The sequence below is a fragment of the Mesorhizobium sp. CCNWLY176 genome (assembly GCF_037153935.1).
GTDB classification, from domain to species: domain Bacteria; phylum Pseudomonadota; class Alphaproteobacteria; order Rhizobiales; family Rhizobiaceae; genus Mesorhizobium_M; species Mesorhizobium_M zhangyense.
Map to the genome: position 1 here is coordinate 450,110 of NZ_JBBBDZ010000002.1, position 55,957 is coordinate 506,066.

Here is a 55,957-nt window from a genome sequence, read left to right on the forward strand (position 1 = left end):
GCACGATCGCCGCGTCACCATGCTGGACCCCAACATCCGCCCCGGCTTCATTCCCGACAAGGAAAAGCATCTCGACCGCATCCGCCGCATGATGGCCATGGCCGACATCGTGAAACTGTCCGACGAAGATCTTTCCTGGTTCGGCCATGAAGGACCGCAGGAAGACCTGATCCACGACTGGCTGCAAAGCGGCCCGAAGCTGATCGTGGTGACGCGCGGGGCCGAAGGCGCGACCGGCTACACCAAGCGTCACACGGTTTCCGTGAAGCCGAACCGCGTCGCTGTGGTCGATACGGTCGGCGCAGGCGACACTTTCAATGCCGGTCTCCTTGCCTCGCTCCACGATCAGGGCGTTTTGACCAAGGACGGGCTGGAAGAGCTTTCGGACACGGCAATTCACGAGGCGTTGACGCTCGGCTCCAAGGCTGCGGCGATCACCGTTTCCCGCGCCGGAGCAAACCCGCCCTGGCGGCACGAGATCGAATAGGCCTGCAGGTCCGATCACATTATATTTCGCCGCTGCGTAAAAGAGCCCGGCCCACGCCTGCCGAACGGCAATTGCTGCCTCATTTCCGGGCGCTTTGTCGGCAAAGTTCGTTCCCGCTGGTAACGAGCTTGTACCGTCCGCCGGGCAGCCATGCGCGAGCCAATCTTTCTCGCCCGGTTCAACTCTGCTATCAGCCGCCCTATATCCCGAAAAACAGGACTTCGGAGCCACTATGCAATTCATCGATCTCGGCGCGCAGCGCGACAGAATCCGCGACCGTCTGGACGCCGCCATCGACCGTGTCGTCGATGAGGGCAAATACATCCTCGGGCCGCAGGTCACCGAATTCGAGCAGAAGCTTGCCGCCTATGTCGGCGTGAAGAATGTCGTTGCCTGTGCCAATGGCACCGACGCGCTGCTTCTTCCCCTGCTCGCCTCCGGCATCGGGCCCGGCGATGCGGTGTTCGTTCCGAGCTTCACCTTCGCCGCGACGGCGGAAGTCGTGGCGCTGGCCAAGGCCGAGCCGGTGTTCATCGACGTCGATGCCGAGACCTACAATATCGACATTGCCAGCCTTGAAGCGGCGATCGCCATGATCAAGGCGGAAGGCCGCCTGAAGCCCCGCGCCATCATTCCGGTTGACCTGTTCGGCCTCGGTGCGAACTATGCCGCAATCGCCGAGATCGCCGAGCGCGAAGACCTGCTGGTGATCGAGGACGCTGCCCAGGCTATCGGCGGTTCGATCGACGGCAAGATGTGCGGCGGGTTCGGCAAGGTCGCCTCGACCAGCTTCTACCCGGCCAAGCCGCTCGGCTGCTACGGCGACGGCGGCGCGATGTTCACCAATGACGACGAATTCGCCGCGCGCCTGCGCTCCTTCGCCTTCCACGGCAAGGGCGAGACCCAGTACGACAACGTCCACGTCGGCCTGAATTCGCGCCTCGACACGCTGCAGGCGGCGATCCTGATCGAGAAGTTGGCTATCCTCGAAGACGAGATGATTGCCCGCCAGAAGGTCGCTCAGCGCTATCGCGACGGCCTCCACAATGTCGTGAAGGTCGCCCATGTCCCGCAAGGCCACCGCTCGGCCTGGGCGCAATACGCCATCGAGACACCGCACCGCGACGCGCTGAAGGCGCATCTGCAGGAAAAGGGCATTCCGTCGGTGATCTATTACGTCAAGCCGCTGCATCAGCAGGTGGCTTACAAGGATTACCCCGTTGCGCCCGCCGGCCTGCCGGTATCGGAAGCGCTGCCCACCCGCATCCTGTGCCTGCCGATGCACGCCTATCTGTCGGCTGAGGATCAGGATCGCATCATCAGCACGATCAGCGATTTCATCGCCTCGAAATCGGCACAGCACGCCGCGGAGTAATCCGCGACCACGCAATCAAAACCACGGCGCGCCGGAAACCCGGCCCGTTGCGATGAAGGACGGGTTGGCGAAATCCGCGTCATGCGCCTGATTGCGCTTGCCATAGACCAGTGGCTTGCCATCGGTGGTTTTGGTGGTGCCGCCGGCGGCGCGCAGGATCGCGTCACCGGCTGCCGTGTCCCATTCCATTGTGCGGCTGAAGCGCGGATAGACATCCGCTTCGCCGGCGGCCAACAGGCAAAACTTCAGCGACGAACCGACCGAGACGATCTCCGCCGCCTCGATCTTGCGGATGAAAGCATCCGTTTCCGGCGTCCGGTGCGAACGGCTGGCGACGATGGTCAATGGCGTCTGCCCGTCCCGCACGGAAATCTTGCGGCGGCCGGCGATCGTCAGGTCGTCGCCGATCGTTATCGTCTCGGCCCTGCCCGGCCGGCCGGAAAAAAACCGCCCGCTGCAAGGCGCATAGACCACGCCGATCTCCGGCACGTCGCCGCGGATCAAGGCGATATTGACGGTGAAATCGGCGTTGCCTTTGACGAACTCCTTCGTCCCATCGAGCGGGTCGATCAGGAAGAAGGCGCGGCCCAGAGCAGGCGCCTCGATGCCCTCGGAGGCTTCTTCCTCTGCAACACAGGGAATATCGGGAAATTCGGCGCGCAAGCCTTCGAGAATCAGCTTTTCGGCAGCGCGGTCGGCCTCGGTGACCGGCGAGCAATCGGCCTTCTCTTCCACGGTCATCTTCGAATGGAAGACTTCCATGATGACGCGGCCGGCGTCCAGCGCCAGCCGCTCGAAGACGGCTAGCATTGCTTCGTCGTCAGATACCGCCGCCGTCGTCGTATTGTTGATCTGCAATGTCACGTTCACTCAGCCAGCCTTCGAGTACATCTACCATCTCTTCAGGCGTTCTGCCGAGCGTTTGCAAGTGGATTTCCGGCTTTTCCGGTGCTTCGTAGGGCGAATCCACGCCGGTGAAGTTCTTGATCTCGCCATTCAGCGCGCGCGCATAAAGCCCCTTCGGGTCGCGGCTGGCGCATTCCTCGAACGGCGTGTCGACGAACACCTCGACGAATTCGCCCTCCTCCAGCAGTTCGCGTGCCAACTGGCGCTCGGCGCGGAACGGCGAAATGAAGGAGACGAGCACGACAAGACCGGCATCCGCCATCAGCTTCGCCACCTCGGCGACGCGGCGGATGTTTTCCACGCGGTCTGCCTCCGTGAAGCCGAGATCGCGGTTGAGGCCATGGCGGACATTGTCGCCATCGAGGATATAGGTGTGGCGGCCGGTTGCGTGCAGCTTCTTTTCGAGCAGGTTGGCGATGGTCGACTTGCCCGAACCGGACAGGCCGGTGAACCACAGCACCGTCGGCTTCTGATGCTTGGCGGCGGCGCGCGAATGCTTTGTCACGTCCAGTGACTGCCAATGGATGTTGTCTGCGCGGCGCAGCGTGTGAAGGATCATGCCGGCGCCAACGGTCGCATTGGTCAGCCGGTCGATCAGGATGAAAGCGCCGGTCGTGCGGTTCTCCGCAAACGTATCGAAAGCCAGCGGCGACTGGGCCGAAATGTTGCAGACGCCGACCTCGTTCATTTCGAGCGACTTCGCCGCCTCATGCGCGAAGTCATTGACGTTCAAGCGGTATTTCAGGTCGGTGACGGTGGCGTTGGCCTGGTCCGTCTCGGTGCGCAGAATGTAGGAACGCCCCGGCAGCAGTGCCTGTTCATCGAACCAGACGATGTTTGCCGTGAACTGGTCGGCCACCTGCGGACGGGCGCCTGGCGCGACCAGAAGATTGCCGCGCGAGACCTCGACCTCGTCCTCCAGAACGATGGTGACCGCCTGGCCCTCGACCGCCTGCTTCAGGTCGCCGCCACTTGCGACGATGCGCTTGACCTTGGAGAACTTGCCGGACTTCGCCACGACGATTTCGTCGCCCTGCGCGATCGAGCCGGAGGCAACCGTACCGGCGAAGCCACGGAAATCCAGGTTCGGGCGGTTCACATATTGCACCGGAAAGCGGAACGGCTTTTCGATCGCAGCGCCATCGACATCGACGGTTTCCAGATGCTCGACCAGTGTCGGCCCGGCATACCAGCCCAGCTTCTCGGAGCGGCGTGTGACATTGTCGCCGTAGCGTGCCGACATCGGGATCGGTGCGATGCTCTCGAAGCCGAGATCCTTGGCGAACTCTGAGTATTCCGCGACGATCCGCTCGAATACCTGACGGTCGAAGCCGACCAGATCGATCTTGTTGACCGCCAGCACGATGTGGCGAATGCCGAGCAGCGAGGCGATGATGGAATGCCGCCGCGTCTGGCGCAGAACGCCCTGGCGCGCGTCGATCAGCACGATGGCGAGATCGGCAGTGGAGGCGCCGGTAGCCATGTTGCGCGTGTATTGCTCATGACCCGGCGTGTCGGCAACGATGAATTTGCGCTTGGGCGTGGCGAAGAAGCGGTAGGCAACATCGATGGTGATGCCCTGCTCGCGTTCAGCCTCCAGCCCATCGACCAGCAGCGCGAAATCGATGTCGTCACCGGTCGTGCCGTGCTTGCGCGAATCGCGCTCCAGCGTCGCGAGCTGGTCCTCGAAAATCTGCTTGGTGTCCGAAAGCAGGCGGCCGATCAGCGTCGACTTGCCGTCATCGACCGATCCGCAGGTGAGGAAGCGCAGCAGCGACTTTTGCTCCTGGCTCGCCAGGTATTCGCGCACCGTGTCTGTCGCGACGAGATTTTCGGCCATGATGTGGCGCATACTCAAAAATACCCTTCGCGCTTCTTCTTTTCCATCGAGCCGGCCTCGTCGCGGTCGATCAGGCGGCCCTGCCGTTCGGAGGTACGGGCGATCAGCATTTCGCTGACGATGCCATCGAGATCGTCGGCGTCGGATTCGATCGCGCCGGTCAGCGGGTAGCAGCCAAGCGTGCGGAAGCGCACGAGACGGTTCTCGACCTTCTCGCCGGGCCGCAGTTTCATGCGCTCGTCATCACGCAGGATGAGCATGCCGTCGCGCTCGACGACCGGGCGCTCCTTGGCGAAATACAGCGGCACGATCGGGATATCTTCCTGCAAAATATATTGCCAGATATCGAGTTCGGTCCAGTTCGACAGCGGGAAGACGCGGATCGATTCACCCGCTGCCACGCGCGTGTTGAAGATCTTCCACATCTCCGGCCGCTGGTTCTTTGGGTCCCAGGCATGGCTCGCATTGCGAAACGAGAAGATGCGCTCCTTGGCACGTGACTTTTCCTCGTCGCGGCGCGCGCCGCCGAAAGCCGCGTCGAAGCCGTATTTGTCGAGCGCCTGGCGCAGGCCGACCGTCTTCATCACATGGGTATGCGTATTCGAGCCGTGGTCGAACGGGTTGATGCCATCGCGGACACCGTCTTCGTTAATATGGACGAGCAGGTCGAAGCCCAGCTTCTCGGCCATGGAATCGCGAAACTCGATCATCTCGCGGAACTTCCAGGTGGTGTCGACATGCAGGAAGGGGAACGGGGGCTTCGCCGGATAGAACGCCTTCATCGCCAGATGCAGCAGCACCGACGAATCCTTGCCGACGGAATAGAGCATTACCGGCTTGGTGAAGGTCGCCGCCACCTCACGGAATATATGGATCGCTTCGGCTTCGAGCCGATCGAGGTGGGATAGCTTGGCAAGCATCGGAGGCCTTTGAAATTTGTCCGCTCGCGAAGCCTGCGACGGCAATATTCTGTATTTGGTGGAATTTTCTCACAAAACGCCTTGCGCTCAAGGAGAACGCTACCAAATTTGCCGCCATGCCCGATTGGAACGTGCGCATTCGGGCCGCCTGTTGGAATCCTGTTCTCTTACGCGAAATCAGCCTGCCATAGGCATGGATACGCAAATAGGCCGCAGGTGATGACCGGGAATTGCATTGCGCCGCTGCCGGCCGCATGGCAGGTGATGTGCAAGACGGCAGATGTGAGTACAATTGTCGCGAAACTCTTGGGCCGCCGCTCAATTCTCGATACCGGAACAGCTTCGTGTTTTCGAAAGATCTCCTGAACTACCGATCCGTCAACAAGCTCTTCACTTTCCTTTGCTTTGCCACAGCTCCGGCTGCCGGCTCGGCGGTCAGCTTCATCTGGCACGGCGGCGCATTGTGGTGCCTGTTCGAGATCGTGACGGGCAGGCGCAAGTTCAGCCGCGACAGGGCAATGTGGGTGATGACGATCGTGCTCATCACCTATTGTCTGGTCATTGCCGTTTCTACGATCTGGAACAGCCAGACATTCGGCGACATGCGGCACCTGCTGCGCCTTGCGACCCTTCTTCTCTTTCCGTTTTCCTATTCCCTCTGGAGCATTTCGAACAAAGCCGATGTCGCCCGCACCTCCGTGCTGGCCAGCATGATCGCATGTTATGCAGGGCTCGCGATCGCCGCGTTTCAGTATTACTACCTGGGTGAGCGGGCCTGGGGCGGAGCAGGAAACCCGATCGTTTTCGCCACGGTGATCGGCCTCACCGGCTTGGTCTCGCTTGCCGGCATATTTTTCCTTCAGGAAAAGAAACTTACGCTTCCATTGGCCGGCGCATTTGCAGCTTCATGGATCGGCCTGATTTTTTCCGGAAGCCGTGCCCTGTGGATCAGCAGTTTCGTGGCAACGGCTGCCATCCTCTGGATCTATCGGCGGACCCTTTCCCGATACATCTCGCCAAGAAACGCCGTTATCATCGCCGCGATTTTCGTGGCGATCGCGGCTGCAGGCGCCCCGACTGTCGCGGATCGGATGGGCAAGGTTGCCGCTGACTGGGACAAGCTGACCGTGAACGACCAACAGGAAACGTCGCTCGGCGTGCGGCTTTCACTTTGGGAAATGGCGCTTGATCTGGTCCAGCAACGCCCGTTCATTGGTTACGGGATGGGATCGACGCGCCAGCTGATAACCACCGGCCTGCGGGACCAGTACGGTCTCGACTTTACCTTCACACATTTTCACAACGGCTTCGCAACCATCACCGTCGAGGCCGGACTGATCGGCTTGCTGGCGCTGCTGGCAATATTCGCAGCAGCGAGTGCCACCGCGTTCAGATGTTTCCGGGATAGTCGTGACGAGGTCGAGAGATTTGGCGCGACCCTGCTCGTCATACTGGTCGTCACCTACATGATCTCAGGCTTGACCAGCATCATTCTGGGTCACGATATTCTGGATACGATGATGGTGATATTCCTGATTGCCGGAACATATCTCGCCGCCGGGACATCGATGGTGCCGGTATCTGACCCGAGCGGCGCCGAGAAGCCAGCCTGACGGCGGTCGCAAACGCCGATCGAAAGCGGTCGGGTTTGCGTATATTGCCTGACGTGCTAAGCGGCAGCCAGTTTTGAGGGTTTCACACCGCCGCCTGGAAAGCAGACCGATGGCCATGCATTTCGATACCAAGTTCGAACCTCACTACGGACAACCTGTGGAGATTGCTCCGGGAGTAGCGCGGCTGACCGTCAACAATCCAAGCGCCTTCACCTTTTACGGCACGAACAGCTACATCGTCGGACGCGATACGCTGGCCGTCATCGATCCCGGCCCCGAGGATGATGCCCAATACGACGCCCTGATCCGCGCGATTTCCGGTCGCCCCGTCAGCCACATCTTCGTCAGCCACACCCATAGGGACCATTCTCCGCTCGCGGCGCGGCTTGCGCGCCAAACCGGTGCGACGGTTGCCGCCGAAGGGCCGCATCGCGCCGCGCGTCCATTGCGGATCGGCGAAATCAATCCGCTCGACGCCAGTGGCGATATCGATTTCAGGCCAGACCTCGTACTGCGCGATGGCGACATCGTCGAAGGCGATGGCTGGCGCATCGGCACGGTTCTGACGCCGGGCCATGCGGCCAACCATGCCGCCTTTTCGCTGGAGGGAACCGGCATCCTGTTTTCCGCCGACCATGTCATGGCCTGGGCGACCACAATCGTCGCGCCGCCGGATGGAGCGATGACAGACTATATGGCTTCACTCGACAAGCTTCTGGCACGCGATGATCACCTGCTTCTGCCCGGCCACGGCGGACCGGTGACGAAGCCGCAACCCTTCATGCGCGGGCTGAAGGCGCATAGAAAGATGCGCGAGCGCGCCATCCTCGAGCGGCTGAAATCCGGAGACCGCTCGATTCCCGACCTCGTCGCAGCCATCTATCGCGACACCGATCCACGTCTGCATGGGGCAGCCGGCCTCTCGGTGCTAGCCCATCTTGAGGATCTTGTGGCACGCGGCGCCGCGGTTACCGAGAATGAACCCTCGATCGACGCCATTTTCGCGCCGGCCTGAGCTACCCTCTATGGGGCGGGCACGGCCGGAACAGTTCCCGAAAGTGTCGCAACCTCGGTATCGAGCGCTTCGAAAAACGCCGTGATACGGGCGGCATTGTCGCCGAAATCGTGCCTGCCATAGCGCGATGCCGAACGCATATCGACATAGGTGGTGTCGCCTTCGTCGATCAACCTCACAGCGACGTCGATAGGGAACGCAAGGATGGTGGTGAAGGCCAGCGCCTCCACCGTAACCTCGCTCTGCCCTTCCGCGTCAGGCTTCGGGCCCTCCCGTTTCCAGCCTTCCTGCGCAATCACGGCCTCCACCGCGTCGAGCGTACGGTCGAAGGGCAGCTCATAGCGCCGGCCCGTCACATCCGGGTATTTGTCCGTCTGAAGCTTTCGGCGCTCGGGTGTGAAAGGCGTAATGGTATCCATGTCCGCGGTGCGCGCTTTAGCTGCCAGCGTCAGCGCCGGCGGCTCGTCCAGATCAGTGGAAATGTCGTTGAGTTGCGGATAGATGACCCCGCGATATCCGGTGATCAGATACGGCACGAGCACCGCAAGCGCGACGACCGTCCCCCAGGTCAGGTCGCCGCCGCCCAGATCACCATTGTTCCACACCCGCGAAAAGGCAAAGGCCGCGAAGGCCAGTGCACAAATCGCGAGCGCAGCCACAAGCACCAAGACCACCAGAAAGACCGGCGTCTCCAGCAGGCCGTAGCGATGCGCAAGACCGGCAACGATGAACAGCACCACCGAGAAGCTCGCCAGCCACCGCGACCAGCCGGCGGTCCTTGCCGTCCGTCGTTCCAGATATGCTCTCATATGCTTGCGCCGCAGGTCGATTCCATTGCCGCTTCAATAAAGCGTTTCGCAGCGCCGTAGAAGCCTTGCATATGCGGGGCTACCGAACCGCCTCCGCGTCGGTCGGAAACCGATAGTCGCTGAACTGCTTGCGAAGCGTCGTCTTCTGAATCTTGCCGGTTGCCGTGTGCGGTATTTCGTCAACGAAAGCGACATCGTCGGGCATCCACCACTTGGCGACCTTGCCATCCATGAAGCCGAGGATATCGGATTTCTCCGGCTCCTTGCCGGGCTTGCGCACGATCACCAGCAGCGGCCGCTCGTCCCACTTGGAATGGCGCACGCCGATGACTGCCGCCTCGGCAACATCGGGATGGCCGACCGCGAGATTTTCAAGGTCGATGGTCGATATCCACTCGCCGCCGGACTTGATGACATCCTTGGCCCGATCGGTGATCTGCATATAACCGTTGGCATCGATATGGGCGACGTCGCCTGTGTCGAACCAGCCTTCCTCGTCGAACTGTTCTTTGCCGGCACCTCCGTAATAGGCCGCAGCCACGGCCGGACCGCGCACCTTGAGGCGGCCGAAGGTCTTGCCGTTCCAGGGCAGCGACTTGTTCTCGTCGTCGGTCACCTTCATCTCGACGCCAAAGGGCGCATGGCCCTGTTTTTCCTCGATATTGAGCCTTTCATCCCCCTCAAGCCCGGCATATTCCGGCTTCATGGTGCAGAGGCTGCCGAGCGGCGACATTTCGGTCATGCCCCAGGCGTGGATCACTTCCACATCATAGTTTTCCTGGAACTTCTTGGTCATGGCGCGCGGGCATGCCGAGCCGCCGATGACGACCTTCTTCAGATAGGGAAGCTTTTTGCCGGTCTCCTCCAGATATTGGAGCAGCATCAGCCAGACCGTCGGCACCGCGGCGGTGAACGTCACTTTCTCGGTATCGAGGAGTTCGTAGATCGAGGCACCGTCCATCTTGCCGCCGGGCATGACCAGCTTTGCGCCGATCATCGGCGCGCTCTGGCCGAGCCCCCAGGCATTGGCGTGGAACATCGGCACGACGGGAAGGATGATATCCTTCGACCCGATGCCCTTCGCATCCGGCATGGCGGCCATCATGGCGTGCAGCACATTGGAGCGGTGGCTGTAGACCACGCCCTTCGGCTCGCCCGTGGTGCCGGAGGTGTAGCACATGCCGGCTGCAGCACCTTCATCGAGGCTTTTCCATTGAAAATCGCCGTCAGCCTCGGCCAGCCATTCCTCGTAGGCAACAGCGTTGGGCAAGGCGGTCTGGGGCATGTGCGCCTTGTCCGTCAGAACGATGACCTGCTTGAGCGATGGCACGGCTGCGGCAATCTTTTCGACCAGCGGCAGGAAGGTCAGGTCCACGAATATCGCCTTGTCCTCGGCGTGGTTCATGATCCAGACGAGTTGCTCGGGGAAAAGGCGCGGATTGAGCGTGTGGTAAACTGCGCCAACGCCCATGATGCCGTACCAGGCTTCGATGTGGCGCGCCGTGTTCCACGCCAGCGTCGCGATGCGGTCGCCCACGCCGTAGCCGTCGCGCTCCAGACGCTGGGCGATCTTGAGCGCCCGGGTGCGGATATCAGAGTAGGTCGTCCGTACGATCGGCCCTTCGATGGAGCGTGAAACGATCTCGCGGCGCGGGTGCTGGATGCCGGCATGATCGAGTATCTTGTGGCAGAGCAGCGGCCATTCCTGCATCAATCCAAGCATTCCAGTCCCTCCCATTTTTGTTTGGGCCATTGTGGAAGGAACTGTCAGATTGTCCAGTGGTGACCTCGCGTTAGGCCAGCGCTCTTAGCCGAATTGCCTAGAGTGCCGCGTATGTTGCTGGACACCCAAAGGACACCGTAACGCTTTGAATTCACGTAGAATCTCTTCCAGAAATCGAATTCAATCTTTGGGCTTATGCGTCAGACCTCAAGTACAGCCAAGATGATTTGCTAACATTGCCGGTAGCGTTTTCGTCACAATCCGGCCATTGTAGCCGATGATCCTTCTTGGCGGCGGGGTGAAACTGGCGAAATACGATGAGGTTTCGCATGTCCAAGCAACCTGTAGCAGAGAAGCTTGTAAGCGTCGTATCGGAGAATGCCACGGAGCTGCCCGCAAAAGGCAAACCCATATCCGAACAGGATTTCGAGACCGTGATCCGCGGCGCCCTCGACGCCGTCAACGGCACGCTCCTGTTCAAGATGCGGGTCGATGAAGGAAATGAACCGCATCACGCCGCCGCCGCTTTTGTCGGCGAGGGCGAGAAGCGGCAGTTTCTCGTGATGACCATGCCGCTCAATGGCGGTCAGTTGCGTGTCGAGACGGCAGCCAAGAGCAAAAGCCCCATAGCCGGCATTGCCGCCGCCTATGCCGGCCTGGCCGACGCGTTCGCCACGGCTGCGTGATTGCTTCGGGGTCTTGCGGTAGGCCATCGACCTCAACCGTTTGACCCAAGAGGCGAAGAGTTTTGCGTGTTGCGTTCCAAGCGACTAGCCTGAGCCTAGTTCGCTTAAAGGAGCCGCGCATGCTCGGTCAGACCCCCCTCACCAATTTCCAGACCCGTGACGTCGAAGCCCTGCTTCATCCCTACACGCCCATCCACAGACTGAAGACGATGGGCGCGGTGGTGATGGAGCGCGGCGAAGGCATCCATGTCTACGACACGCAGGGCCGCGGCTATATCGAGGGCATGTCCGGGCTGTGGTGCGCCGGGCTCGGCTTCGGTGACGAGGAGATGATAGAGGCGGCGACAGCGCAGATGCGCGCCCTGCCCTTTTATCACATATTCGGCGCCAAAAGCAGCGAACCAGCCGTCGAACTCGCTGAAAAGCTGAAGGAAATCGCTCCGGTTCCGATTTCCAAGGTGTTCTTCACCTCTTCCGGCTCGGAGGCCAACGACACGCAGGTGAAGCTGGCCTGGTACATGAACAATGCGCTTGGCCGGCCCAACAAGAAGAAGATCATTTCGCGGGTCAAAGCCTATCACGGCGTGACCGTCATGGCGGCGTCGCTGACCGGCCTGCCTGGCAACCACAATGGCTGGGATCTGCCCGTCGACCGCGTGCTGCATACCGATTGCCCGCATTACTATCGCTTCGGCACCGAGGGCGAGAGCGAGGCGGAGTTCGTTGCCCGCACGGCAAAGTCGCTGCGCGACCTCATCGAGCGCGAAGGGCCGGATACGATCGCGGCGATGATCGCCGAGCCTGTCATGGGCGCCGGCGGCGTCATCGTTCCGCCGAAGGGCTATTTCGAGGCGATCCAGGCAGTGCTCGACGAGCACGATATCATCCTGATTGCCGACGAGGTCATCACCGGCTTTGGCCGCACCGGCAACTGGTGGGGTTCGCAGACGCTCAACATGAAGCCGAAGACGATTTCCGCGGCCAAGCAACTCACCGCCGCCTATGCGCCACTGGGCGCGGTGATGGTGCCGGAAGACATCTACCAGTCCTATGTCGACCACAGCGCCACGCTCGGCAGCTTCGCCCACGGCTTCACCTATGGCGGCCATCCGCTGAGCTGTGCGCTGGGCGTGAAGGCCATCGAAATCTACCAGAAGCGCGATATTCTCGGCCATGTCCGCACCCTGATGCCGTTGTTCGAGCAGCGCCTGAAGAAGCTGGCGGATCATCCGCTGGTCGGAGAAACGCGCTTCTACGGCCTTGTCGGCGGCGCGGAACTGGTGGCCGACAAGAAAACCAAGCGATCCTTCGACCCCAAGCAGGGCGTCGGGCCCGAGGCCTCGCGGCTGATCGAGCAGAACGGCGCCATCCTTCGCGCCATCGGCGACACGATCGCCATCTGCCCGCCGATGATCATTACCGAGGCCGAACTGAACGAGCTTTTCGACCGCTTCGAAAAAGGTCTCGATCAGGCCGAGGCGTGGGTTTCAAAGGAAGGCCTGAGAACTACATGAAAGGGACGCGGCAGATAATGGAGCATTCCCGATGACCAGCGCCAATCCCTCTCCCGGCTTCGCCAAGAACCCGGCCAAGCAGATTACGATCGAGCCTTACAAGGGTACCGTCAAGGTCTATGCCGGCGACCAGCAAATCGCCTCGTCAAGCAATGTCCTGCTGCTGACCGAGCCGCCCTACCCGGCCGCCTACTATATTCCATTCGCGGATATCGACTTCAGCCGCCTCGAAAAGACCGATCATTCCACCCACTGCCCTTACAAGGGCGATGCCTCCTACTGGAGCATTCCTGCGGCAGGAGACGCCGGCAAAAACGCCCTGTGGGGCTATAAACAGCCTTTCGACGAGACCGCCGAGATCAAGGACCACGGCGCGTTTTATCCCGACAGGGTGCGGATCGTGGCGGAGGCGGGGTAGAGGTCGACGAAGATTCTACTTCGCCGCTTGCGTCTTCAACGCATCAAAAGCGGTCATGCCCAACGCCTTGAGGCGATCAAGCGAGGTTGTGATCGCTTCACGCCACTGCGGCCCGCGTGAGAGGGCCTCGTCATAGGCATCGCGCAGGTCTTCGAGACGGCCCGTTTCAGACAAGGCGACGGCCAGATTTGCGGCCTGCCTCAAATCCTTGAGATCCTTGCCATTCTCCTGCCGACGCCGCGCGGAAACGATCAGCTTGTGAACCGCATAACGGGCGGGATCAGGCACGAACATCGGAACGCCTCCCTTGTGGAGCATCACAGTTCTGACGGGCTGGTGGATCAGGAAATCCAGAAAGCGAAGCGGCTCGGCGGTCGCGCCGCCTAGTGCCGGCAATTTTGCGGGTTTGCCGAGATAATCGTCACTGCCGCGATTGGGCGTCAGGAATTCCACCCGCAATCCGCCGGAAGCCTGGAATTTTGCCGCGCCATGCTCATCGCCCAGTTGCGGAACAGGCCGAAACTTGTTGTCCACACTTTTCAGGACATCGAGGATCGGGGGAATTGAATCGTCGACGGCAACGGAAACCGAATGGAACTGCGCGATGTCGATATCGCCGGTCTGCATCGCTGTGTCTGCCATCCTGTAGCCGAGCACCGTTCCATAAGTCTGGTAGGCAATGGTCCCCACGAGGCAGGCGCGCACGCGAAAAAACCCCGCCTTCCAAAGCGCCTCGACCACGTCACCGACGCGCTGTTCAGGACGAAACAGGCGCGCCTCACGGACCAGCGTCGCGACGATCTTGCGCCGGGCCTGATAGTCGTCCTTGATCTGCCGGAACCGCGCGACCCGGCTGGCAATTTCGGGATCGTCGGCGGGGCCGACATATTTTTCCCGCATCGGCTCGTCGCGTCCGCGTTCGGAAGGCTTGTAATACCAGTAGTCGCGGTCCTTTACCGTGCGCTTCTTGAAGGTACCCGCTTCGTCAAAATCGAGATCGAACTGAGCATCGAGCGCGCGGTCGAGAAGCTCGGCGCTCATGGTGGTGTAAACCATGTCCAATTGGCGAGTCATCGATATCGCGCCTTAGTTATACCCATTTTGCAAAACGGGTATAACTCATAAGTCGGTATATGGCAACTTAGTTATACCCAATTCGCAAATCAGGTATAATACCTGACCGCAATACCCAGATGGAGCTCAGCCGCTCAATTCGTGGTGTCGTCGGTGCCGTCGCCATCGGCGTCATCGAGGCGCACGAAGGTGTAGCCCTTGTCCTTTAGCGCGAGCAGACCTTTCACCAGCCCCTCGCCGGCCGCATGGGTCGGCTGGTTGATATGGGCGATGATGACGTCGCCATCCTTGGCCGCAGAGACGCGCCGTGCCGTTTCGCGCGCGCCGAGCAGCGAACCGCCGTCGCCATTGATGGAGTAGCCGGCGATCTTGAAGCCGGCCTTGCGGATCAGCGCGATCGCCGAGGGGCTGTACTGTGCGGTGGCGCCGCGAAACCATTTTGGCGCCGGCTCGCCGGTCTTGGCGAGTGCCGCCGCCCCGGTCTCGACCTCGGCCAGCACAGCTTCAGGGCTGCCGGCGCTGCGGATACCATAAATCTTGCGCGGCGAATCGACGGCCGGAATGTGCCGCCCGCCATGGTTCTCAAGCTCGAACAGTTCCGGGTGTGCCCGCATGATATCCAGCGAAGGCGCATTGCGCTTCAGCCAGGTGCCGGTCACGAAGATCGTCGCCGGAATCTTGTACTGAACCAGCGCGGAAAGAATCCGGCTGTCGGTTGCGCCGCCGCAGGCATCCAATGTCACTGCGACGCGCGGGCTGTCGCCGCCCTGCCTGATATGCAGGCTCGGCTCAAGCAGCGGCGCGGCATTCGCGACCGCAGCCGAACCGGAAAGAACGACGGCAAGAAAAAGCTTTGAAACAAGGCGCATGCGGAAACCCAAGCCGATAATCGCATCATCCCAATGCCTGCATAACGGCAAAATTGGGATGATGCGTCAGATTCCGCTCAGCCGCCCTTTTTAACCGCAGCCTGTGCCGCCGCGAGCCTTGCGATCGGCACGCGGAACGGCGAGCACGACACATAATCGAGCCCCACTTCCTCGCAGAAGCGGATCGAAGCCGGGTCGCCGCCATGCTCGCCGCAGATGCCGAGCTTGATGTCGGGCCGCGTCGCCCGGCCCTTGTCGGCTGCCATGCGCACCAGTTCGCCTACGCCCTCGATATCGAGCGAAACGAAAGGGTCCTGATCGACAATGCCCTTCTGGCGATAGGTTTCGAGGAAGGACGCCGCGTCGTCGCGCGAAATGCCGAAGGTCGTCTGCGTCAGATCGTTGGTGCCGAAGGAGAAGAATTCGGCCGATTCGGCAATCACATGGGCGCGGATCGCCGCGCGCGGCAGTTCGATCATCGTGCCGGTGAGGTATTCGACGGTGACGCCGCTTTCTTCCATCACGCTCTTGGCCACCGCGTCGATGCGCGCCTTCACGAAGTCGAGTTCCGTTTTCAGCCCGACCAGCGGCACCATGATTTCGGGAACAACCGGGTTACCCGTCTTCTTGCCCGCCTCAACGGCTGCCTCGAAAATCGCGCGCGCCTGCATTTCGGCGATTTCCGGATAGGAAATCGCCAGGCGGCAGCCGCGATGGCCGAGCATCGGGTTGAATTCGTGCAGCGTTTCGGTGCGATGGCGCAGCTTGTCCACCGACACCTTCATGGCGGCGGCGACTTCCTCGATTTCCTGATCCGACTTGGGCAGGAATTCGTGCAGCGGCGGGTCGAGCAGTCGGATCGTCACCGGCAGGCCGGCCATGATCTCGAACAGTTCGAGGAAATCCGAGCGCTGCATCGGCAGGAGCTTGTCGAGGGCTGCCCGGCGGTCCTTCTCCGTGTCTGCGAGTATCATCTCGCGCATGGCGATGATGCGCACGCCTTCGAAGAACATGTGCTCGGTGCGGCAGAGGCCAATCCCTTCCGCGCCGAACGAACGCGCCATGCGCGCATCCGCCGGCGTTTCGGCATTGGTGCGCACCTTCATGCGGCGGATCTTGTCGGCCCATTCCATGATCGCGGCGAAATCGCCGGAAAGCTCAGGCTGGAGCATGGCGACCGCGCCCTTCAGCACCTGCCCCGTGCCGCCGTCGACGGTGATCACTTCGCCCTTGCGGAAGGTATTTCCCATCGCCGTCATCGTACCGGCCTTGTAGTCGACGCGCAGCGTGCCAGCGCCGGAAACGCAGGGCTTGCCCATGCCGCGGGCGACGACCGCCGCGTGGCTGGTCATGCCGCCGCGCGTCGTCAGAATGCCTTCGGCCGCATGCATGCCGTGGATGTCTTCCGGGCTCGTCTCGATGCGCACCAGAATGACCTTCCTGCCAATGGCGCGCATTTCCTCGGCCTCGTTCGACGAGAACACGATCTCGCCGGTGGCAGCCCCGGGCGAAGCCGGCAGGCCGATCGCAACGACATTGCGCTCCGCCTTGGGGTCGATCGTCGGATGCAGAAGCTGGTCGAGCGAGGACGGGTCGATGCGGGCCACCGCCTCTTCCTGGGTGATCAGCCCCTCGGCCGCCATATCGACAGCGGTCTTCAGCGCAGCCTTTGCGGTACGCTTGCCCGAGCGTGTCTGCAGCATCCACAGCTTGCCGCGCTCGATGGTGAATTCGAGGTCCTGCATGTCGCGGTAGTGCTTTTCGAGCCGTTCCGAGATTTCCATGAAAGTGTTGAAGGCAGCCGGCATCAGCTTCTGCATCGATGGCTTGTCCGATCCGGCGGCAATGCGCGCCTTTTCGGTGATGTTCTGCGGCGTGCGAATGCCGGCCACGACATCCTCGCCCTGCGCATTCACCAGGAACTCGCCGTAAAGCATCTTTTCGCCGGTCGACGGATTGCGGGTGAAGGCAACGCCGGTGGCCGAGGTGTCGCCCATATTGCCGAACACCATGGCCTGGACATTGACTGCCGTGCCCCAGCTTTCGGGAATATCGTGTAGGCGGCGATAGGTGATGGCGCGGTGGTTCATCCAGCTCGAAAACACGGCGCCGATAGCGCCCCAGAGCTGTTCCTGCGGGTCCTGCGGAAACGGCTTGCCAAGTTCTTCCTCGATCTTGGCCTTGTAGAGCGCGATGGTCGCCTGCCACTGGTCGGCGGACAGATCGGTGTCGAGTTCGTGGCCGAGCCGGGCCTTTTCCTCCTCGAGGATTTCCTCGAAGACCTCGTGGTCGAGCCCCATCACGACATCCGAATACATCTGGATGAAACGGCGGTAGCTGTCATAGGCAAAGCGGGCGTCGCCCGAATCCTTCGCCAGCGCTTCCACCGTCACGTCGTTAAGGCCGAGATTGAGCACGGTGTCCATCATGCCGGGCATGGAAGCGCGCGCGCCGGAGCGCACCGAAACCAGCAGCAGCTTTGCCGGATCGCCGAAGCGGCGGCCGGTCAGCGCGCCGATATGGTCGAGCGCGGTCGTGACATCTTTCTTCAGGGAAGCCGGATAGGCGTTGCCATTGGCGTAATACCAGTTGCAGGCTTCGGTGGTGACGGTAAAGCCCGGTGGCACCGGCAGGCCAAGGCTGCACATTTCTGCCAGATTGGCGCCCTTGCCGCCCAGCAGATTCCTGTCGCCGGCGCGCCCTTCGGCGGCACCATCCCCAAAGGTGTAGACCCACTTGGTCATGCTCGCTCCTAGACTATGCAATTGAGACAGCAGATGAAAAGCGCCTCTAGCGCGAAGCGATAAATTGCTGCGCTGCGAAAGGCAACCTGTGCCTCGGAATGTTTAACTCCTACAATCGATTAAGAAATCCGCTGGTAACAAGACTTGTATTTCGATCGCGAATTTTTTAGAACATAAAGAGAACGAGAGGTTACCATGAAAAAGACCGGCAAACTCGATTATCTCGAAATGCCCGCCACCGGCGGCACGCTCGACAACGTCAAGGCGTTCTACAGCACAGCCTTCTCCTGGTCGTTCACCGACTACGGACCAAGCTATTCGGCCTATGACGAGGGGCTGGAAGGCGGCTTCTATTCCGAAGCGGGAGACGGCACGCCCAAGCCGCTGCCGGTTCTCTATTCGGAAAATCTCGAGGAAACGCTCGCCGCCGTGGAAGACGCCGGCGGCAAGATCGTGAAACCGATCTTTTCGTTTCCCGGCGGCCGCAGGTTCCATTTCACCGATCCGGCCGGCAATGAACTGGCCGTCTGGGGCGAATAGCGCTCCTTTTCGCGCTCGCGAAATTCGTTTTACCACTTCACCCGGGGTGAGGCGGTAAAATTTGCGGCAGGCATTTTGCCGCGATTGTACTTTTCGATCACACTGAATATAAGGCCGCACAGACTTGACTCGGGGCTCCGGGTCTTGGGGCGTAGCCAAGTGGTAAGGCAGCGGTTTTTGGTACCGCCATTCGGAGGTTCGAACCCTCCCGCCCCAGCCAGTTTTTTCAGGCGCTCTCTCGTTACGCCACGCAAACGGCATAGCGCTCACAAGCTGATCTTGATTTTGGATATGAGCTCCTCTCTGGCTTCATCACGAAGCGCCTTCAAATAGCGCCACTCGGTTTCGCCGGGTAGACGGACTTCCCAATAATTCCACCCGTTCAAGTTAGGCGCAGTTCCATCTTTGGTTTTGGCAACCGCATTTGCCGCCGTGGACAAGGCGTCGAAAACTTTACCTTCAACAATCAACTTACCGTTCAGAAAGCGCCCCTCATAAACTTGGCGCCCGCGTAGATATGTCATGCGGGCGTAGGCACCGTGCGGCACAACAACCCCGTCCTCGCTCCATGCAACGCCAGCGGTTTCAACGCCAACTACATCACTTTCCTGGAGTGGAGGCAGTTTTAGGAGCCGCCTTAGTGCGAGGTAGGGCGGTTCATCGAAGCCGCGCCGCTCGGCTTCGATGAGCTTGTGAATATCCCAATCAATTTCGATCTTCTGAAGTTGCATGACAAAGTTACCTTCACTTAAACTCTGTTTACTCCTATTACTCTTTATAGGAGTAAACAGAGTTTTTCAAGCGATTGCTACAAGGCGAAACGAAACAAAAAAGATGAGGAAGAAGGATACAGCTAAAAACCCGCGCTCGCAGGCCGCCATCATTTGACGGTCAATGCACCTAACTCGCCTCGCGCAGCTGCTCCGCCGTCTGCAAATCCACCGAAACCAGCTGGCTCACACCCTGCTCAGCCATAGTCACCCCAAACAGGCGGTTCATGCGCGCCATGGTGATGGGGTTGTGGGTGATGATGACGAAGCGCGTTTCGGTCGTGCGCGCCATCTCGTCCATCAGGTTGCAGAAGCGCTCGACATTGTGGTCGTCCAGCGGTGCGTCGACCTCGTCGAGCACGCAGATCGGCGCGGGATTGGTCAGGAACACCGCAAAGATCAGCGCCATCGCCGTCAGCGCCTGCTCGCCGCCGGAAAGCAGCGTCATGGTCTGAGGCTTCTTGCCGGGCGGGCGGGCGAGGATTTCAAGTCCGGCTTCGAGCGGGTCTTCCGATTCGATCAGCTGCAGTTCCGCCGTGCCGCCGCCGAACAGATGCGTGAACAGCCGCTTGAACTGCTCGTTGACGACGTCGAAGGCGGCCAGCAGCCGCTCGCGGCCTTCGCGGTTCAGGCTCTGGATCGCCTGGCGCAATTTGCGGATCGCTTCGATGATGTCTTCGCGTTCGGTGACGATGGCCTCAAGCCGCTCGGACAGCTCCCGCTGCTCCTCTTCGGCCCGCAGGTTGACCGCGCCCAGCCGCTCGCGCTCGATTTTCAGGCGTTCAAGCTGGCGCTCGACTTCGGTAGCGTCCGGCATCGGCGCGTCGGCCTCGAGGCCGGTGTGGCGGATGACGAGATGCGGCGGCGTGTTCAGCGTTTCCTGGATGCGCGCCTCGATTTCCTTGCGGCGGTCGTCGGCTGCGGTCAGGCGTTCCTCGGCGCGGCCACGGGCCTCGCGCGCTTCGGACAGCGCCTGGATCGCGCCCGTTGCTGCCTTGTCCAGCAAAGCCTGCTGGTTTTCCGCCTCCTGAAGCCGGTCGCTGGCTGCCTTGCGCAACTCCTCGGACTGCGAAAGCTGCGTCATCAGCGCGCGACGGCGCGCGTCGATCTCGTCCGGCGCGTCGACCAGCCTTTCGCGCTCCTCCATCGCCTCGGTCTGCCGCTCGCCGAGCGAGGCGATCTGGCCGGCGGCGTTCTCCGCCCTTAGCGTCCAGTTGCGGCGCTCATTGGTTATGGCATCAAGGCGACGCATGCGCGCCTCGGCCTCGCGCTTCAAGCCATCATGCACGGCGCGCGCATCGGCAACGGCGGCGCGATCGCGCGCAACGTGAGCCGCCGACTGGTCGAGCCGCAATTGAAGATCGCCAAGATCGGGCGCGGAACCAAGCTGGTCCTCGGCCTCGACATATGCGGCGGCGGCCTCCTCGTGGCCTTCCTCGATCCGCGCACGCGCCTCATCCAGCGCGGTGCGGCGGCTCGACAATTCGCCTGCCGCCCTTTCCGCTTGGGCCAGAGCGTCGCGGGCCTCTCCGACTGCGTGCTGCGCATCGCGCCATGCCTGCCGCGACAGGCGCTCTTCTTCCGTGCGCCGGCGCACTGCCGCCTCGGCCTTGGCCAGAGCCTCTTCCGCCGCACGCACTTTCACGGTCGCGGCAACAGCCTCAGCGTCGAGTTCGGCCAGCCGGTTCTTCTGTGCCAGCCGCTGTGCGGCGGCCGTCGGCGCATCGGCACTGGCGGTAAAGCCGTCCCAGCGCCACAGCGCGCCGTCCTTGCTGACCAGGCGCTGGCCGGGCGCAAGCAAAAGCTGCAGCCGCCTGCCATCGGCGGCATCGACAATGCCGATCTGCGCCAGGCGGCGCGCAAGCTGGCGCGGCGCGCGCACGACGCTGGCAAGGTTGCGAATACCTTCCGGCAGCGCCGGATCGCCTGGCATCGGTTCGCTTTCACCCCAATGCACGGGTGCGGCGCGATCAAGCGGTACGTCGAGGTCTTCGCCGAGTGCGGCACCGAGTGCCGTCTCGAAGCCGCGCTCGACGCTCACCTGCTCCAGCACGGCCGGAAAGAGATCGCCGCTCGACGCATTGATGATCTTGGCCAGCGTGCGCGCTTCGGTTTCGATGCCCGCTAGTTCGGCGCGCGCTTCCTGAAGCGGCGGGCGGGCTTCATTTTCTGCCGCGCGAGCATCGGCAACGGCTTGTTCGGCTGTCGCCGCGGCAAACTCGGCATCGTCGAGGGCTGCCTGCGCTTCCTCGGCCAGGATTTTCTTTTCGGCCGGGTCGGCAAGGCCGGAAATGCGCGCAGCGATCTCGGACACTTCACGGTCGACATCGCCAAGCTGGCGGGCCAGCCGATCGCGGCGCTCGGCCGTTTCGCGCAATGCGCGCTCAAGCTGGGTGCGCGATGCGGCAGCATCCGCGCGCGTTGCGGTGAGTTTCGAGAGCGCGTTTTCGCTCAAGCCAAGCGTCGCGGTTGCTTCCTCGAAGGTCGCCCGCGTTGCCATCTCACGCTCGGCAGCGCCGGCGTTTTCGGCATTCAGCGCCTCTTCTTCCTCGGCAAGGCGAGCAAGAATATCGGCGTTGTCGCTAACCATCTGCTGTTCGCGCGCAATGTCGGCGTCGAGCTGCTGCAGGCGGCGGTCGAGTTCGGCCTGCCGCGTACGGATGCGACCTGCCTCTTCCTCGATCTGGGTTCTGGCGATGGAAAGGCGCTGGAAGGCAGCGGCGGCGGCGGCTTCCGCCTCGCGCAGTTCCGGCAGCTTGTGCGCACCGATCGCCTGTTCCTTGGCAGCGTTCATCTGTTGGGCCGCACGCTCGCCGACCAGCGAGGTGGCAGTCGCCAGGGCCGAGCGCGACTCGCCTTCCTGCGTCTTCGCCTGCGTCCAGCGAATGTGCAGCAGCGTGGCTTCGGCCTTGCGGATATCGGCGGAAAGGTTCTTGAAACGCGCAGCCTGCCGCGCCTGACGCTTCAGGCTTTCGATCTGGCTTTCCAGCTCGCCGACGACATCGTCCAGCCGTTCGAGGTTCTGCTCCGCCGCGCGCAGCCGAAGCTCGGCTTCATGACGACGGGTGTGCAGGCCGGAAATGCCGGCAGCCTCTTCCAGAAGTGCGCGACGCGCCTGCGGCTTGGCCTGAATCAGTTCGCCGATGCGACCCTGCCCGACCATCGAGGGCGAGCGCGCGCCGGTCGACTGGTCGGCGAACAGAAGCTGCACGTCCTTGGCGCGCGCTTCCTTGCCGTTGATACGATAGACGGAGCCTGCCTCGCGCTCGATGCGGCGCGACACCTGCAATTCGTCCGCATCGTTGAAGGCAGCGGGCGCGGAACGGTCGGCATTGTCGAGGAAAAGCGTGACTTCGGCGGTGTTTCGCGCCGGCCGCGTGCCGGAGCCGGAGAAGATCACGTCGTCCATGCCCGACGCGCGCATGTTCTTGTATGAGCTTTCGCCCATCACCCAGCGCAGCGCCTCGACCAGATTGGACTTGCCACAGCCGTTCGGCCCGACGACACCCGTCAGGCCGCGCTCGATGACGAACTCGCCGGATTCAACGAAGGATTTGAAGCCGAGAAGGCGCAGGCGGGAAAATTTCATAGGCGCGGTCCCGCGACCGCAGGCATGGCGGGGCGAAAGCGCCCCGGCATGGCCGGACCGTCAGAGCATGCCGTCGATAATCGCCGACATATCCTCAATAGACAAAGCCCCTTTGTACACATTGCCGTTGATGAAGAAGGTCGGGGTGGAATCGACCTTGAAATCTTCCGCGCCACGTTTCTGTACTGCCCTGACATCGTCCAGAAGCTTCTGGTCAGTCAAGCAGGCCTCGAAGGACTCCTGTGAAAAACCTGCCAATTTCGAGATTTGCAGCAGTGCGGTCTTCGCATCCTGCACGCCGGCCCAGTTTTCCTGCTGCTTGAACAGCACGTCGATCATCGGGAAGTAGTTATCGTTGGAGCAGCGGGCAAGCATGAAACCTGCCTCGGCGCGCGGATCGAACGGGAATTCGCGGAAGATCAATCGCGCCTTGCCCGTGTCGATATACTTTTCCTTCAGCGCCGGCAGCGTCGTTTCATGGAAATGCGCGCAGTGCGGGCAGGTCATCGAGGCGTATTCGACGATCGTCACCGGCGCATCGTCCTTGCCGAGCTGCTTGTCCGGCAGCGCGCCGGCTTCGAGCACCTTGGCCATGTCGATCCTGCCCTGAGACTCAGGCGCCTTGCCGGGTGCGGGTGCTGCTGCATCCTGCGCCATCGCGCGTCCGGTAAAACCGGCCTGCGAGGCGAGCACCAATGCCGCCGGCGCAAGAGCCAGTGTCGAGAGAACTTTTCTGCGCGGAATGGAACGGATCATACGAATCACCTGCCTGAGATTGTATTGTGCGATGCCAAGGCACCAAAAAGCGAGACTTGGCGCGAATTAAGGCATCTGCTCCCCCAATCCAATCGACAAATCCTGCGACAGCAATCACGAATATGCGAGATCGATGTCAACTCTTCTTCTTTTCAGTACCGATGATTGTCGCGCCAAGACGTTCGAGCGCGGCGCGCAAGCCGTCATCCTCGATGTTTTCCACCGTGCCGGCGAGTTTTGTTTTCTCGCCATCGGTCAGCGCTCGTGGGCGCGGCTTCGGCGGCAAGCTCGTGTCGATCAGGGCCTTTTGCACGATGCGGATGCGCCCAACCGCCGTGAAACCCAGAAAGGCGTTGACCCGGCCGATGACTTCGCCGGTCTCGTGCTGGAGATGGAGCGCGGCCAGCCCTTCGCAGGCGACGATCAGCGTTGCCGGCTCGAAAGGATCGTCTTCGTGCAGGCGGCGCGGCCACTGGATCTTTTCCGGCCTGCTCTTGGCGGCAATCCGCGGGCCGACGATCTCCTCCCACGATTGGACGAGCCCGACGGAAATGCCCGCGCGCTTGCGCAGGACGGGATCGAGGATTTCGGTGGCGAGATCGCTCACCGGAACGGGATTGCCGTAGCGGCTTTTCCCTGCCATGTGCGTTCTCCGGACTATGCACCCTTACCCAAGGCGCGGATCAGTAGCACGATCAATGGCACCACAGGCAAAACCCCGCAAGAGCGCCGCAACATCCAGCGGCGATATCGCAGCGCCCCTGCTTGAGTGGTACGACGCCAATCACCGCGAACTGCCGTGGCGCATTTCGCCGCGCCAGCTGGCCGCCGGCATTCGCCCCGACCCTTACCGCGTCTGGCTTTCAGAAGTCATGCTGCAGCAGACGACGGTCGAGGCGGTCAAATCCTACTTCCGCGCTTTCCTTGAAAAATGGCCGGATGTGAAATCGCTGGCCGCAGCCGAAACCGACGACGTCATGAAAGCCTGGGCCGGCCTCGGCTATTATTCGCGCGCCCGAAACCTGAAAGCCTGCGCCAATCTCGTTGCGGCCGGCACAGGCGCTTTTCCCGACACGGAATCAGGCTTGCGTGAGCTGCCCGGCATCGGCGCCTACACCGCCGCGGCAATCGCGGCGATCGCCTTCGACCGGCCCGCTGCCGTGATGGACGGCAATGTCGAGCGCGTCATGTCGCGCCTGTTCGAGATTTCCACGCCGCTGCCGGACGCCAAGCCGGAAATCCGCGCAATTCTTGAAACTCTGGTGCCACCGGCTCGACCGGGGGATTTCGCCCAGGCGATGATGGATCTGGGCGCGACAATCTGCACGCCACGACGCCCGCGCTGCATGCTGTGCCCACTGCGCGACGGCTGCCAGGCGCTGGCGAACGGCGACCCTGAACTCTATCCGGTGAAGGCCCCGAAGACCGAAAAGCCGGGACGCAGAGGTGCCGCATTCGTCGCGGTGCGGCCCGATGGCGCGGTACTTCTGCGCAAGCGCCCCGAAAAGGGCCTGCTCGGCGGCATGAGCGAGGTGCCTACGACCGCATGGACCGCGCGCATCGACGGCGACACCACCATTGCCGGCGCGCCCTTCGCCGCTGACTGGAGAAGGACGGGCAGCATTTCCCACGTCTTCACCCATTTCGCGCTCGACCTTGATGTCTACCGCGCGGAGGTCACAGATCGCATCTTGCCTGCCGGCAGTTTCTGGGCTCCAGTCGCCACGCTTCACGGCGAGGCGCTGCCGACTGTCATGAAAAAGGCAATCGAGGCTGCCATACCGGACGCGACGAAAAAGCCGTTTCCACACACAGCAAAGAGGCCTTCATGACCGAAATCCGCCACATCGTGTTCGACATCGGCAAGGTGCTCGTCCATTACGACCCGGACCTGCCCTTCAGCCGGCTGATCCCGGACGAGACCGAGCGGAAACGGTTTTTCGAGACCATCTGCACGCATGAATGGAACATCGAGCAGGATCGCGGGCGGAGCTGGGAAGAGGCCGAAAGCCTGCTGATCGCCGAACACCCCGATCACGAGGAAAACATCCGCAACTTCCGCCGCCACTGGCACGAGATGGTGCCGCATGCCTATGACGACAGCGTGGAACTGATGGAGGCCCTGATCGACAAGGGCCACGATGTGACCATGCTGACCAACTGGGCCAAGGACACCTTCACGGAAGCACGGCAGCGTTTTCCTTTTTTGGAGCGCCCACGCGGCATCACCGTTTCGGGCGAGATCGGCATGATAAAGCCAGACCGCGGCATCTACGACCACCACGCCTCGACCTTCGGCCTCAATCCGTCGGAAACGATCTTCATCGACGACAGCCCGAAGAACGTCGAAGGCGCCAAGGCCGCCGGCTGGCAGGCGGTGCTGTTCACGGATGCAGCCACGTTGCGGCGCGACCTTGAACAGCGAGGCATCAAGGCGTGACGCAAGGCGTCGAGCCGGCAAAGATTCTGCGGCGATACCACGCCGCCATCAACGCGCTCGATTACCAGTCAATCGAAGCGATGTTTGCGGCCGATGTCGTCTATGATTCGGGTGGTGTCGGCGGTCTCATATCCGGCCGTGATGCGGTGATGGCCGCATTCAAAACCTATTTCGCGGAATATCCGGACCAGGTTTCCGAGGATTTGTCGGTCGAGACGCTTTCGCCCAACACCGCCCGCTCGGTCTGGGCGCTTCAGGCAACAAGCGCGACAACCGGCGCCCCTTACAAGCGGCAAGGTACCGAAACCATCATGCTCGACGAAGATGGCAGGATAGTCCGCGTCGACGTCGAGGGATAAGGCTGCCTGCCTGTCTTGAAACGCCAAAACGCCCGAGGATACCCTCGAGCGTTCGGGATCAGCCGGTGACTGGAAGCCGGCCCATCGGTGGTCTCTTAAAAAGCTTGCCGGAATCAGGCCCCTGCCCGCTCCATGCCGAGGCGCGCGATGCGGCGCAGTTCGTCGATCTGGGTCAGGCCGCCATTGCGCTCATAGTGCCAGAAGGTCCAGCCGTTACAGGACTCCAGCCCTTGCAGGACAGCGCCGACACGGTGGATCGACCCGGCATTGTCGCCGATCGCCAGCGTCCCGTCGGCGCGCACCTTGGCAGCCCAGCGTTTCTTGGCGTCGTACAGCGTCACACCCGGCTTGAGCATGCCAGAATCGAGCAGGTTGACGAAGGCGACGCGCGGTTCGGCGCGCTTGCCCGACAGCACCGTCAGGTCTGCCGCTTCCAGCGGCTTCACCGCAGCAATGCGCTCATTGGCGGCATCGATATAGTCCTGCTCGCGCTCGATGCCGACGAAGTGGCGGCCGAGACGCTTGGCCACCGCACCGGTCGTGCCGGAACCGAAGAACGGGTCGAGCACGACGTCGCCCGGCTTGGTCGAAGCCATCATGATGCGGGCAATCAATGCTTCCGGCTTCTGCGTCGGGTGCAGCTTGTCGCCATTGTCGTTCTTCAGCCGCTCGGCCCCGGTGCAGATCGGGAACAGCCAGTCCGAGCGCATCTGGATGTCGTCGTTGGAAGCCTTCAGCGCATCGTAGTTGAAGGTATAGCTCTTGGCATTCGGGTCGCGGGAAGCCCAGATCATCGTCTCATGAGCGTTCTGGAAGCGGCGGCCGCGGAAGTTCGGCATCGGGTTGGTCTTGCGCCAGACGATGTCGTTCAGGATCCAGAAGCCGAGATCCTGCATCGAAGCCCCGACGCGGAAAATGTTGTGGTAGGAGCCGATCACCCAGATCGTGCCATTGGGCTTCAGCACGCGGCGCGCGGCCAGCAGCCAGGCGCGGGTGAAGGCGTCGTAGGCTGCAAAACTGTCGAACTGGTCCCAGTCATTGTCCACCGCATCGACCTTGGACTGGTCGGGGCGGTGCAGGTCGCCATTGAGCTGGAGATTGTAGGGCGGGTCGGCGAAAATCACGTCGACCGACTTTTCAGGCAGCTTGTCGAGGGCGGCGACACAGTCGCCCTTCAGGATCGTATCCAGCCATTCGGCTTTCTGCGGCAGGGGGGAAAGGTCGGCGAGAGCACGCACGGCTGACATTCTGATACCCGAAATACGCGTTACTGTTTACACCCCGTTATGGTTACCGATCAGCGTAAACATTTGGTGAAGCACCACGACAATCGTGGTGGAATTTGCGGTTGGGCAGCGCATGGTGTATGCCGCGCCGCGAAAACATCGCTTGCCGCCATGCGGCCTTTCTTCCCAGCTATTGCGGATTTCCATGACCCAGCCTGATCTCGTCATTTTCGATTGCGACGGCGTGCTCGTCGATTCAGAAATCATCGCCGCGCGCGTCGAGGCTGAATTGCTGACTGCCGCCGGCTTTCCAATCGAGCCCGAAGAACTGGCCGAGACCTATGCCGGCCTGACCTTCAAGGACATCATGCTGCGCATCGAGGAGCAGTCGCAGATACCGTTCCAGGCATCGCTGATCACTCAGGCGGAATCGCTCGTCGACCGCCGGCTGCAGGCCGAGGTTCGCGCCATCGAAGGCGCGCATGAGGCGGTGGCTTCGGTAACCGGCCCGCGCTGCATCTGCTCCAATTCGAGCGGCGAGCGTCTCAACATGATGCTGGAAAAGACGCGGCTGCTGCCGTTCTTTTCAGGCCGCATCTTCTCCTCGTTCGACACGCCGTCGAAAAAGCCGAAGCCGGCGCCGGACGTGTTCCTTCATGCGGTCAACACACTTGGCGCCAATCCGGCGCGCACCTTCGTTGTCGAGGATTCGGTTCACGGCATTTCCGGCGCAAAGGCTGCCGGCCTGCGCGTCATCGGTTTCACCGGCGCTTCACACAGCTATCCCGGCCACGCCGATGCGCTGACCGAAGCGGGTGCTGAAACCGTCATCCGCCGCTGGGCGGATTTTCCCGGTGTCGTCGCCGCACTTCTCGAATGGTCGGAAGACGCTTAAAGCGCGGCTCGCGCTTTAAGCTGTTGGTTTTGATGCCTGCCGTTATCGCAAAACCGCCGCGCACTTTTGCGCGGCATGCCTTGTCACTCGGCTGCAGCGGTCTTCTTCTTCGGCGCCGGGCCTTCGTCGAAGCCGGCATAGATGCGGATGTTCTGCTCGGCCGGAACCGGAACCGAAACGCCCTTGTCGTTGAAGACGAACTGCGTCGCAGCCGTCTTATCGGTCAAGCTGACCGGAAACTGGGTAAGCTTGGAATAGAGCACTTCCTCGCCGCGCAGCACGACGACGCGGATCGGCAGGGTCACGCTTCCCGGCGCACCGGCCGGACCCGGCACGATCTTGCCGGCAGCGGCGACATCGATGCTCAACGTGCCGTCACGGGTCACGCAAGCGCGGGTCACGTCGGCGATCGAAGCCTGGTAGGCCAGTTTGTTCGGGTCGTCCTGACCGCCCTTGGCGTAGCTGCTGAAGAAGGCTGTTCCTTCACGGAGCGTGATGTTCGGGCAATAGGCCCGGAGGTCGCTTTCCAGGATCCTGCCTGCCTGATCGGGCTTGCTTGCCTGGTCAAAGCCTTTCGCCGCGTCGTTGGATTGGCAACCAGCGGCGGCAATCATAAAGCTCGAAACTGCAAGACCGGCCAAAAAACGACTGTCGATAAATCGAAACTGCATATGCTGCACTTCCCTCTCTCAAAGCTGTCGCTGTATATCAACGCCGCGGCAAAAATGCGACTGACGGGATTCAGTTTTTCACCGATCTGCTTTTCCACAGAGTTTTCAGTCGCGTAGACAGCAAGCCACCACGACGAACGGATGACAATGAAATACGTCAGCACACGCGGGGAAGCCCCTGCACTCGGTTTCTCGGATACGGTTCTTACCGGGCTTGCCCGCGATGGCGGGCTTTATATTCCCAGCGAGTGGCCGCAATTCAGCGCGGCTGAAATCCGCGCCATGCGCGGCCTTGCCTATCCCGATCTCGCTATCCGGCTGCTGACGCCATTCCTCGGCGGCGAGATCGCAGCTCCGGCCTTCGAGCGCATCGTGCGTGAAGCCTATGCCACCTTCCGCCACGACGCGGTTTGCCCGCTGGTGCAGACCAATGCGAACACTTTCGTGCTGGAACTGTTCCACGGCCCGACGCTTGCCTTCAAGGACGTGGCGATGCAGTTCCTGGCCCGCTTGATGGATCACGTGCTCATAGAGCTCAACCACCGCGCCACGATCGTGGCGGCAACCTCGGGCGATACCGGTGGCGCTGCGATCGACGCCTTCGCCGGGCGCGACCGCACCGACATGTTCGTGCTTTTCCCGCATGGCCGCGTCTCGCCAGTCCAGCAGCGGCAGATGACAACCTCGACCGCTTCGAACGTCCATGCGCTCGCCGTCGAAGGAAATTTCGACGACTGCCAGGGTCTTCTGAAAGACATGTTCAACAACCCTGGTTTTCGCGACAGCGTTTCGCTGTCGGCGGTCAACTCGATCAACTGGGCGCGAATCATGGCCCAGATCGTGTATTATTTCTCGTCGGCGATTTCGCTTGGCGCGCCGGACCGCCCGGTGTCCTTCACCGTGCCGACCGGTAATTTCGGCGATATCTTCGCCGGTTACGCCGCCAAGCGCATGGGCCTGCCGATCGAGCGTCTGGTGATCGCCACCAACGACAACGACATCCTCGCCCGCACGCTTTCGACCGGCGAATACCGCACCACGGGCGTCGTCGCCACGACCTCGCCGTCGATGGACATCCAGGTGTCGTCCAACTTCGAGCGCCTGCTTTTCGAAACCTCAGACCGCGATGCAGGCACTGTCCGCCGCTATATGGCCGGCCTCAAGCAGTCGGGTGCATTCACCATCGACGCCGCTGCCCTTGCAAAGATCCGCGGCGAATTCGACGCCGGACGCGCGACGGTGGACGAGACCGCGGCAACGATCCGCGAGACGCTGAAGGCGAGCGGCTATCTGCTCGACCCGCATACGGCGACTGCCGTTCATGTCGCGAACAGCCAAAAGGGCGACGCACCGATGATCGTACTTGCCACTGCTCACCCCGCCAAGTTCCCCGCCGCCGTCGAAGCGGCGAGCGGTGTTGTCCCGCCCCTGCCTGCGTGGCTTGCGGGATTGATGGAACGCGAGGAAAAATACACGGTACTTCCATCCGAGCTTAAAATGGTGGAAGATCATATTAGCCGCCACGCACGGGCGGCGCGTTAGGGAGTAATATCTATATGGGTGTTGAGGTAAGCCGTCTGTCGAACGGCCTGACAGTCGCCACCGAAACCCTTCCAAGTATCGAATCTGTCGCATTGGGCGTCTGGGTCAAATCCGGGGCCCGCAACGAACGCGACGACGAGCATGGGATGGCCCACCTCCTCGAACACATGGCGTTCAAGGGGACCAAGAGGCGAAGCGCCTTTCAGATCGCTTCCGAAATCGAGAATGTCGGCGGCGAGATCAACGCCGCTACCAGCGTCGAGACAACCTCCTTCTATGCCCGCGTGCTCGCCGATGACGTGCCGCTGGCGATGGACCTGCTCTCAGATATCCTGACGGAATCGAAATTCGATCCGGAGGAACTGGAGCGCGAGCAGCACGTGATCCTGCAGGAGATCGGCGCAGCACACGACACGCCGGACGACGTCGTGTTCGACCACTTCACCGAGACGGCTTTCCGCCACCAGACGATAGGCCGCTCGATCCTCGGCACGCCCGAGACCGTCAAATCCTTCACCTCCGGCCAGTTGCACGCCTTCATGGAACGCCAGTATGGCGCGGACCAGATGGTGGTCGTGGCCGCCGGCGACGTGAAGCATGATGTCTTCGTCCGCGACGTCGAGCGACGGCTGGGCGGTTTCCGCGCCAAGTCCGACAGCGTCGTTCCGCAATATGCGCATTATGTCGGCGGCGACTACCGCGAACACCGCGACCTGCAGGATGCACAGATCGTGCTCGGCTTCGAAGGCCGCGCCTATCACGTCCGCGATTTCTACGCCTCGCAGGTCCTGTCGATGATTCTGGGCGGCGGCATGTCTTCGCGGCTGTTCCAGGAAGTGCGTGAAAAGCGCGGCCTGTGCTACTCGGTCTATGCCTTTCACTGGGGATTTTCTGACACCGGCATCTTCGGCGTTCATGCCGCGACCGGCGAAGGCGACATCGCCAAGCTCGTTCCCGTGATCATCAAGGAACTGGAGAGGGCCGGCGAGCACATCGGCCAGGACGAACTCGACCGCGCCCGCGCGCAATACCGCGCCGGCCTGATCATGTCGGGTGAAAGCGCCTCCAGCCGGGCTTCGCAGATCGCGCGTCAGATGCTGCTTTTCGGACGCCCCATCGCCAAGGAAGAGCTGATGGAGCGGCTTTCTGCGCTTACCGTCGATCGCCTCACGGATTTGTCGTCACGGCTGTTCTCGACCAAGCCGACGGTAACCGCCGTTGGACCGGTGGGCACGTTGCCGCCTTATGAAAGCATTCTCGACGCGCTTCCAAGACTCGACAGCGGTCTTCGCAAGCTGGCCGTCTGAGCCCTCGCAAAAGCGATGATCGCCTTTCCTTTTTTCCGCCGAGACTTTCCGGCGCTGAAAGGCGATCGCGTCAACCTGCGGGTGCCTGAGTCCGGCGACTACCGCGAGTGGGCGGCCCTGCGCGCGGAGAGCCGTGCCTTCCTCGAGCCATGGGAGCCGCGCTGGGCTTCCGACGAGCTCGAGCGGACCTCCTGGCGCGCACGGCTCAGCCGCTACCGTGAGGATTTCACCAATGGCAGCGCCGTCGCCTTCTTCATATTCGAGAATGCTTCCGGGCGGTTGATCGGTGGAATCACCATCGGCAACATCCGCCAGGGCGTCGCGCAGAGCGGGCAGATCGGTTACTGGGTGGGCGAGCGATACGCGGGAAAGGGCTACATGGTCGACGCCCTTCTTCTGCTCGTGCGTTTCGCTTTCGATACGCTGAGGTTGCACCGGATCGAGGCTGCCTGTATTCCCGAAAATTCGCGCTCCGTTCGTGTGCTTGAAAAAGCCGGATTTCAGCGTGAAGGACTTTTGCGATCCTATCTCAGGATCAATGGTAACTGGCAGGATCACTACCTCTACGCCCTGATCGCGGACGATCGGCTTGGCGTCAGGACGAAGGGCTGATTTTTGGCATATTCTCTGCGGATACGGCGCCTTGCGGCTTTTGTCCTAGCGGCAATCGTAAGCCTGTGCGCCATCTCGTCGGCATTCGCCATCGAGCCCATCAAGATCGCCCGCGACGATGTCGCGCTCGATCTTTCGGGCGCGGTCGAGATCTACCGGAATCAGGGTGAGAACTTTCAGGTCTCGACCGCCCCCGGCCCCGACGGCATCGTTCGGCGAATCGAGGTCGAGGCCAACAACAAGCGCTCCAGCGGCGACTGGGCGGTCTTCGCGCTCGCCAATACGACCGAGCAGCAGATCGACCGCCTGATCGTCGCACCGCATTTCCGCCTGGTGAACTCCGGCCTGTTCTGGCCCGACCTCGGCTCCAGCCGCATCACCGCGATCACGCCGAGCGAGGGCTTCGCGCTCGACCGGCAGGCGAGCCCTGACGCCGACGTATTCCTGGTGACGCTCAACCCCGGCACGGTCGTTACCTTCATCGCCGAGCTCGCCTCGCCGAAGCTGCCGCAGGTCTATCTCTGGGACCCCGAGCCCTACAAGGATTCGGTCAATTCCTATACGCTCTACCGCGGCATCGTCATCGGCATTTCAGGCCTGCTGGCGCTGTTCCTGACCATTCTTTTCGTCGTCAAGGGAACCTCGATGTTCCCGGCGACCGCAGCGCTTTCATGGGCGGTTCTTGCCTATATCTGCGTCGATTTCGGTTTCCTCAACAAGGTCATCGAGATATCGCCCGGCAATGAGCAGATATGGCGAGCCGGCACGGAGGTCGGCCTGGCAGCGACCTTCGTGGTGTTCCTCTTCGCCTACCTCAACCTGAACCGATGGCATGGCCATTTCAGTTACGGCGTCTTCGCCTGGATACTCGGACTGGTGCTGATTGCCGGCGTGGCGGTCATCGATCCGGCCGTGGCCGCCGGCATCGCGCGGCTATCCTTCGGCGCAACGGCACTCCTTGGCGTCGGCCTCATCGTCTATCTCGGCATACGCGGCTACGACCGCGCCATCATGCTGATCCCCAGCTGGGTCATGGTGCTCCTGTGGCTATGCGGATCGTGGATGGCGATCACCGGCATACTGGACAACGACGTCGTCCAGCCGGCGCTCGGCGGCGGCCTGATCCTTATCATCCTGTTGATCGGCTTCACCGTCATGCAACACGCTTTCGCCGGCGGCGCCCTGCATCAGGGGCTGTTCAGCGATCTTGAACGCCAGGCGCTGGCCGTGGCCGGTTCAGGCGATATCGTCTGGGACTGGGACGTGCTGCGCGACCGCGTGGTGACGCGCCCGGATGTCAGCCTGCAGCTCGGCCTTGCGCCCAACAGCCTTGGCGGCCCGGCCCGCAACTGGCTGCCCGTTCTGCACGCCGACGACCGCGACACGTTCCGCACCACGCTCGACGTCGTGCTGGAACACCGGCGCGGACGTGTGGCGCAGAATTTCCGCCTGCGCGGCGCCGATGGGCATTATCACTGGTTCTCGCTGCGCGCGCGCCCCGTTATCGGCTCGGACGGCGAAGTGATCCGCTGTGTCGGTACGCTCATCGACGTGACCGAGCAGAAGAAATCCGAGGAACGGCTGCTGCACGATGCCGTGCATGACAACCTCACCGGCCTGCCGAACCGCGAGCTGTTCATGAACCGGCTGGAGGCGATCATCTCGATCGCCAAGACCGAGGAGAAGGTTCGCCCGACCGTCTTCGTCATCGACATCGACCGCTTCAAGCATGTCAACGACAGCCTCGGCATCTCGGCAGGCGACACGATCCTGCTGACGATCGCAAGACGCCTGCACCGCATTCTCAAGCCAAAGGATTCGCTGTCGCGCTTTGCCGGCGACCAGTTCGCCCTGATGCTGCTTTCCGAGCAGGACCCGGCCCGCATCGCGGCGGTCGCCGATGCGATCAAGCAGGCGATCCGCTCGCCGATCACCTTCGCCAAGCGCGAGATCGTGCTGACGGCGTCCGTCGGCCTCATCACCTGGACGGAAGCCCAGGCTTCGGCCGAGGACATGGTCAAGGACGCCGAACTCGCCATGCACCAGGCCAAGCGCTTCGGCGGCGACCGCATCGAACCCTTCCGGCCCGCTTTCCGTTCGGTCGGCACGGACCGTCTGCAGCTCGAATCCGACCTGCGCCGCGCCGTCGAGCGCAAGGAGCTTACGCTCGCCTACCAGCCCATCGTGCGCCTGGAAGACCGTAGCGTCGCCGGTTTCGAAGCGCTGCTGCGCTGGGACCATCCCCGTCGCGGACAGATCCCGCCGTCGGATTTCATCCCGGTCGCCGAGAGCTGCGGCCTGATCGTTCAGCTCGGCCTGTTCGCCATGCAGCGCGCGGCGGAGGACCTTGCCGGCTGGCAGAAGCAGATCGGCGACGCGCCGCTTTCAGTGTCGGTGAACCTTTCCAGCCGCCAGCTCATTCGCCGCGACCTCGTCAGCGACGTGCGCTCGGTTATTGCGCGCGCCGGCCTCAAGGCACGCTGCTTCCGTCTCGAACTGACCGAATCGCTGGTGATGGACAATCCCGAACAGAGCGCCCATGTGCTGGCCAAGCTGAAGCAACTCGGCATCGGCCTGTCGCTGGATGATTTCGGCACCGGTTATTCGTCCCTCTCCTATCTCACGCGCTTTCCCTTCGACACCATCAAGATCGACAAGAGCTTCCTCGACGATTCTTCGCCCAAGCGCTCGGTGCTGCTGAAATCCATGGTCAACATGGCGCATGAGCTTGGCATGTCGGTGGTCGCCGAAGGCATCGCCGACGAGAACGACGCGCTGCAACTGCGCCAGATGGGCTGCGAATATGTCCAGAGCTATATGTTCGGCGCGCCGATACCCGGCGATTCCGTCCTGAAGCTGTTGAAAGAGCAGTACCCGGTCGCTCAGGCGTGACCGGCGTCCTGGCTGAGATGGGCCAGATCGACGCCGATAGAGGCCAGCACGCGATCATATTTGCGATCGATATCCCCGTCGAAGAGGAACTCCGGCTTGGCCGGGCAGGTCAGCCAGCCGTTCTGGGCGATCTCGCTTTCGAGCTGACCGGCACCCCAGCCGGCATAGCCTAGCACCATCAGCGCATGGCGCGGCCCCCTGCCCGACGAGATCGCGCGCAGGATATCGACGGTTGCCGTGAGGCAAATATCCTCCGACACCGGCAGCGAGGATTCGACCTTGTAGTCGTCGGTGTGGAGCACGAAGCCGCGGCTGCGGTCGACCGGGCCGCCATTGCGCACGACGAAATCGCGCGCCGACGGAGGCAGGCGTATCGCCTCCTGCTGGTCGAGAATGCCGAGTTGCACCAGAAGGTCGGGGAACAGCAATTGCTGCGACTGGTTTATGATGAGGCCCATCGCGCCCTCGTCGCTGTGGGCGCAGACATAAATCACGGTGCGCGCGAACCTTTCATCCTTCATCCCCGGCATGGCGATGAGGAACTGGTCATCGAGAAATCCACGTTTCTCTGCACCTTTTTTTTGTCGCAACAGGTCCATGCGAGAAAAGTAACGCGTTTTCGACACGCTTGAAAGATACGCCTTAGGCCAATGTTGAAAGATGCAGGGCGTGGCCTCACGCAAAAATGATGGTGGCGAAAGGATGAGCCGGTTGCGTAACGCCATCCGCAAGGTCAAATCGCAGACATGAAAAGCACGAAAGTCGCAGCAATCGGCCTGCTTGCCATCGCACTCGGCTCGGCGCCTGCGCTGGCATCCTCCACCGACTGGTTCGAAACTCAGGGCGGCAGGGTGCGGCTCGTCACCTCCGGCAAGCCGGACGCAAACGGCCAGCTTCACGGCATCCTCGACATCGATCTCGATCCGGGCTGGAAGACCTACTGGCGCGACCCCGGCGACGCAGGCGTGCCGCCGCAGCTCGATATCAGTGCCAGCACCAACATTTCGAGCGCGGAATTCGACTTCCCCGTCCCGCAGCACCACGATGACGGCTATTCGAAATGGGCCGGATATGACCAGTCGGTCGCGCTGCCGATCACCTTTCATCTCAAGGCGGCAGGTGAGCCGGCGATGATCGACGCTCACGTTTTCCTCGGCATATGCGAAACGATCTGCATACCGGTCAGCACGAAGCTGGTGCTGGACCCTACCAATGATCCCGACAATGCCGACGATGCCGCCCTCGTATCGGCCGCACAGGAGGCATTGCCCGCCGCCGAGCAGCCCGGTTTCAACGTGAAGATCGTTAGCAAGGACGAAAAGAGCCTGCTCGTGGAAGCGAGCTTTCCCGGCAATCCGACGTCAGCCGATTTCTTCATCGCGGGTGAGAATGGCTATTCCTTCGCTGCGCCCAAGCGCGTGGAAAAGGACGGCAAGACGCTGTTTTCAGTCGAGATATTGAATCGCCCCGCACAGGTACCGGCCGAGGGCGGATTACACTATACGCTGGTTTCTGACGCCGGTTCCGTCAGCGGCATCCTGCCCTATATGTAACCTCTGAGGACTTCGAAATCGCCTCCCGGCGATTGCCTCAGAGACGATAAGTCGATACCCAATCTCCCGAACCTTAACCGGACAAAGCGAGAAGACTTCATGACGATTTCCGTTGGCGACAAACTGCCCGAAGCGACCTTCAAGACGATGACCTCCGACGGCGCCAAGGCCCTGACCACCGCCGAGATTTTTGCCGGCAAGAAGGTCGTTCTGTTCGGCGTGCCGGGTGCCTTCACCCCCACCTGCTCCAACAACCATCTGCCGGGCTATCTGGAAAACCACGACGCGATCATCTCGCGCGGCGTCGACACCATCGCCGTCGTTGCGGTCAACGATCATTTCGTCATGGGCGCATGGGCAAATTTCACCGGCGGCGAAGGCAAGATTCTTTATCTGGCTGACGGCAATGGCGACTTCGTCCGCGCGGCCGGCCTCGAAGCCGACCTCAGCGCTGGCGGGCTCGGCATTCGCTCGAAGCGTTTTTCGATGATCGTCGATAACGGCAAGGTAACGGCGCTCAACATCGAAGACTCGCCCGGCCAGGCCGTCGAATCCGGTGCTGCCAAGCTTCTCGAACAGCTCTGATCAGAACCGGCCGGATGCGCGGTAACACCGCGCATCCGGTCAATTTTCTGTTGTTACAAGCTATTTCTTGAACGGCGCCATGCCCAAGCGGGCGAGCTCGTCAGCGCGCTCGTTTTCCTCGTGGCCGGCATGGCCCTTGACCCAGTGCCACGTCACCTTGTGACGCTTGTTTGCCTCGTCCAGCGCCTGCCATAGCTCGCCGTTCTTCACCGGCTTCTTGTCGGCGGTCTTCCAGCCGTTCTTCTTCCAGCCGTGAATCCATTTCGAGATGCCGTCCATCACATATTTGCTATCGGTGTGAAGGTCGACCGTGCACGGTTCCTTCAGCGCATTCAGCGCCGAAATCGCCGCCATCAGTTCCATGCGGTTGTTGGTCGTATCCGCTTCGCCGCCGGAAAGCTCCTTGGTCTTGCCGTTGAAGCGCAGGATGGCACCCCAGCCGCCGGGACCCGGATTGCCCGAGCAGGCGCCGTCGGTGAAAACTTCGACTGATTTGTTCATTTCAACCCATATTCGGACGCGGAATTGATCTGGCGGTGGAACCGCACCTTGCGGATGAATTCCATCGGATCGCGCTTCTGGACCAGCGCGCCGTCGGGAATGGTCAGCCAGTCATAAAGCCGCGTCAGCATGAAGCGAAGTGCAGCACCCCGCGCCAGAATTGGCAGCGCCTGCTTTTCCGCATCGCTCAGCGGCCGCACCGCCTGATAGGCTGCCAGCAATGCCGTGCCCTTGGTGAGATTGAAGGAACCGTCCTTCTCGAAGCACCAGGCATTCAGGCAGATCGCCACATCATAGGCGTAGAGGTCGTTGCAGGCGAAATAGAAGTCGATCAGCCCCGAGAGCTTCTCGCCGAGAAAGAAGACATTATCGGGAAACAGATCGGCATGGATGACACCTGCAGGCAGGTCCTTTGGCCAATTGCGCTCGAACGCAGCGAAGTCCGCGTCAACTTCAGCCGCCAGCCCTTTTTCGACTTCGTCGGCGCGGTCGTGCGATCCTTCCCACAGCTTGCGCCAGCCGGCGATGTCGAGCGCGTTTGGCCTCTTCAGCGGGAAATCCACGCCGGCGACATGCAGGCTTGCCAGTGCAGTGCCCACTTCGCGGCAATGGGCCGCCGTCGGGCGGCGCATCCACATGCCTTCGAGGAAGGTGATGACCGCCGCCGTACGGCCAGCCAGCGCGCCGGTGACGCTGCCGTCACGCCGATGCACCGGCAGCGGGCAGGAAATGCCCTTTCCGGCCAGATGCTCCATTAAGCCGAGGAAGAACGGCAAGTCGCCCTTGTCGACCCGCTTCTCATAGAGGGTGAGAATGTAGGAGCCGCTCGACGTGTGCAGCAGGAAGTTCGAGTTCTCGGAGCCTTCCGCGATGCCCTTGTAGGACAGAAGGTCGCCGATCGAATATTCCTTCAGAAACGCGCCGAGCTCGTTTTCGGAAACGTCCGTATAGACTGCCATCATACGGTTCCGTTGACGAAGGCCATGTCCGACGGGGTCAGCTTCATGTCACGCAGCACACTCATTACCGGGAAATTCTCCGTTTCCGTCGCCGTTATCGCCAGGTCCACCTTCACGTCGAAACGGGCGCGGAAGGCGTCGATGATCTCGTCGACGATGATCTCCGGCGCGGACGCTCCCGCCGACAGGCCCAAAGTCGAAATGCCGGCGATGTCATCCCACGGAATTTCGGAGGCGCGCTGCACGAGAAGCGACATTTTCGCACCGGCGCGTTCCGCAACCTCGACAAGGCGCTTGGAGTTCGAGGAATTCGGCGCGCCGACAACGAGGAAAAGATCGGCGCCGGACGCGGTTTCCTTCACCGCTTCCTGGCGGTTGGTGGTGGCGTAGCAGATCGATTCGGCCGAAGGCGCCATCATCGCCGGGAACCTGTCTTGCAGCGCGCGAATGAGGCCGGCGGTATCCTCGACAGACAAAGTCGTCTGGGTGACGAAGCCGAGCGCTTCGGGATCACTAGGGACAAAGGCTGCGACATCGGCCTCGGTCTCGATCAGCGTTACCGAACCTTCCGGCAGTTGCCCCATCGTGCCGATGACTTCCGGGTGACCGCCATGGCCGATCAGCAGCACGTGGCGGCCGAGGCGCTGGTGGCGCATGGCCTGCTTGTGGACTTTCGAAACCAGCGGGCATGTCGCGTCGAGATAGAAGAGGTTGCGCGCCTGCGCATCCTCCGGCACCGATTTCGGCACGCCATGGGCCGAAAACACCACCGGGCATTCGCGATGCTCGGCGGGGATTTCGTCCAGTTCCTCGATGAAGACCGCGCCGAGATTCTGCAGGCCTTCGACGACGTAGCGGTTGTGTACGATCTCGTGGCGGACATAGACCGGCGCACCGTATTTTTTCAACGCCAGCACCACGATCTGGATGGCGCGGTCGACGCCGGCGCAGAATCCGCGCGGCTGGCAGAGCCGGATGGTGAGTGGCGGCTTGGATGAGATTTCAGGCATGGCGTCCGGTCTGTTTGTTAGTGCCGAAATGATGTCTGCACCCACCCTCTGTCAAGGCCGGCGATGCTATTAGCCGCGCCGGGAGCGCCATAGAAACACGCCGAGCACGCCGGCAAGGGCCGCCGCCAGCCCGTACCAGGTGACGGCATATTCGAGATGGCTGTTGGGCAGGTCGATCATGGTCACGCCACCGACCGGCAGTCCGCCGGGGTTGGGCGTCTTGTCGGCGTCGATGAAGAAGGGCACGAGTGCCACACCTGTCTCCAGCCCGGCGCTGGCCGCCATCACGTCGCGGTCCTTCCAGTAGAAGACGTTCTTGGCGATATCATTGTCCGGGACCATCGAGGACGGTTTTCCCGGCAGCGGGTTACGGGCAAGCCCCGTCACCGTCACCTCACCGGAGACCTGACCGGCAGTCCGCTTCGCAGCATCCTTCAGATCATAGGGCACAAAGCCGCGATTGATGAAGACTGCACGGCCGTCGGCAAGCTTCAGCGGCGTATAGACGTAAAAGCCGGAATCGCCCTCATAGGTGGCGAAGAAATGCCGCTCGCCTTCATGCATGAACCGACCACTGACCGTCACCGGCCAGTAATCGACGTCGCCGCCCTCGGCGAATTTCTTCTCGATGTCGGCCAGCGGCAGCGGCACTGAGTGGATGCGCTGGTCGATGGTCGCCAGCAGCGCTTCCTTCCAGTGCAGCCGCTGGACCTGCCAAGTGCCGAGGCCGATCAGCACGGCGAAAGCCACCAAGCCAAGGACCAATGCAAGCAATCGTGCCGGCCTGCTCGCACGGAAACCGGATACAGCAGAACCGCTCATTCCGGCTGATCCATGCGCCCTTCGGCAGCCTTGTTGCGGTATTGCAGTGTGATCAGCACGCCCTTGATCAACCGCAGCGCAGTGAGGCTGAGTATGATCGTCAGCGGTATCCACAGCAGGAAATGCAGCCACAGCGGTGGGTTGTAGGTAACCTCCATCCACAGTGCCGAGCCGACGACGATGAAGCCGATGATCAGGATGACGAACACCGCCGGGCCATCGCCGGCATCGGCGAAGGAATAATCGAGCCGGCAGGTGTCGCAGCGTGGGGCGACCGTCAGGAAACTGGAGAATAGCCTTCCCTCACCGCAGCGCGGGCAGCGCCCCTTGAGACCCGCCGCGATCGGTTCAACCGGCGGCCAGAGCGCCTGATCTTCATGTGTGGGCTGGGTCATGGATCTGTCTCTATCGAGGAAAGCGGGCCGGCGAAGTCCGAACCGATCTTTGCTCCGTCATTGCGCCAGAAAAGCGGAAGGCGGCCGTGCTGCCACGACCGCCTTCCAATAACACGATATGTTGCCTCAGTGGCCGTGAGCGATCGTCGCGCCTACGGATGCCCAGACATAGATCGAGGCGAACAGGAACAGCCAGACGACGTCGACGAAGTGCCAGTACCACGCGGCGGCCTCGAAGCCGAAATGCTGCTTCGGCGTGAAGTCGCCCTTCATCGCACGGATCAGGCAGACGAGCAGGAAGATCGTGCCGATGATGACGTGGAAGCCGTGGAAACCGGTCGCCATGAAGAAGGTCGCGCCGTAGATCGAGTCGTGGAAGGTGAATGGTGCGTGGATGTATTCGTAGGCCTGAACGAAGGAGAACAGCACGCCGAGGCCAACCGTCAGCGCCAGGCCGTTGATCAGGCCCTTGCGGTCGCCATGGATCAGCGCGTGGTGCGCCCAGGTGACCGTCGTGCCGGACAGCAGCAGGATGATGGTGTTGTAGAGCGGCAGGTGGAAAGGATCGAGGACCTCGATGCCCTTGGGCGGCCAGACGCCACCGGTGAACTCCGCGCGGGCAACCTGATGGACCTCGTTGGGGAACAGACTGGCATCGAAGAACGCCCAGAACCATGCCACGAAGAACATCACCTCCGAGGCGATGAACATGATCATGCCGTAGCGCAGGTGCAGCGACACGACGCGGGTGTGGTGGCCCTCATGCGCTTCCTTGATGGTGTCGCTCCACCAGCCATACATCGTGTAGACGACAATCGCGAGCCCGAAGGCGAAAATAAAATAGCGGCTCTCAGCGAGGTTGAAGCCGAAGAACGGGAAGTTGCCCTGCTTCAGATACTGCATCCAGGCAACGCCGCCGATCGCCATGAGGAGCGCACCGAGCGAGCCCAGAAACGGCCATTGGCTCGGAGCAATGATGTGATAGTCGTGATTCGGTTTTGCGTGCGCGTCAGCCATGTCAGCCCCCGAGGTTTCCGTCGGTATTGTCGTTGGTCTTGATTGGTCCAGCTTGCGGCGCTGCCGCAACCGGCTTTACCCCCTCTATGGGGAAAAAGGTATAGGAAAGCGTGATCGTCTTCACGTCCTTCAGTTCCGGCACGTTGACGATGTCGGGATCGACATAGAAAACGACCGGCATGTCGAGCGTCTCGCCCGGCTTCAACGTCGTATCGGTGAAGCAGAAGCACTCGACCTTGTTGAAATAGGCGCCTGCCAGCTCCGGCGTGACGTTGAAGGTCGCTCGGCCGTAGGTCGGCTTGTCGAACATGTTCGCCGCCGTGTAGTGGGCCTGCGCCGTCTCGCCGATTCTGATCGTCATGTCGCGCGCCACCGGCTGGAATTTCCACGGCAGGCCGCCGGTCGTGTTGGCGTCGAAGCGGATCGTCACCTTCTGGTCGAGGACGCGGTCGGAATACTGGTCGACGCGCTGCGTCGTGCCGCCATAGCCGGTCACCTTGCAGAACATCGCGTAGAGCGGCACGGCGGCATAGGCCATGCCGATCATGCCGGCGAAAAAGGCAGCGCAGACGCCTGCGACCACCTTGTTGGATTTCTGCGTCTTCGGATCGACCAGTGTTTCGCGATTCATTCGGTCCTCACAGCGCACGGTCGAGGATTGCGGGGCCGAACTTTATGATCGTCGAGACGTAGAAGATGACCACAAGCACGGCGAGCCCGAGGCCGATGGCGATCGAGCGGCTGCGGCGCGCCTTCTTCTGCTTGTCGGTCAGCGTCACCAGTTCGTTCTCGATCATGACAACACTCCCGAAGCCAGCGTGCGTTCGACGACGCTGTCGGCCAGATAGGCAGCGAAGATGACGAAGAGATAGAGCAGCGAATAGGCAAACAGCGCCTTGGCCGGCTTCATGACGCGATCGCTGTCGGGCATGACCAGAACCTTCCAAGCATACCAGATGAAGCCGATGCCGAGCGCGGTGGCGACAACGCCGTAACCGGCGGTCGTGAAGCCGAAGGCCCAGGGCAGCATGCCGATGGGGGCAAGAAGCAGTGAATAGGCGAAGATCTGCTTGCGGGTCGAAGCCTCACCGGCAACGTTCGGCATCATCGGGATGCCGGCGCGGCCGTAATCCTGCGACTTGAACAGCGCCAGCGCCCAGAAATGCGGCGGCGTCCAGAGGAAAATGATCAGGAACAGGACGACGCTCTCGAGGCTGACCGAACCGGTCGCGGCGGCCCAGCCGATCATCGGCGGGAAAGCGCCGGCAGCACCGCCGATGACGATGTTCTGAGGCGTCGAGCGCTTCAGCCACATCGTGTAGACGACGGCGTAGAAGAATATCGTGAAGGCAAGCAGTGCGGCCGACAGCCAGTTGACCAGCACGCCCAGCGTCATCACCGAAAGCGCCGACAGGATCAGGCCGAAGACCAGCGCCTCGCCCGGCAGCACGCGGCCGGACGGTACGGGCCGGGTTGCGGTGCGGGTCATGACCGCATCGATATCCGCGTCGTACCACATGTTCAAAGCGCCGGAAGCGCCCGCACCGATGGCGATCGCCAGGATGGCGACGACGGCGATGAAAGGATTGATCGAAACCGGAGCAGCAACGAGGCCGACGAATGCCGTGAACACGACAAGCGACATCACGCGCGGCTTGAGCAGCTCGATGAAGTCGTGGGCGGTCGCTTCCGACATGCGAAAGCCTCCGTCATCCAGCGTGTTCTTGTCAACCAGGGCCATGCCTACGCAGTCCACTCTTTCGGTTTGGCCGAAACCGCCGGCGAGCAGCGGTTCCGTGTCTTGTCAGCCGCGCTTACTTGATGCGCGGGAGCTGTTCCCACTGGTGGAACGGCGGCGGCGAAGGCAGCTGCCATTCCAGCGTCGTCGCACCCTCGCCCCACGGATTGGCACCGGCAACGCGCTTCTTCGAGAATGCCTCGAAGACGCCATACAGGAAGACCAGCACGCCGAAGGCCGAGATGTAGGAGCCGTAGGACGACACCATGTTCCAGCCGGCGAAAGCGTCCGGATAGTCGATATAGCGGCGCGGCATGCCGGCGAGGCCGAGGAAATGCTGCGGGAAGAACACCAGGTTCACGCCGACGAAGGTGATCCAGAAGTGGCTGTTGGCGATGAACGGCGAGTACATGTAGCCGGTCATCTTCGGGAACCAGTAGTACCAGGCCGCGAAGATCGCGAACACGGCACCCAGCGACAGCACGTAGTGGAAGTGCGCCACGACGTAGTAGGTGTCGTGCATCGAACGGTCGAGGCCGGCATTGGCGAGCTGAACGCCCGTAACGCCGCCGACGGTGAACAGGAAGATGAAGCCGATCGCCCAGATCATGGGCGTCTTCATCGAAATCGAGCCCCCCCACATCGTTGCGATCCAGGAGAAGATCTTCACGCCCGTCGGAACCGCGATGACCATCGTTGCGAACACGAAGTAGCGCTGCGTGTCGAGCGACAGGCCGGTCGTGTACATGTGGTGCGCCCAGACGATGAAGCCGACGGCGCCGATCGCGACCATGGCGTAGGCCATGCCGAGATAACCGAACACCGGCTTCTTCGAGAAGGTCGAGACGATGTGACTGACGATGCCGAAGCCCGGCAGGATCAGGATGTAGACTTCCGGGTGACCGAAGAACCAGAACAGGTGCTGGAACAGGATCGGGTCACCGCCGCCTTCAGGCGCGAAGAAGGTCGTGCCGAAGTTGCGGTCGGTCAGAAGCATGGTGATGCCGCCTGCCAGAACCGGCAGCGAAAGCAAGAGCAGGAAGGCGGTGATCAGCACCGACCAGGCAAACAGCGGCATCTTGTGCAGCGTCATGCCCGGAGCGCGCATGTTGAAGATGGTGGTGATGAAGTTGATCGCGCCGAGGATCGACGACGCACCGGCAATGTGCAGCGAAAGGATCGCCAGATCCATCGCCGGGCCGGGCTGGCCGGAGGTCGAGAGCGGCGGATAGATCGTCCAGCCGCCGCCGACGCCGTGGGCACCGGGAGCGCTCGGCATGAAAGCCGAGAGAATAAGCAGGATGAAGGCCGGCGGAAGCAGCCAGAACGAGATGTTGTTCATGCGCGGGAACGCCATGTCCGGCGCGCCGATCATGATCGGAACCATCCAGTTGGCAAAGCCGCCGATCAGCGCAGGCATGACCATGAAGAAGATCATGACCAGGCCGTGAGCGGTGGTGAAGGCATTATACATGCTCTTGCCCGCATCGATCGCGGCGTCGCCTTCGACGCCGTAGACCATGGATGCAAGACCATGGAAAACCTGAATGCCCGGCTCAGCCAGCTCCCAGCGCATCATCACCGACAGGAAGCCGCCGACGATGCCTGCCATGATCGCGAAGATCAGGTAGAGCGTGCCAATATCCTTGTGGTTGGTCGAGTACACCCAACGGATCCAGCCTTTCGGCCTGTGATCGTGATCGTCGTGAGCTGCAGCGCCTGCCATATTCCGCTCCATTCCCTAATTTCTGTCCGGTCGCGGCATCAATTGCCGGCGACCGCTACCTTGCTGGTGCTGTCGATTTCGGCCATCAACGCCTTGTTGGCGCCATTCAGGTCGGTTTTGGCCGCAGCCAGCCACGTCGTATACTGCGCATCCGAGACGACCCGGATGGCGATCGGCATATAGGCGTGATCCTTGCCGCAAAGCTCGGAGCACTGGCCGTAATAAAGGCCTTCCTTTTCCGCCTTGAACCAGATCTCGTTGATACGGCCCGGCACCGCGTCCGTCTTGACGCCAAAGGCCGGCATCGCGAAGGCGTGGATTACGTCACTGGCGGTAACCAGAACGCGCACGGTCGTGCTGATCGGAACGACGATCTCGTTGTCGACAGCCAGCAGACGCGGATAAGCGCCGCGATCTTCCTTGCCGGCGGCTGCGCGGTCACCATCGGCCAGAAGAGCCGAGTTGAACGAGAGCGGCTCGTCATTCTGGTATTCGTAGTCCCAGTTCCACTGGTTGGCGGTCGCCTTCAGCGTGATCTTGGCCTCTTCCGGCGGCGTGTATTGCGACGTCAGGAGCTGGAAGGAGGGCACTGCGATGAAGAGCAGGAGCACGACCGGCCCGACTGTCCAGACCACCTCGATCAGTGTGTTATGGCTGGTGCGCGAGGGAACCGGGTTCACGCTGGCGCGGAACTTGATGATGCAATAGGCGAGCAGGAAGAGCACGAAGAGCGTGATCGGCACGATGAACCACAGCGTGTAGTGCTCGAACCAGGTGATCTGCTCCATCATGCCGGTGGCTGCCGGCTGAAACGCCGTCTGCCACGGCGTCGGCTGCGCCGCATAGGCTGCAGCGGTGGCGAAAAAGGCTGCCGCAGCTCCGGCACTTGCAAGGATTTTTCTCATCGCCCTCAATGTCTCCCAATTCCATGCGTCCGGGCCGCACGAATATGCTACCGCACCGGAAAGGGAATCCCGGTGGTCCTAGAGGTGGTTCAAACCATACTCTCTTTCCGACCGCAAGAAAGGAGCACGAGAACCCATGCGGCATTTTTGCGCGCAAGCACCGGATGGACAAAGTATTTTCGGATTTGCGGTGGAGGATCGCTATAGAGGATGAGAAATCCTTATTACGGCCACACCACTTCAAACATGTCGGCCCAGTCGCAATTCGGGCGAATTTCGCTTGGAAAAACGGGCAAACTGCCGCTATTGGCTGGTTCGGTCACTGTCTTGCCCTATAATTTCTGTCGTCACGGTATGGTTTTCCGTGATTCGCAATGGAGCCATCATGAAATCTCGGCTTTCGAGAACCTTGGCGAAGGTCGTCCTTTTCGCCGCTCTGTCCGGAACGGTCATCCCGGCGGGCGCGCAGCAACAGCCTGCGCCGACGCCGAGGCCGGCACCGCAGGCCGCACCTGCGCCGGCCAATCCGGCTCCACAAGCACCGCAGCCGCAGAGCGGTTCCGTTCGCTCGACGCATGGCGCATGGTCGATCATCTGCGACACGCCGGCCGGTGCTACCGCCGAGCAGTGCGTGATGATGCAGAACGTCATTGCCGAGGACCGGCCGGAAATGGGCCTGTCGGTGGTTGTGCTGCGCACGGCCGACAACAAGGCTGAAATCCTCCGCGTCCTGGCGCCGCTCGGCGTTCTCCTGCCCAACGGCCTTGGCCTCAATGTCGACGGCAAGGATATCGGCCGCGCCTATTTCGTGCGCTGCTTCGGCGACGGCTGCTATGCCGAGGTCATCCTCGAAAAGCCGCTGCTCGACACCTTGAAGACCGGCACGTCGGCAACCTTCATCGTCTTCCAGACGCCTGAAGAAGGCATCGGCATTCCTGTCGACCTCAAGGGTTTCGCCGAAGGCTTTGCTGCCCTGCCCCAGTAAGATAGGCGCGAGCGCATTGCCGAAACGGGCCGGCGCGCCTACATCGTGGGTCGATTGATTTCTCGAAAACAAGGCGGACCCGCCATGAACAGCCTTCTCGGCCAATTCGACATTTCCGAAGACCAGATCCGCCGGATCGTCAGCGACACGATCAACGGCAGCGACGACGGCGAGCTCTATCTCGAATACAGCGAGAGCGAATCGCTGATGTTCGACAATGGCCGGCTGAAGACCGCCAATTTCAACACCGACCAGGGTTTCGGGCTGCGCGCCATCGCCGGCGAGGCGAGCGGCTATGCCCATTCGAGCGAGCTTTCCGAAGCAGCGCTCCTGCGCGCCTCCGATGCGGTCTCGGCGGTGAAGGGCGGCTATTCCGGCACGCTCGCGGCAGCGCCAGCCCGCACCAACCGCCATCTCTACACCGACGAGAACCCGATTCCGTCGCCTTCTTTTGAAGCCAAGTCGAAGCTGCTTCAGGAAATCGATGCGTGGCTGCGCGCCAAGGACCCCCGCGTGCGCCAGGTGACGGCATCGCTCGCCTCGTCATGGCAGCATGTCGAGATCCTGCGCGCCGACGGCCAGACCGTCCGCGACGTGCGCCCGCTGGTGCGCATGAATGTTTCCGTCGTCGTCGGCGAAGGCGACCGCCAGGAATCAGGTTCTTATGGCATGGGCGGACGCAAGGGCTTTGGCGAATTCCTCATCGAGGACAGCTGGCAGCATGCTGCCGACGAGGCGCTGCGCCAGGCGCTGGTCAATCTCCAGGCCATCCCCGCGCCTGCCGGTACATTCGACATAGTTCTGTCCAGTGGCTGGCCGGGCGTGATGCTGCATGAGGCTGTCGGCCACGGGCTGGAAGGCGACTTCAACCGCAAGAAGACCTCGGCTTTCGCCGGCCTTCTGGGCCAGCAGGTTGCAGCCAAGGGCGTCACCGTCGTCGATGATGGCACTATTGCCGAGCGGCGCGGCTCACTGACGGTCGACGACGAAGGCACGCCCACCAACCGCAATGTGCTGATCGAGGACGGCAAGCTGGTCGGCTACATGCAGGACCGCCAGAATGCCCGCCTGATGGGCATGAACGCCACCGGCAACGGCCGCCGCGAATCCTACGCGCACCAGCCGATGCCGCGCATGACCAACACCTACATGACCGCCGGCGACATGGAGCCCGAAGAAATCATCGCTTCGGTGAAGAACGGCGTCTACGCCGTGTCCTTCGGCGGCGGCCAGGTCGACATAACCAGCGGCAAGTTCGTGTTCGGCTGCACCGAGGCCTACATGATCGAGAACGGCAAGGTGACCCAGCCGATCAAGGGCGCGATGCTGATCGGCAACGGCCCGGACGCCATGCACCGCGTGACCATGGTCGGCAACGACATGAAGCTCGACACCGGCATCGGCATGTGCGGCAAGGCCGGCCAGGGCGTTCCCGTCGGCGTCGGCCAGCCGCATCTCAGGATGAACCAGATGACGCTCGGCGGCACGCGGGTCTAACCCTTTGGTCTTCGAGCGCATCGTCGTCCTCACCGGGGCCGGCATTTCAGCCGAATCCGGCGTCGACACGTTTCGTGACAAGCACGGCATCTGGTCCAAGGTCGATTATCGCGACGTGGCGACGCCAGAGGGCTTTGCCCGCAATCCCGGGCAGGTCCACGATTTCTACAACGAACGGCGTCGCCGCATGCTCGGCATCAAGCCGAATGCCGCTCATGAGGCACTCGCGCGGCTTGAGCCTGCCTTCAAAGGCTCGTTCCTGCTGGTGACGCAGAACATCGACGACCTGCATGAAAGCGCCGGATCGAAGAAGCTTGTCCATATGCATGGCGAGCTCAATTCGGCGCTTTGCGAGGCCTGCGGCAAGCGCCGGCCCTGGTCGGGCGACATGTCCATCGATACGCAATGCCCATGGTGCAAGGCAAAGGGGCGCATGCGCGTCGACGTGGTCTGGTTCGGCGAGATGCCCTACCACATGGAAGAGATCGAAAAGGCGCTCGATGCCTGCGACCTGTTCGTTTCCATCGGCACCAGCGGCAACGTCTATCCCGCCGCCGGTTTTGTCGAGCAGGCCCGGGCCGCCGGCGCGCATACGGTCGAGCTCAACCTTGAGCGCTCGGAGGGCTATTTCAACTTCGATGAAGCCGAATACGGCCCCGCCACGAAAATCGTGCCGGCCTTCGTCGAGCGCATTCTGGGCAGCTAACGGCCCAACCTACCGCCGCTTCTTCGGCTTCTCCAGCAGCGCTACGGCCTCGACATGGGCCGACCACAGGAACTGATCGACCGGCGTCACGCTTTTCAGCCTGTAGCCACCGTCGATCAGGATGCGCAAATCGCGCGCCAACGTCGTCGGGTTGCACGAAACCGCAGCCACCAATGGCACCTCGGATTTCGCGATCTGCTTGCACTGATCTTCGGCACCGGCGCGGGGCGGGTCGAAGACCAGACCGTCGAAGGCCGCGAGTTCCTTGTATGTGATTGGACGGCGGAACAGGTCGCGCTTTTCCACCGTGACGCGCTTCAAGCCCGATGCGAATCGAAAGCCGCGATCGAGTGCGGCAAGGGCCGCCGCATCGCCTTCCACGGCGTGGACTTCCGAGTTTGCCGCAAGGCGCAAGGCAAATGCGCCGGCACCGGCGAACAGGTCGAGCACCTTCTTCGACTTCTTCAGATGCTCGCCAACCAGCCCGTCCATGACCTCTTCAGCTGACGCGACAGCCTGGAGGAAGCCGCCCGAAGGCGGTGCGACCGACACATTGCCGAACAGCACCACGGGCTTTTTCGGCTCGACGATGATCTCGCCATCGGCCGCCACCCGCGCCAGACCTTCGCGAATGGCAAAGGCGGAAACCAACATACGGGCCTTGTCCTCGAGCTTGCCGCCGTCCTGGGCCGCCACATCCAGCCCCGAAGCCGTATAGGTGACGGTCATGTGAAACGGCTGTGCGGTCTTGCAAAGCAGCGCCGCCAGTTGCCGCAGCATCGGCAGCGCACGCTCGATTTCCGGTTCGATTATAGGGCATTCCTCGATGTCGATGATCTGGTGCGACAGCGCCCGATTGTAGCCGAGCAGCATGCCGGATTCGGTGCGGCGCACCGAGAAAATGGCGCGGCGGCGCGAATGCGACGCGCAAGCGACCGTTGCTGCAACATCCGTCTCGATGCCACGGCTCTTCAGCGCCTGCACCACCTTGTCGCGTTTCCAGTCGAGATAGGCTTGCGCTTCCAGATGCTGCAAAGCGCAGCCGCCGCAATCGGTGAAATGCCGGCATACCGGATTGATGCGAAGCGGCGATTCTTCGAGCACCGCGATCAGCATCGCACGATCCTTTTCGCGCGCGGCCGTCACCGTCTCGCCTGCCAGCGCGAAGGGAATGAATACCGGGCCGTTCGGCGTGTCGGCCACGCCGTCGCCCTGCGCACCAAGGCGTGCGATCTGAAACTGAGTGCTCATGCCTTTACCCCGGCCAACAGAAATTCGCGGTTGCCATCACTGCCTTCGATGGGCGAAGGGCAAACACCCAGCGCGCGCCAGCCCGGCACCGCATCGAGCCAGTCTTTCAGTGCTTCGGCAATCAGCGGTGCGTCGACCGGGTTCTTGAGCAGCCCGCCCTTGCCGATCGCCTCGCGGCCGGCCTCGAACTGCGGCTTGACCAGAAAGATGCCGTGCGCCCCGATTTGCGCCAGCGCGAGTGCCGGCGGCAAAGCGAGTTTTAGCGAAATGAAGCTGACATCGGAGACGATCAGGTCTGGCAAATGCCCACCGAGATCGCCGGCGGAGAGCTCCCGCGCATTCAGCCCCTCGATGCAAAGCACACGCTTATCGGTCTTCAGGCTCGGATGCATCTGGCCATGGCCAACGTCGATCGCCGTCACATAGGCCGCACCCCGCTCCAGCAGAACCTGCGTGAAGCCGCCTGTCGAAGCGCCGATATCGAGAGCGGTGCGGCCGGAAGGATCAATGCCAAAATGGTCGAGCCCGGCGATCAGTTTTAACGCCGCGCGCGAGACATAGGCCTGGGCCGGATCGTCCACAGTGATCGCGGCATCGGCTGAAACGCCCTGCCCCGCCTTGCCTGCAACCGTGCCGTCCACCTTCACCGTGCCGCGCTCGATGGCATCGCGCGCTCGTGAGCGGCTGGCGAACAGGCCGCGCGCGACGAGCAATTCGTCGAGCCTCTGGCGCGTTTCGATTTTGGAATTGGCGTTCATCCGCCTTCATTGGCGAATGCATGCAGGGAACGCAAGCTTCAGAAGACGATGATCCGGGAAACCGTGCGCTCGGTAAGCGGCAGCAAGCCTTCGTCAAAGCGCCGGATCAGCTCCGCCCGCGCGCTTTCCAGAAAGGTCGGCGTGTAGGAATAGGATTCGTTGAGCACGACGAATTCCGGCTTGCGCTCATAGGAAAAGCCGCCGCGAATGTCGCCGATCTTGCGCGCGACGATTTCCATCACGGCCTGCTCGAGCTTCACATCATGGCGCATCTGCGCATTTGCCGGTGCGCTCAGCACGGCCAGACACGCCACGCTCCCCAGAAGCAATTTTTTCACTGCTGCTCTCCCTGCCCGGAGAGCTTTCTAGCGGCAACGCGCTAAAAATGGCCCAAGAGACAAGGTAAGCAGAATCACAAATATCAGCGTAAACAGTTGGTTAGGCCGTGGCCGAGCGCACCGACTGGCCGAGTGCGGCAAACACCGTGCGCACGATGCCGGTCGAATCCAGCCCGGCGTCGACATACATCTTTTCCGGCTTTGCGTGGTCGGTGAATTCGTCCGGCAGCACCAGCGGGCGCACCTTCAGGCCGGTGTCCAGCAGGCCTTCCTTGGCCAGGAAATGCAGCACATGGCTGGCAAAGCCGCCGATGGAGCCTTCCTCGACGGTCAGCAGAACCTCATGCGATCTGGCAAGCCGGCGAACCAGATCCTCGTCCAGCGGCTTGGCGAAGCGCGCGTCGGCAACCGTGGTGGAAAGCCCGGCGGCATCCAGTTCCTCGGCAGCGAGCAGGCAATCCTGCAGGCGCGTGCCGAAGGACAGAAGTGCTACCTTGGTGCCTTCCTTGACGATGCGGCCCTTGCCGATCTCCAGCACCGAGCCGCGCTCGGGCATATCGACGCCGACGCCATTGCCGCGCGGATAACGGAAGGCGATCGGGCCTTCGTCGAAGCTGGCGGCGGTGCGCACCATGTGGCGCAGTTCCGCCTCGTCGGCGGCCGCCATCACGACGAAACCCGGCAGCGAGGCAAGATAGGTCGTGTCGAAGGCGCCGCAATGGGTCGGCCCGTCGGCGCCGACGAAGCCTGCGCGGTCGATGGGGAAGCGCACCGGCAGCTTCTGGATCGCCACGTCATGCACGACCTGGTCATAGGCGCGCTGCAGGAAGGTCGAATAGATCGCCGCGAAGGGCTTCAGCCCTTCCGTCGCGAGACCAGCCGCAAAAGTCACGGCATGCTGTTCGGCAATGCCGACATCGAAGGTGCGCGTCGGGAATGCTTCACCGAAGAGATCGAGCCCGGTGCCGGAAGGCATGGCGGCGGTGATCGCCACTATGCGGTCGTCCTCGCGCGCTTCCTGGATCAGGCTTTCGGCGAAAACCTTGGTGTAGCTCGGCGCATTGGCCGGGGCCTTGGCCTGCGCACCGGTGATGACGTCGAACTTGTTGACGCCGTGATATTTGTCGGCAGCAGCCTCGGCAGGCGCGTAACCCTTGCCCTTCTGCGTCACGACGTGGATCAGAACCGGGCCGGTGCCGTTGTCGCGGACATTCTTCAGCACCGGAACGAGGTGCTCGAGATTGTGCCCGTCGATGGGGCCGATGTGGTAAAAACCCATCTCCTCGAACAGCGTGCCGCCGGTGACATAGCCGCGCGCATGTTCCACCGCTCGGGTGATGGCGCGGTCGGCGCGCGCGCCGAGATAGGAGGTCAGCTTCTTGCCGAGATCGCGAATGCCGGCATAAGTCTTGCCCGAAGCCAGCCGCGCCAGATAGGCGCTCATCGCACCCGAAGGCGGCGCGATCGACATATCGTTGTCATTGAGGATGACGATCAGCCGCGCGTTCAGCGCGCCGGCATTGTTCATCGCCTCATAGGCCATGCCCGCAGACATAGCGCCGTCGCCGATGACGGCGATGACATTGTTGGTGCCGCCGCTGAGGTCGCGCGCGACCGCCATGCCGAGGCCGGCAGAGATGGACGTCGAGGAGTGAGCCGCGCCGAAGGGGTCGTATTCGCTCTCAGTGCGCTTGGTGAAGCCGGACAGCCCGTCTTCCATGCGCAGCGTGCGGATGCGGTCGCGGCGGCCGGTGAGAATCTTGTGCGGATAGGCCTGATGACCGACATCCCAGATGATGCGATCATCCGGCGTATCGAAAACGTAGTGCAGCGCCACGGTCAATTCGACCACGCCGAGGCCAGCGCCGAGATGGCCGCCAGTGTGCGAAACGGCGTCGATCAACTCGGCGCGCAGTTCCGACGCCAGTTGCGGCAGGTCGCTTTCGGGCAGCAGCTTGAGGTCCGCGGGGATGCGGACCTTGTCCAGCAGCGGCGTCTTGGGTTGCGAAGTCACGAGGTCGAAGCCTGCCTGTAATCCATCTAGTCTAGAGATTGGAGATAGAGCGTCGGCCCCGGAAAGTAAATGTGCGGTGATGACGCGTATCCTTGCGTCACAAACATCAACTTTCGGGCAAAGGTATGAATTCCTTGTCGTCGCCTGGCACAATGTCGAAGCGGCCGGTCTTCCATTCCTCCTTGGCCTGTTCGATTCGTTCCTTGGATGACGAGACGAAATTCCACCAGATGTGGCGCGGCGAACCCAGCGAAGCGCCGCCAAACAGCATGAAATGCGCGCCGTTTTCGGCCGAAACGACGATCTCGTCGCCCGGCTTCAGCACCAGCAGGCGGTTTTCGGGGAAACGGTCGCCGGAAATCACCACGCTGCCGTCGAGCACATAGATGGCGCGCTCCTCGGCGTCGGCTGGAATGCTGTAGCTGGCGCCGGGGGCGAGGCGGATATCGGCATAGAGCGTGTCGTGATAGGTCGTCACCGGCGCGCGCATGCCTTCAAGCTCGCCGATCACCACGCGGCCCGTCACGCCCTCGGCGCTGAATTCGGGCAGCGTGGCGCTTGCGGTGTTCTCGAAGACCGGCGCGATTTCCTCCTTGTGGTCGGGCAGCGCGATCCATGTCTGCAGGCCCGAAACCGACATCGGCGAACCACGCATTTCCTCGGGCGTCCGCTCCGAATGGACGATGCCGCGGCCGGCCGTCATCAGGTTCACGTCACCGGGTGAAATCACCATCTCGGTGCCGAGCGAATCGCGGTGCCTGATCTTGCCGTCGAACAGATAGGTGACGGTCGAAAGCCCGATATGCGGATGCGGGCGCACGTCCAGCGCCTTGCCGGCGCGCAGGATGGCCGGCCCCATGCGGTCGAAGAAGATGAACGGCCCGACCAGCCGTCGCTTTGCCGTCGGCAGCGCGCGGCGCACCTCGAAACCGCCAATATCCTTGGCGTTGGGAATAACCATCAGTTCGATGGCATCGCAGGAGAATGCGTCGCCCGGCTCGGGATCGCGTGCGGGAAAAAAGCTCATGGGACACTCCGATCTGCGGTTGCGTTCAACCTTATGCGGAGAGGCTACGCCCCAAGCGCGACAATCGAAAGTCCCATACCGGAGACGGTATGTTCAATGGTGGAGCCTTGAACGATACAGGCGCACGGCAAGCGTCATGCGTTTGCAAAACGCAGCGCTGAACGGGCCTTCGCCTTGGCGGCTTCTTCCTCGCGGTTGCGCGGATGCTGGTGCGTTTCCATCGAATGCAGCAGTTCGTGCGCCGCCTCCGCGATCTGGTCGACGGCGCGGTTGAATGCTTCCTCATTCTTCTTGGAAGGTTTCGTCGAACCGCTCAGCTTGCGGACGAACTGAAGTGCTGCGTCGCGGATCTCGTCATGCGTCGCCGGTGGCTCGAAATTGAACAACGTCTTGATATTGCGGCACATTGTCTGCTCCCGGATTTTCCATCGACCCTTTGCCTGATAGATAACTGGGCGCGAGCTGCCACAACGTCAAGTCATTCGCCGTCCAGCGGCTCCGTGCCCACCGGCTTGCCGTCGCGCGACAGGCGGATTTTTTCGACCTTGTCCTCGGCAGCCTTCAGCAGGCGGTCGCAA

Annotated in this window: 54 protein-coding genes and 1 tRNA gene (2 of these 55 cut by a window edge); 22 read left to right on the forward strand and 33 right to left on the reverse strand. The window is 61.9% G+C overall.

Annotated features, from left to right (window positions below):
* Positions 1–487, forward strand: partial view of a carbohydrate kinase family protein gene (locus WBQ96_RS05045; protein WP_336547941.1) — the 3' portion only. 437 nt of this gene lie to the left of the window's left edge; only the last 487 of its 924 coding nucleotides appear in the window; the start codon falls outside the window, past its left edge; it ends in the stop codon at positions 485–487.
* 232 nt (positions 488–719) lie between these two features.
* Entirely contained in the window at positions 720–1,862 is a 1,143-nt protein-coding gene (locus WBQ96_RS05050) for a DegT/DnrJ/EryC1/StrS family aminotransferase (protein WP_336547943.1), read from the forward strand.
* A 15-nt stretch (positions 1,863–1,877) separates the two neighbouring features.
* On the opposite strand, the gene cysQ is transcribed toward WBQ96_RS05050, so the two are convergent.
* Genes cysQ through cysD form a run of 3 tightly spaced genes read right to left on the reverse strand, consistent with a single transcriptional unit; the run spans position 1,878 to position 5,528 of the window.
* A complete protein-coding gene (cysQ, locus tag WBQ96_RS05055; protein ID WP_336548205.1) occupies positions 1,878–2,672 on the reverse strand; it encodes a 3'(2'),5'-bisphosphate nucleotidase CysQ in 795 nt (264 codons plus the stop codon).
* Positions 2,673–2,682: 10 nt separating this feature from the next.
* Complete coding sequence (cysN, locus tag WBQ96_RS05060) at positions 2,683–4,620, reverse strand: sulfate adenylyltransferase subunit CysN (protein ID WP_336547945.1); 1,938 nt, start codon at positions 4,618–4,620, stop codon at positions 2,683–2,685.
* A gap of 2 nt (positions 4,621–4,622) precedes the next feature.
* The gene (cysD, locus tag WBQ96_RS05065; RefSeq protein ID WP_336547947.1) at positions 4,623–5,528 is read right to left on the reverse strand and encodes a sulfate adenylyltransferase subunit CysD; all 906 of its coding nucleotides are present in this window, start codon (positions 5,526–5,528) and stop codon (positions 4,623–4,625) included.
* 344 nt (positions 5,529–5,872) lie between these two features.
* Here cysD and WBQ96_RS05070 point away from each other — a divergent pair, with 344 nt between their 5' ends.
* Positions 5,873–7,141 (forward strand): O-antigen ligase family protein, encoded by a 1,269-nt coding sequence (locus tag WBQ96_RS05070; RefSeq protein ID WP_336547949.1) that lies wholly within the window; start codon positions 5,873–5,875, stop codon positions 7,139–7,141.
* Positions 7,142–7,250: 109 nt separating this feature from the next.
* Positions 7,251–8,156: an MBL fold metallo-hydrolase gene (locus tag WBQ96_RS05075; RefSeq protein WP_336547950.1), complete on the forward strand. Its 906-nt coding sequence runs from the start codon at positions 7,251–7,253 to the stop codon at positions 8,154–8,156.
* 8 nt (positions 8,157–8,164) lie between these two features.
* Here the strand turns inward: WBQ96_RS05075 and WBQ96_RS05080 are convergent, their stop codons facing one another.
* Both WBQ96_RS05080 and WBQ96_RS05085 read right to left on the reverse strand, forming a co-directional pair.
* Positions 8,165–8,965, reverse strand: coding sequence for a DUF1499 domain-containing protein (locus tag WBQ96_RS05080; protein WP_336547952.1), 801 nt, complete (start codon positions 8,963–8,965; stop codon positions 8,165–8,167).
* Positions 8,966–9,044: 79 nt separating this feature from the next.
* Entirely contained in the window at positions 9,045–10,688 is a 1,644-nt protein-coding gene (locus WBQ96_RS05085) for a fatty-acid--CoA ligase (protein WP_336547954.1), read from the reverse strand.
* A gap of 329 nt (positions 10,689–11,017) precedes the next feature.
* On the opposite strand from WBQ96_RS05085, the gene WBQ96_RS05090 reads away from it, so the two are divergent.
* The 3 genes from WBQ96_RS05090 to WBQ96_RS05100 all read left to right on the forward strand — a co-directional run bounded on the left by WBQ96_RS05090 (position 11,018) and on the right by WBQ96_RS05100 (position 13,306).
* Positions 11,018–11,374, forward strand: a complete 357-nt coding sequence (locus WBQ96_RS05090; protein ID WP_336547956.1) for a hypothetical protein — start codon at positions 11,018–11,020, stop codon at positions 11,372–11,374.
* A gap of 119 nt (positions 11,375–11,493) precedes the next feature.
* Complete coding sequence (locus WBQ96_RS05095; RefSeq protein WP_336547958.1) at positions 11,494–12,888, forward strand: aminotransferase; 1,395 nt, start codon at positions 11,494–11,496, stop codon at positions 12,886–12,888.
* Between the two features lie 31 nt (positions 12,889–12,919).
* Positions 12,920–13,306 (forward strand): DUF427 domain-containing protein, encoded by a 387-nt coding sequence (locus WBQ96_RS05100; RefSeq protein ID WP_165115195.1) that lies wholly within the window; start codon positions 12,920–12,922, stop codon positions 13,304–13,306.
* A gap of 15 nt (positions 13,307–13,321) precedes the next feature.
* On the opposite strand, the gene WBQ96_RS05105 is transcribed toward WBQ96_RS05100, so the two are convergent.
* The 3 genes from WBQ96_RS05105 to ppdK form a co-directional block, all read right to left on the reverse strand.
* Positions 13,322–14,380: a nucleotidyltransferase family protein gene (locus WBQ96_RS05105; protein ID WP_336547962.1), complete on the reverse strand. Its 1,059-nt coding sequence runs from the start codon at positions 14,378–14,380 to the stop codon at positions 13,322–13,324.
* A gap of 134 nt (positions 14,381–14,514) precedes the next feature.
* Complete coding sequence (locus tag WBQ96_RS05110; RefSeq protein ID WP_336547964.1) at positions 14,515–15,249, reverse strand: polysaccharide deacetylase family protein; 735 nt, start codon at positions 15,247–15,249, stop codon at positions 14,515–14,517.
* A 77-nt stretch (positions 15,250–15,326) separates the two neighbouring features.
* On the reverse strand, positions 15,327–17,993 hold the full coding sequence (gene ppdK, locus WBQ96_RS05115; RefSeq protein ID WP_336547966.1) for a pyruvate, phosphate dikinase: 2,667 nt from the start codon (positions 17,991–17,993) through the stop codon (positions 15,327–15,329).
* Between the two features lie 195 nt (positions 17,994–18,188).
* On the opposite strand from ppdK, the gene WBQ96_RS05120 reads away from it, so the two are divergent.
* Both WBQ96_RS05120 and WBQ96_RS05125 read left to right on the forward strand, forming a co-directional pair.
* A complete protein-coding gene (locus WBQ96_RS05120) occupies positions 18,189–18,533 on the forward strand; it encodes a VOC family protein (protein ID WP_336547968.1) in 345 nt (114 codons plus the stop codon).
* A gap of 145 nt (positions 18,534–18,678) precedes the next feature.
* Positions 18,679–18,753: transfer RNA gene (locus tag WBQ96_RS05125), tRNA-Gln, on the forward strand.
* 46 nt (positions 18,754–18,799) lie between these two features.
* On the opposite strand, the gene WBQ96_RS05130 is transcribed toward WBQ96_RS05125, so the two are convergent.
* The 4 genes from WBQ96_RS05130 to WBQ96_RS05145 form a co-directional block, all read right to left on the reverse strand.
* Positions 18,800–19,264, reverse strand: a complete 465-nt coding sequence (locus WBQ96_RS05130) for a hypothetical protein (RefSeq protein WP_336547970.1) — start codon at positions 19,262–19,264, stop codon at positions 18,800–18,802.
* Between the two features lie 169 nt (positions 19,265–19,433).
* Positions 19,434–22,892, reverse strand: a complete 3,459-nt coding sequence (locus tag WBQ96_RS05135) for a chromosome segregation SMC family protein (protein ID WP_336547971.1) — start codon at positions 22,890–22,892, stop codon at positions 19,434–19,436.
* A 60-nt stretch (positions 22,893–22,952) separates the two neighbouring features.
* A complete protein-coding gene (locus tag WBQ96_RS05140; RefSeq protein WP_336547973.1) occupies positions 22,953–23,648 on the reverse strand; it encodes a DsbA family protein in 696 nt (231 codons plus the stop codon).
* A 136-nt stretch (positions 23,649–23,784) separates the two neighbouring features.
* A complete protein-coding gene (locus WBQ96_RS05145; protein WP_336547974.1) occupies positions 23,785–24,291 on the reverse strand; it encodes a DUF721 domain-containing protein in 507 nt (168 codons plus the stop codon).
* A gap of 55 nt (positions 24,292–24,346) precedes the next feature.
* Here WBQ96_RS05145 and mutY point away from each other — a divergent pair, with 55 nt between their 5' ends.
* From mutY to WBQ96_RS05160, 3 genes are read left to right on the forward strand one after another with little or no spacing between them, the layout of a single operon-like run.
* Entirely contained in the window at positions 24,347–25,480 is a 1,134-nt protein-coding gene (mutY, locus tag WBQ96_RS05150; protein ID WP_336547976.1) for an A/G-specific adenine glycosylase, read from the forward strand.
* A complete protein-coding gene (locus WBQ96_RS05155; protein ID WP_336547978.1) occupies positions 25,477–26,088 on the forward strand; it encodes an HAD family hydrolase in 612 nt (203 codons plus the stop codon). Before mutY ends, WBQ96_RS05155 begins: the two co-directional genes overlap by 4 nt.
* Positions 26,085–26,447 carry a nuclear transport factor 2 family protein gene (locus WBQ96_RS05160; RefSeq protein WP_336547980.1) on the forward strand — a complete coding sequence of 121 codons (363 nt, stop codon included), beginning with the start codon at positions 26,085–26,087 and terminating at the stop codon, positions 26,445–26,447. The genes WBQ96_RS05155 and WBQ96_RS05160 overlap by 4 nt, the downstream gene beginning before the upstream one ends.
* Before the next feature lie 113 nt (positions 26,448–26,560).
* Here the strand turns inward: WBQ96_RS05160 and WBQ96_RS05165 are convergent, their stop codons facing one another.
* Positions 26,561–27,694, reverse strand: a complete 1,134-nt coding sequence (locus WBQ96_RS05165) for a site-specific DNA-methyltransferase (protein ID WP_336547982.1) — start codon at positions 27,692–27,694, stop codon at positions 26,561–26,563.
* Between the two features lie 184 nt (positions 27,695–27,878).
* Here WBQ96_RS05165 and WBQ96_RS05170 point away from each other — a divergent pair, with 184 nt between their 5' ends.
* Entirely contained in the window at positions 27,879–28,568 is a 690-nt protein-coding gene (locus WBQ96_RS05170) for an HAD family hydrolase (protein WP_336547985.1), read from the forward strand.
* An 83-nt stretch (positions 28,569–28,651) separates the two neighbouring features.
* On the opposite strand, the gene WBQ96_RS05175 is transcribed toward WBQ96_RS05170, so the two are convergent.
* A complete protein-coding gene (locus WBQ96_RS05175; RefSeq protein WP_165115171.1) occupies positions 28,652–29,239 on the reverse strand; it encodes a hypothetical protein in 588 nt (195 codons plus the stop codon).
* A gap of 147 nt (positions 29,240–29,386) precedes the next feature.
* Between WBQ96_RS05175 and thrC the strand changes: the two genes are divergently transcribed.
* The 4 genes from thrC to WBQ96_RS05195 are packed head-to-tail and all read left to right on the forward strand — an operon-like array spanning position 29,387 to position 35,592.
* The gene (gene thrC / locus WBQ96_RS05180; RefSeq protein ID WP_336547990.1) at positions 29,387–30,781 is read left to right on the forward strand and encodes a threonine synthase; all 1,395 of its coding nucleotides are present in this window, start codon (positions 29,387–29,389) and stop codon (positions 30,779–30,781) included.
* A 14-nt stretch (positions 30,782–30,795) separates the two neighbouring features.
* On the forward strand, positions 30,796–32,088 hold the full coding sequence (locus tag WBQ96_RS05185) for a M16 family metallopeptidase (protein ID WP_336547993.1): 1,293 nt from the start codon (positions 30,796–30,798) through the stop codon (positions 32,086–32,088).
* Between the two features lie 15 nt (positions 32,089–32,103).
* Positions 32,104–32,700: a GNAT family N-acetyltransferase gene (locus tag WBQ96_RS05190; protein ID WP_336547995.1), complete on the forward strand. Its 597-nt coding sequence runs from the start codon at positions 32,104–32,106 to the stop codon at positions 32,698–32,700.
* Positions 32,701–32,703: 3 nt separating this feature from the next.
* On the forward strand, positions 32,704–35,592 hold the full coding sequence (locus WBQ96_RS05195; RefSeq protein ID WP_165115163.1) for an EAL domain-containing protein: 2,889 nt from the start codon (positions 32,704–32,706) through the stop codon (positions 35,590–35,592).
* Here the strand turns inward: WBQ96_RS05195 and WBQ96_RS05200 are convergent.
* Positions 35,583–36,191 carry a YqgE/AlgH family protein gene (locus WBQ96_RS05200; RefSeq protein WP_165115682.1) on the reverse strand — a complete coding sequence of 203 codons (609 nt, stop codon included), beginning with the start codon at positions 36,189–36,191 and terminating at the stop codon, positions 35,583–35,585. The two genes, WBQ96_RS05195 and WBQ96_RS05200, sit on opposite strands and share 10 nt — an antisense overlap.
* A 147-nt stretch (positions 36,192–36,338) precedes the next feature.
* Between WBQ96_RS05200 and WBQ96_RS05205 the strand changes: the two genes are divergently transcribed.
* Together WBQ96_RS05205 and WBQ96_RS05210 are read left to right on the forward strand one after the other, a co-directional pair.
* Entirely contained in the window at positions 36,339–37,145 is an 807-nt protein-coding gene (locus WBQ96_RS05205) for a protein-disulfide reductase DsbD domain-containing protein (RefSeq protein WP_336547997.1), read from the forward strand.
* Positions 37,146–37,244: 99 nt separating this feature from the next.
* Entirely contained in the window at positions 37,245–37,730 is a 486-nt protein-coding gene (locus WBQ96_RS05210) for a peroxiredoxin (protein WP_336547999.1), read from the forward strand.
* A gap of 60 nt (positions 37,731–37,790) precedes the next feature.
* Here the strand turns inward: WBQ96_RS05210 and rnhA are convergent, their stop codons facing one another.
* From rnhA to coxB, 11 genes are all read right to left on the reverse strand, one after another.
* Positions 37,791–38,231: a ribonuclease HI gene (gene rnhA, locus WBQ96_RS05215; RefSeq protein ID WP_336548001.1), complete on the reverse strand. Its 441-nt coding sequence runs from the start codon at positions 38,229–38,231 to the stop codon at positions 37,791–37,793.
* Entirely contained in the window at positions 38,228–39,190 is a 963-nt protein-coding gene (locus tag WBQ96_RS05220; RefSeq protein WP_165115155.1) for a homoserine kinase, read from the reverse strand. Before WBQ96_RS05220 ends, rnhA begins: the two co-directional genes overlap by 4 nt.
* The gene (ispH, locus tag WBQ96_RS05225) at positions 39,190–40,200 is read right to left on the reverse strand and encodes a 4-hydroxy-3-methylbut-2-enyl diphosphate reductase (RefSeq protein WP_336548004.1); all 1,011 of its coding nucleotides are present in this window, start codon (positions 40,198–40,200) and stop codon (positions 39,190–39,192) included. Before ispH ends, WBQ96_RS05220 begins: the two co-directional genes overlap by 1 nt.
* Positions 40,201–40,269: 69 nt before the next feature.
* Positions 40,270–41,022, reverse strand: a complete 753-nt coding sequence (locus WBQ96_RS05230; protein ID WP_336548006.1) for an SURF1 family protein — start codon at positions 41,020–41,022, stop codon at positions 40,270–40,272.
* The gene (locus WBQ96_RS05235) at positions 41,019–41,417 is read right to left on the reverse strand and encodes a DUF983 domain-containing protein (protein WP_336548007.1); all 399 of its coding nucleotides are present in this window, start codon (positions 41,415–41,417) and stop codon (positions 41,019–41,021) included. Before WBQ96_RS05235 ends, WBQ96_RS05230 begins: the two co-directional genes overlap by 4 nt.
* Positions 41,418–41,543: 126 nt before the next feature.
* Positions 41,544–42,434 carry a cytochrome c oxidase subunit 3 gene (locus tag WBQ96_RS05240; protein WP_336548009.1) on the reverse strand — a complete coding sequence of 297 codons (891 nt, stop codon included), beginning with the start codon at positions 42,432–42,434 and terminating at the stop codon, positions 41,544–41,546.
* Position 42,435: 1 nt separating this feature from the next.
* Positions 42,436–43,065: a cytochrome c oxidase assembly protein gene (locus WBQ96_RS05245; RefSeq protein WP_336548011.1), complete on the reverse strand. Its 630-nt coding sequence runs from the start codon at positions 43,063–43,065 to the stop codon at positions 42,436–42,438.
* A 7-nt stretch (positions 43,066–43,072) separates the two neighbouring features.
* Positions 43,073–43,231: a hypothetical protein gene (locus WBQ96_RS05250; RefSeq protein WP_336548013.1), complete on the reverse strand. Its 159-nt coding sequence runs from the start codon at positions 43,229–43,231 to the stop codon at positions 43,073–43,075.
* Complete coding sequence (locus tag WBQ96_RS05255) at positions 43,228–44,175, reverse strand: heme o synthase (RefSeq protein ID WP_336548015.1); 948 nt, start codon at positions 44,173–44,175, stop codon at positions 43,228–43,230. The genes WBQ96_RS05250 and WBQ96_RS05255 overlap by 4 nt, the downstream gene beginning before the upstream one ends.
* Positions 44,176–44,248: 73 nt before the next feature.
* Positions 44,249–45,898 (reverse strand): cytochrome c oxidase subunit I, encoded by a 1,650-nt coding sequence (gene ctaD / locus WBQ96_RS05260; protein ID WP_165115139.1) that lies wholly within the window; start codon positions 45,896–45,898, stop codon positions 44,249–44,251.
* A gap of 38 nt (positions 45,899–45,936) precedes the next feature.
* On the reverse strand, positions 45,937–46,803 hold the full coding sequence (coxB, locus tag WBQ96_RS05265; RefSeq protein ID WP_165115137.1) for a cytochrome c oxidase subunit II: 867 nt from the start codon (positions 46,801–46,803) through the stop codon (positions 45,937–45,939).
* A 385-nt stretch (positions 46,804–47,188) separates the two neighbouring features.
* Here coxB and WBQ96_RS05270 point away from each other — a divergent pair, with 385 nt between their 5' ends.
* The 3 genes from WBQ96_RS05270 to WBQ96_RS05280 all read left to right on the forward strand — a co-directional run bounded on the left by WBQ96_RS05270 (position 47,189) and on the right by WBQ96_RS05280 (position 49,991).
* Positions 47,189–47,788: an invasion associated locus B family protein gene (locus WBQ96_RS05270; RefSeq protein ID WP_336548019.1), complete on the forward strand. Its 600-nt coding sequence runs from the start codon at positions 47,189–47,191 to the stop codon at positions 47,786–47,788.
* 84 nt (positions 47,789–47,872) lie between these two features.
* On the forward strand, positions 47,873–49,285 hold the full coding sequence (tldD, locus tag WBQ96_RS05275; RefSeq protein ID WP_336548020.1) for a metalloprotease TldD: 1,413 nt from the start codon (positions 47,873–47,875) through the stop codon (positions 49,283–49,285).
* 4 nt (positions 49,286–49,289) lie between these two features.
* Positions 49,290–49,991 (forward strand): NAD-dependent deacylase, encoded by a 702-nt coding sequence (locus tag WBQ96_RS05280; protein ID WP_336548023.1) that lies wholly within the window; start codon positions 49,290–49,292, stop codon positions 49,989–49,991.
* Between the two features lie 9 nt (positions 49,992–50,000).
* Here the strand turns inward: WBQ96_RS05280 and WBQ96_RS05285 are convergent, their stop codons facing one another.
* The 7 genes from WBQ96_RS05285 to WBQ96_RS05315 form a co-directional block, all read right to left on the reverse strand.
* On the reverse strand, positions 50,001–51,242 hold the full coding sequence (locus WBQ96_RS05285) for a class I SAM-dependent RNA methyltransferase (RefSeq protein ID WP_336548025.1): 1,242 nt from the start codon (positions 51,240–51,242) through the stop codon (positions 50,001–50,003).
* Entirely contained in the window at positions 51,239–52,000 is a 762-nt protein-coding gene (locus WBQ96_RS05290) for a TlyA family RNA methyltransferase (protein WP_336548027.1), read from the reverse strand. Before WBQ96_RS05290 ends, WBQ96_RS05285 begins: the two co-directional genes overlap by 4 nt.
* A 38-nt stretch (positions 52,001–52,038) precedes the next feature.
* A complete protein-coding gene (locus WBQ96_RS05295; RefSeq protein WP_336548029.1) occupies positions 52,039–52,338 on the reverse strand; it encodes a hypothetical protein in 300 nt (99 codons plus the stop codon).
* 100 nt (positions 52,339–52,438) lie between these two features.
* Positions 52,439–54,352 (reverse strand): 1-deoxy-D-xylulose-5-phosphate synthase, encoded by a 1,914-nt coding sequence (gene dxs, locus WBQ96_RS05300; protein ID WP_336548031.1) that lies wholly within the window; start codon positions 54,350–54,352, stop codon positions 52,439–52,441.
* A 106-nt stretch (positions 54,353–54,458) separates the two neighbouring features.
* Positions 54,459–55,379: a pirin family protein gene (locus tag WBQ96_RS05305; protein ID WP_336548035.1), complete on the reverse strand. Its 921-nt coding sequence runs from the start codon at positions 55,377–55,379 to the stop codon at positions 54,459–54,461.
* A gap of 134 nt (positions 55,380–55,513) precedes the next feature.
* The gene (locus WBQ96_RS05310) at positions 55,514–55,786 is read right to left on the reverse strand and encodes a DUF2277 domain-containing protein (protein ID WP_336548037.1); all 273 of its coding nucleotides are present in this window, start codon (positions 55,784–55,786) and stop codon (positions 55,514–55,516) included.
* A 71-nt stretch (positions 55,787–55,857) separates the two neighbouring features.
* A protein-coding gene (locus WBQ96_RS05315) for an exodeoxyribonuclease VII small subunit (protein WP_165115114.1) crosses the window boundary here: on the reverse strand, positions 55,858–55,957 show its 3' portion. It continues 152 nt past the right edge of the window; 100 of the gene's 252 nt are visible here — the last part of the coding sequence; its start codon lies beyond the right edge, outside the window; its stop codon occupies positions 55,858–55,860.

Excerpts from the sequence above, each read along its gene's own strand:
- cysN (WP_336547945.1), bottom strand. The coding sequence starts at position 4,620 with ATGCGCCACATCATGGCCGAAAATCTCGTCGCGACAGACACGGTGCGC.
- WBQ96_RS05255 (WP_336548015.1), bottom strand. The coding sequence starts at position 44,175 with ATGGCCCTGGTTGACAAGAACACGCTGGATGACGGAGGCTTTCGCATG.
- WBQ96_RS05190 (WP_336547995.1), top strand. The coding sequence starts at position 32,104 with ATGATCGCCTTTCCTTTTTTCCGCCGAGACTTTCCGGCGCTGAAAGGC.
- WBQ96_RS05250 (WP_336548013.1), bottom strand. The coding sequence starts at position 43,231 with ATGATCGAGAACGAACTGGTGACGCTGACCGACAAGCAGAAGAAGGCG.
- ppdK (WP_336547966.1), bottom strand. The coding sequence starts at position 17,993 with ATGACCAAGTGGGTCTACACCTTTGGGGATGGTGCCGCCGAAGGGCGC.
- WBQ96_RS05120 (WP_336547968.1), top strand. The coding sequence starts at position 18,189 with ATGAAAAAGACCGGCAAACTCGATTATCTCGAAATGCCCGCCACCGGC.
- WBQ96_RS05290 (WP_336548027.1), bottom strand. The coding sequence starts at position 52,000 with ATGAACGCCAATTCCAAAATCGAAACGCGCCAGAGGCTCGACGAATTG.
- WBQ96_RS05105 (WP_336547962.1), bottom strand. The coding sequence starts at position 14,380 with ATGACTCGCCAATTGGACATGGTTTACACCACCATGAGCGCCGAGCTT.
- thrC (WP_336547990.1), top strand. The coding sequence starts at position 29,387 with ATGAAATACGTCAGCACACGCGGGGAAGCCCCTGCACTCGGTTTCTCG.
- WBQ96_RS05210 (WP_336547999.1), top strand. The coding sequence starts at position 37,245 with ATGACGATTTCCGTTGGCGACAAACTGCCCGAAGCGACCTTCAAGACG.
- WBQ96_RS05220 (WP_165115155.1), bottom strand. The coding sequence starts at position 39,190 with ATGGCAGTCTATACGGACGTTTCCGAAAACGAGCTCGGCGCGTTTCTG.
- WBQ96_RS05245 (WP_336548011.1), bottom strand. The coding sequence starts at position 43,065 with ATGAATCGCGAAACACTGGTCGATCCGAAGACGCAGAAATCCAACAAG.
- WBQ96_RS05175 (WP_165115171.1), bottom strand. The coding sequence starts at position 29,239 with ATGCAGTTTCGATTTATCGACAGTCGTTTTTTGGCCGGTCTTGCAGTT.
- WBQ96_RS05090 (WP_336547956.1), top strand. The coding sequence starts at position 11,018 with ATGTCCAAGCAACCTGTAGCAGAGAAGCTTGTAAGCGTCGTATCGGAG.
- WBQ96_RS05100 (WP_165115195.1), top strand. The coding sequence starts at position 12,920 with ATGACCAGCGCCAATCCCTCTCCCGGCTTCGCCAAGAACCCGGCCAAG.
- WBQ96_RS05135 (WP_336547971.1), bottom strand. The coding sequence starts at position 22,892 with ATGAAATTTTCCCGCCTGCGCCTTCTCGGCTTCAAATCCTTCGTTGAA.
- cysD (WP_336547947.1), bottom strand. The coding sequence starts at position 5,528 with ATGCTTGCCAAGCTATCCCACCTCGATCGGCTCGAAGCCGAAGCGATC.
- WBQ96_RS05085 (WP_336547954.1), bottom strand. The coding sequence starts at position 10,688 with ATGCTTGGATTGATGCAGGAATGGCCGCTGCTCTGCCACAAGATACTC.
- mutY (WP_336547976.1), top strand. The coding sequence starts at position 24,347 with ATGGCACCACAGGCAAAACCCCGCAAGAGCGCCGCAACATCCAGCGGC.
- WBQ96_RS05205 (WP_336547997.1), top strand. The coding sequence starts at position 36,339 with ATGAAAAGCACGAAAGTCGCAGCAATCGGCCTGCTTGCCATCGCACTC.
- WBQ96_RS05285 (WP_336548025.1), bottom strand. The coding sequence starts at position 51,242 with ATGAGCACTCAGTTTCAGATCGCACGCCTTGGTGCGCAGGGCGACGGC.
- WBQ96_RS05230 (WP_336548006.1), bottom strand. The coding sequence starts at position 41,022 with ATGAGCGGTTCTGCTGTATCCGGTTTCCGTGCGAGCAGGCCGGCACGA.
- ispH (WP_336548004.1), bottom strand. The coding sequence starts at position 40,200 with ATGCCTGAAATCTCATCCAAGCCGCCACTCACCATCCGGCTCTGCCAG.
- WBQ96_RS05200 (WP_165115682.1), bottom strand. The coding sequence starts at position 36,191 with ATGGACCTGTTGCGACAAAAAAAAGGTGCAGAGAAACGTGGATTTCTC.
- tldD (WP_336548020.1), top strand. The coding sequence starts at position 47,873 with ATGAACAGCCTTCTCGGCCAATTCGACATTTCCGAAGACCAGATCCGC.
- cysQ (WP_336548205.1), bottom strand. The coding sequence starts at position 2,672 with ATGCTAGCCGTCTTCGAGCGGCTGGCGCTGGACGCCGGCCGCGTCATC.
- WBQ96_RS05140 (WP_336547973.1), bottom strand. The coding sequence starts at position 23,648 with ATGATCCGTTCCATTCCGCGCAGAAAAGTTCTCTCGACACTGGCTCTT.
- WBQ96_RS05270 (WP_336548019.1), top strand. The coding sequence starts at position 47,189 with ATGAAATCTCGGCTTTCGAGAACCTTGGCGAAGGTCGTCCTTTTCGCC.
- WBQ96_RS05110 (WP_336547964.1), bottom strand. The coding sequence starts at position 15,249 with ATGCGCCTTGTTTCAAAGCTTTTTCTTGCCGTCGTTCTTTCCGGTTCG.
- WBQ96_RS05305 (WP_336548035.1), bottom strand. The coding sequence starts at position 55,379 with ATGAGCTTTTTTCCCGCACGCGATCCCGAGCCGGGCGACGCATTCTCC.
- WBQ96_RS05050 (WP_336547943.1), top strand. The coding sequence starts at position 720 with ATGCAATTCATCGATCTCGGCGCGCAGCGCGACAGAATCCGCGACCGT.
- WBQ96_RS05075 (WP_336547950.1), top strand. The coding sequence starts at position 7,251 with ATGGCCATGCATTTCGATACCAAGTTCGAACCTCACTACGGACAACCT.
- WBQ96_RS05235 (WP_336548007.1), bottom strand. The coding sequence starts at position 41,417 with ATGACCCAGCCCACACATGAAGATCAGGCGCTCTGGCCGCCGGTTGAA.
- WBQ96_RS05145 (WP_336547974.1), bottom strand. The coding sequence starts at position 24,291 with ATGGCAGGGAAAAGCCGCTACGGCAATCCCGTTCCGGTGAGCGATCTC.
- WBQ96_RS05185 (WP_336547993.1), top strand. The coding sequence starts at position 30,796 with ATGGGTGTTGAGGTAAGCCGTCTGTCGAACGGCCTGACAGTCGCCACC.
- WBQ96_RS05310 (WP_336548037.1), bottom strand. The coding sequence starts at position 55,786 with ATGTGCCGCAATATCAAGACGTTGTTCAATTTCGAGCCACCGGCGACG.
- WBQ96_RS05240 (WP_336548009.1), bottom strand. The coding sequence starts at position 42,434 with ATGGCTGACGCGCACGCAAAACCGAATCACGACTATCACATCATTGCT.
- ctaD (WP_165115139.1), bottom strand. The coding sequence starts at position 45,898 with ATGGCAGGCGCTGCAGCTCACGACGATCACGATCACAGGCCGAAAGGC.
- WBQ96_RS05170 (WP_336547985.1), top strand. The coding sequence starts at position 27,879 with ATGACCCAGCCTGATCTCGTCATTTTCGATTGCGACGGCGTGCTCGTC.
- coxB (WP_165115137.1), bottom strand. The coding sequence starts at position 46,803 with ATGAGAAAAATCCTTGCAAGTGCCGGAGCTGCGGCAGCCTTTTTCGCC.
- rnhA (WP_336548001.1), bottom strand. The coding sequence starts at position 38,231 with ATGAACAAATCAGTCGAAGTTTTCACCGACGGCGCCTGCTCGGGCAAT.
- WBQ96_RS05155 (WP_336547978.1), top strand. The coding sequence starts at position 25,477 with ATGACCGAAATCCGCCACATCGTGTTCGACATCGGCAAGGTGCTCGTC.
- WBQ96_RS05095 (WP_336547958.1), top strand. The coding sequence starts at position 11,494 with ATGCTCGGTCAGACCCCCCTCACCAATTTCCAGACCCGTGACGTCGAA.
- WBQ96_RS05080 (WP_336547952.1), bottom strand. The coding sequence starts at position 8,965 with ATGAGAGCATATCTGGAACGACGGACGGCAAGGACCGCCGGCTGGTCG.
- WBQ96_RS05165 (WP_336547982.1), bottom strand. The coding sequence starts at position 27,694 with ATGTCAGCCGTGCGTGCTCTCGCCGACCTTTCCCCCCTGCCGCAGAAA.
- WBQ96_RS05130 (WP_336547970.1), bottom strand. The coding sequence starts at position 19,264 with ATGCAACTTCAGAAGATCGAAATTGATTGGGATATTCACAAGCTCATC.